A 57,671-nucleotide genomic window follows, 5' to 3' on the forward strand; every position below is an offset into this window, starting at 1 on the left:
AAACGCCTTTGTTAAAACAGGAATCAGGATAGTAGTTTACTTTAGAATGCGTCGTTAAGTCTACATAGAATGAATCGCAGGTAAACTTAAATTTATGCTGCGTATAATTCAGTAACTTCCCGGCATTGGGGATACTATCCTGATTCCAAACACCCTGCAAAAAAGCCTCACCTTTCCCTTGTACATTAGGCAACCTGCTGCACGAAGCGAACAGTCCTGAAATGAGCAAAAGGGAACTTATCGATCTCCACATATCGGGGTATTTTTATAAATTATTTTAAACTTCCGACCATATCTTCCGGACGAACCCATTCATCAAACTGCTCGCCAGTCAGTAAACCAAGCTCAACTGCTGCTGCTCGTAATGTTTTGTTTTCTTTATGTGCTTTTTTTGCAATTTTTGCTGCGTTCTCGTAACCTACGTGAGGATTCAATGCCGTTACCAACATCAGAGAGTTTTCTAAATGTTTCTTAATTTCAGGAAGGTTAGGCAAGATACCTTCAGCACACTTATCATTAAATGATACACATGCATCCCCTATCAGGCGGCCCGACTGTAATACATTTGCTGCGATTACAGGTTTGAAAACGTTCAGTTCAAAATGACCATTGCTTCCACCGATTCCAACAGTAACATCATTACCCATTACCTGTGCACACACCATAGTCAATGCTTCCGGTTGTGTCGGATTAACTTTACCTGGCATGATAGAAGATCCCGGCTCATTGTCAGGAATGATGATTTCACCGATTCCACAACGAGGTCCGGAGCTTAACATTCTTACATCATTGGCCACTTTCATCAGAGAAACTGCGGTACGTTTATATGCGGCAGACAATTCGACCATCGCATCATGCGCTGCAAGCGCCTCAAATTTATTTGGAGCCGTTACAAAAGGAAGGCCTGTTAATTCTGCAATTTTTTGAGCCACAAGCACATCGTACCCTTTTGGCGTATTTAAGCCCGTACCTACTGCAGTACCACCAAGAGCCAGTTCACTGATCATAACCAGTGCATTTTTAATCGCTCTGATGCTATTGTCAATTTGCTGAACATATCCGGAAAATTCCTGACCTAAAGTAAGTGGGGTTGCATCCATAAAATGGGTACGTCCTGTTTTAACAATCGTACTGAATTCCGCTACCTTCTTTTCTAAAGTATTACGTAATTTCTCCAAGCCCGGAATGGTAATTTCTACCGCTTGTTTGTAAGCAGCAATGTGCATTGCAGTTGGGTAAGTATCATTGGATGATTGCGATTTATTTACATCATCGTTCGGATGTAATACCTTTTTTTCATCAGCAAGATCACCACCATTTAAAACATGGGCACGGTAAGCAATCACTTCATTTGCGTTCATGTTACTTTGCGTTCCCGAACCCGTCTGCCAGATCACTAAAGGAAATTGTTCATCTAAAGTACCTGCGATCACTTCATCACAAGCTTTTGCAATTAAATCTGCTTTTTCGGAAGTCAATACACCTAATTCTGTATTCGCTAAGGCCGCTGCTTTTTTAAGGTAACCAAAAGCATGTATAATTTCCTTTGGCATAGATGCCTCAGGCCCTATTTTAAAATTATTACGTGAACGTTCAGTCTGAGCCCCCCAGTATTTATCGGCAGGTACCTGCACTTCACCCATGGTATCGTGTTCGGTTCTAAAATTCATAGTGTTAAATATTTTATTTCGCAAATTTAGGCTTTTTATACTTTTAAATTGGGCATTATTGTCAGATGTTTAATACAGTTCAAAAAAAGCAATAAATCCATCCTGCAGCTCTCATTTCTGTTTCTAAATGCACTACAAAAAAAGGATCTACAGGATTACATCAGCTAAAAAATAAAACATTCTGAAAACAAAGCTCCTAATTAACAATGTTTAAAACTCTTTTGCGTTTAAAGCCTTAATATTCCTTATTTTTCGGGCGTTTAAAAGTATTTTATTATTCATGACTTATCGTAATATTTTAGCCGTGGCTTCAATGGCCACTTTTTTGTTTTTTGCCTGCTCCAATTCAAAGAAAAACGCAACCCATACTGTACCTAGTAAGGAACGGACTGCGGAAGATGACAAAGCCGACAGCCTCTTATTGGCTTACAACCCTGCCAAAGGCGATAAGTTCATTGCTGATTTTGTAGAGAACCTACATAAGAAATATGGCTTCAATGGGAACATGCTTGTCGCAAAAGATGGTAAAATTCTTTACGAAAGAGCCATTGGATGGGCAGATTACCTGCACCGTGACAGCTTGAAGATAAATTCAGAGTTTGAACTCGCTTCTGTAACCAAAACTTTTACCGGTACCGCAATTATGCAGTTAGTAGAACAGGGAAAGCTACATCTAACGGATGATGTAAAAAAGTTCTATCCTAACTTTCCTTACGAAGGCATTAACATTAAGTTACTCCTGACCCACCGTAGTGGGATGATGAACTATGTTTATTTTTCTGATGGCATCTGGAAGGACAAGAAAAAACCGATGAGCAATAATGATGTAATGAACCTCATTGCAGAATATAAACCAAACCGATACGCAAAACCTGATACCCGCTTTCATTATAACAATTCCAATTACATGGTATTGGCTGCCATAATCGAGAAGGTGACTGGCAAACCTTACGCTGACTACATGATGGAGAATATCTTCAAGCCATCAGGAATGAAGCATACACACGTATATTCAACAACTGTTTATCCAAAAATCCCTGTGGATGTAGTTGGGCACGACCGGACCTGGAGATACTCAGTGGTACAAAATTTCCTGGATGGTCCCGTTGGTGACAAAGGAATTTACAGCACATTGCATGACTTGGTTTTATACGACAAAGCCTTGAAAAACGGCCGTCTTTTGAAGAAAGAAAGTTTAGATTCTGCATATAAAGGACACAATAAAGCCATCAACGGACACTTTAATTATGGTTACGGATGGCGCATGTTTGATGGTGAAAATGGCAGAAAAGTAGTGTATCACACCGGTTGGTGGCATGGCTTCAGACATATCTATGTACGTGACTTTCAGAAGAACATTGTCGTCATCTTCCTGGGGAACTTAACCAACGGGAGCCTGATGCATCTGGATGATCTATATAAACATCTTGGCATGCCAATTATCAGAAAAGGCGCATACTCCGGATCAGGATCTCTTCCGGGAAGCGACGAAGATTAAGAAATTTTATCGAAAGCAATACCCCTTCTTCTTTTGTTGAGGTATGTTTTCAGCAAGCTATTTTCAGGGAGTTCCAGTTTTGGATCTCCCTCAAGAATATTGATAACTGTGTTTCTTGCTTCCTGCAGGATCAGCTGATCGGTAGCAAGATCTGCCAGTTTCAATTCCAATACCCCACTTTGCTGTGTCCCGGTAATGTCTCCCGGCCCCCGCAGCTGCAGGTCGATTTCAGAAATCTCAAAACCATTATTTGTTTTTACCATAGTATCCAATCTCAGGCGACCATCAGCACTCAATTTGTTTCCGGACATCAGGATACAATAAGACTGCTCTGCTCCCCGTCCTACACGCCCCCTTAACTGGTGTAACTGGGACAGGCCGAACCGTTCTGCATTCTCAATGATCATGATAGAAGCGTTAGGAACATTCACCCCAACCTCAATCACAGTAGTAGCCACCATGATCTGGCTCTTCCCTTCTATGAAGCGCTGCATTTCAAACTGCTTGTCTGCATTGCTCATTTTTCCATGTACAATACTGATCTGGTAATCAGGCCTCGGAAACTGGTAGCTCATTTGTTCTACTCCTGCTTCCAGGTGTAAAAGATCCAGCTTTTCGCTTTCCTTGATTAAGGGATAAACGACATATACCTGGCGCCCTTTGGCAATCTCTTCCTTCATGAATCCAAACATTCTCAGTCTTTGCCCTTCATAGAGGTGCCGGGTTTCAATCGGCTTTCTGCCGACTGGTAATTCATCAATCACAGAGACATCCAGATCCCCATATAAGGTCATCGCCAAAGTTCTCGGGATTGGCGTAGCAGTCATCACCAGAATATGTGGAGGCACTGCATTCTTACGCCAAAGTTTAGCCCTTTGCTCTACGCCAAAACGATGTTGTTCATCAATCACTACCAAAGCCAGATTTTTAAACACCACTTTATCTTCAATCAGTGCATGAGTACCTACCAGGATATCAATCTCCCCGGCCTCCAGCTCTTCGTGGAGCTTCGTTCTCTGCTTTTTGGTGGTACTGCCCGTCAGGATTGCCACTCTAGCCAGACGTCCGTTTAATAACGAAGCAATCGATTCATAATGCTGCCTCGCCAGAATTTCTGTAGGCGCCATCATACAGGCCTGATAGCCATTGTCAATCGCCAGCAACATGCTCATCAATGCAACTACTGTTTTTCCACTCCCTACATCTCCCTGTACCAACCTGTTCATTTGAATCCCTCTTTGGGTATCCATCCTGATTTCCTTGATTACCCGCTTCTGGGCACCGGTAAGCTCAAAGGGAAGTATTTCTTTATAAAAAGTATTTACAGCTTCTCCAACAGCATTAAACTGATGTCCTTTGAACTTCCACTCCCTGATTTGTTTATTATGTAAGAGCTGAAGCTGAATGAAGAACAGTTCTTCAAATTTCAATCTTCTTTCTGCTCCTTTTAATGCCTTTACATCGCGGGGGAAATGGATACTCAGAAGGGCTTCTTTTTTGGTTACCATCTGGTATTTATCCAGAATATAGGCAGGCATACTTTCCCTCACCTCGGGTAGAAGCTGTTCGATCACCAGGGTTTGCAATTTTTGGATGCCCTTACTATCGAGAAAGAATTTCTTTAGTTTTTCTGTAGAATTATATACCGGTTGCAGCCTTAGATTTCCGGTGATAGTGGCTGGTCTTGGATAACTTTCCAATTCGGGATGAGAAATACTGAATGAACCATTGAAGGCTGTTGGTTTACCGAAAACGATATAAACCTTTCCACGGGAAACGTTCTCATCCACCCATTTTAAGCTTTGAAACCAAACCAGTTCTATAGATCCCGTTTCATCCGTAAGGCGTGCAACAATCCTCTTCTTATGTTTTTCTCCGATCTGCTCCTTACCTGTGATTCGTCCAAGAATCTGAACATAGGGAAGGTCGGTATCGAGTTCATTAATCTTATAGAACCTAGTCCTGTCTATATACCGGAAAGGAAAATAGTTCAACAGGTCGTCATAGGTGAAAATGCGCAATTCTTTCTGTAAAAGCTCAGCGCGCTTAGGCCCTACACCTTTAAGATATTCTATGGTGGTATCTAAAGTAGCAGCAAACAAGGCTTTAAATATTTTTTTTCTTAAATGTAAGTATATCTTTTAGTATGCTCCAATTAAATACAACTACAGAGATCAGCAGCAAAAGATAAGCAAGTAGCTTATTTGAATCCACGTGTTCATTGAAGTGCAGAATTGCCACAGTAAAAGCAATTATAGGGTTGGTATAAATAATGATCCCAAGGGTGGAAGAAGGAATGCCGATCAGGGCATACAAACTCAAAAACAATGGGATGATGGTAAAAAATACAGCTACGACAATAATATTTCCCCAAAACCAGGAATCCATCGGGATCGCTACATGTTGAAAAAGATAAAAAGGCAGCATGAGCAATACCGCAAGACCAATCTGCACCGACAATACATTCAGTTTATCAAGATGTTGCATTTTACGTTGGATGATGAGGTAGAAGGCATACAGAGAGGCGATCACTACCGACCACATCACTTCCACAAAAGAACCTGTTGCCAGGAGGATGATACTCAGCAATGCGATGGCAAGGGAGATGAGCTTTAACCGCGATAAATGTTCTTTAAGCAGAATAAAGCCACCAAAAGCAGTGATCAACGGGCAAACCATATAAGCAAAAGCTGCCGATTGAAGGCTGACATTATTTACGGCATAGATATAAGTATACCAGTTTGAGGTTAATAAAACAGTAGAGGCAACGATCTGTAAACCGATCATACGTTTTCCCTTCCTGTCCAATCCTGCAAGATAATCCAGGTCTTTTCTAATTTGCTTTTTCCTAAATACCAGGATCGCAATCCAAAGAAAAACCATAGACGTAAAGATCCTGTAATAAAGGATTTCCTGAGAAGGAAAGGCTTTAAGATTTCTAAGCGGGATGGAGAAAAAACCCCATATAGAAAAAGATAAGACCCCTGCAAAGAAGTACCTCAAATTTGATTTCCCCAAAACTTAGCCTTTACAAGCGATCATAGAGATCTCTACATTTACGCCTTTAGGCAAGCCTTTAACGGCAACCGTTTCGCGTGCAGGAAAATTACTGCTACTTTCAAAATAAGTGCCATACACTTCATTTACTTCTGAAAATAAGGCCATATCCGTTAGAAAGATCGTCGTCTTTACGACATCATTAAAATTGTATGAAGCTTCTAACAATACCGCTTTAATATTTTTCATCACCTGATGGGTCTCTTCAGAGATAGACGATTGAGTAAGCTCTCCCGTTTGCGGGTTTATAGCAACCTGGCCCGATAAGAACAAGAAACCATTTGCTTTTACGGCCTGACTGTAAGGACCAATTGGTGCCGGAGCATTGTTGGTGTTAAATATCTGCTTCATCTTTATATAGTTTTATTTCGTTCTTAAAATTCAGGGATTCAGGTGGCTTTCGGCTTCGTTTACTTCAGAAAAATCAGGTCTATAAATTTCCAGAGCAGGCCAGCCACAAAGACCGTAATCGCAATGGCATTGATCACATGCATGATTTTCAAATTAATATTACTGGGCCTGTTGGGGTCTTTTTTTCTGAATAAATACATACCACTACAAATGTAGGAATAAAAAAAAGAGGGCTTCAAAATTGAAGCCCTCTTTTTTAATATTTACTTAGAAATAGTTAGTTTCTAGCAGATTCAACGCGACGGTTTTGGATACGACCTTCTTCAGTATCGTTTGAAGCGATTGGATTAGCTTCACCATGACCTTTAGTTACAACTTGACTAGCGTTAACACCAGAGTTAACTAAGTAAGTTTTAACAGAATTAGCTCTGTCTTTAGATAATTTCACATTGTATGCAGCAGTACCTTCGCTTGAAGCGTAACCGTTTACAGTTACTTTACCACCGTTTTCACGCAATACTGAAGATAATTTATCTAAAGTAGGGTAAGACTCAGTTTTTAAAACTGAACTGTTGAATTCAAATTGGATAGTTTCGAAACCAGTTACGTTACCAGTGTTTGGAGCAACAACTGTCTCTACTTTAGGTAGAGGACATCCTGAACCATCAACTGCTGTTCCTGCTGGAGTACCTGGGCATTTATCGAATTGATCAGCAACACCGTCACCATCAGAATCTTTTTTCAAAGCTTCAACAGATTGTTCAACGTTAGATACACGAGTTTTCAAAGCTTCAACTTCCTGACGTAATGAAGGATCTTTCAATTCATCATACATTAAAGCAAGTGGGTTAACCCAGTCAAGGTTTGGTTTAGATTTAGAACCTAGAGAGAATTCTAGACCTGCATATCCGTAAGAGAATTTATCTTTAGTAGTTGCTTTAGCATATACTCCGTCAAAATTATCTCCGTCGATGAAGTGCATGGTATAACCTAAGTTAAATGACACACGGTCAGACACTTTAAATTTAACACCTGCTCCAACTGGGATATAAGCTTCTTTAATGAAGTCTTTATCTCTGTCTTCACCAAATTTACCTTTGTTGTCAACACCGTTAACTTTAGGATTGTAAGCTACCATACCGTAACCAGCAGTTACGAAGAAGTTTACAGAGTTTTCGCGACGTAAGAAGTCAACTGTTGCTACGTTAACAACACCTCTTAAATCTACTGCATACTGCATTTCAGTTTCAAATTCTTTGATTCCGTTAACAGCACCACCTGGCATATCTTTGTTAGTTCCAGAAACTTTTCCACGGAAAATGTTACCTTCTAAACCGAATGCATGACCTAGTTGTTTTCTTAATGAAAGACCGTAACCTAAGTTTACATCGAAGTTGCTGAAATCATTTGATCCACCGATTGCAACAAATGGAGATAAAACACCACCGTTAACACCGATTGACCATGATCTGTACTGTGCTCTTCCACCAAATACCTTGGCTGAAGATGAAGTCGCTGGAGCATCCTGTGCACTAGCAAGAGTCGTTGCTCCCATTAATGCTACGAAAGAGACTGCAAGACCCTTTTTTAAAGTAGAATAATTCATAATTTTCTTTTTTAAGGTTAAACAAATTTTAATTGTATAATTTTTTTGTGTAGCAAAATTAAACAAATTTTTAAATTCTCACAATAGCTACACAAACTCCGTTCCAAACTTAGAAAGTGACACTAATTACCTAAATATGCCCTTTAATCAGGAGAATATTATCCAGCAGGAGAACATACAAACCAAGACGAACATTTGTTTTAAAAAAATCAAAACACACTGAAAACCAATATGATAAGACTTTTTCTACAAGGTTACAATTCCTTAACATAAAAACACTATAATTGTGGTGTAAAATATACACCCTGCACCTTTGCACCGGATAATCCGTCATGCCATGTCACCATCTGACAGCTGTTGTCCTATTCATTTGTACAAAGAAGTCCTTTTTTCAAGACAACTATAACACCATCGTCCTGCTCCGGTTTGATCAGGAAATCCATGAATCTGTAAATTTATAGATATTAAAATCCTTCTTTTTTGCAGCTTCACGAACATCCGCTATTAATTTCTGTTTATCAATCCCGCTCATGCGGTAATGCTGTATAATCTTCAATGCTTTTTCAGCAAGTAGGAAGGCCTTTCTTTCATTGGCCGTCAGCACCGGTTCAATTAACCAATCACACAATTCCCCGATCCCTTGTTTTTTATCTGCAACGGTCTTAAACACCGGGGTCTTTGAATGTTGCTGATAGACCAGTTTTTTTAAATTATTAGCAAAAGCATCAGCTCCCTCCCGGTCTGCCTTGTTGACCACGAAGCCCTGCGCAATTTCCATCAGACCAGACTTAATATTTTGAATTTCATCTCCGGATTCCGGCACAAGAACAACCACCGTTTTATCGGCCAAGCCTGCTATTTCTATCTCAGACTGTCCCACTCCCACCGTTTCCACGAAAATTAAATCAAAATCAGCGGCTCTCATCACATCAACCATTTCTATGGTTTTTACCGAAATCCCTCCCAAAGCCCCTCTCGTCGCAATTGATCTGATATAAACATTCGGATTATTAAAATGCTGAGACATCCGGATCCGGTCACCGAGCAAAGATCCAAAATTGAATGGAGAAGTAGGATCAACAGCCAGAATAGCAATCCGTTTATTTTGAGCGGAAAAATGCTCCGTAATGGCGTTCACCAATGTGCTTTTACCTGCACCCGGCGGGCCCGTGATCCCAACAACGGGTACTTCTTTACGAACAGATAATGAGCGCAAAAGTCTGGCGGAAGGGTCAATATCGTTCTCCACAAGAGTTAAGCCCCTTGCCAGGGAAATAAAGCTCCCCTGTTCTATTCCCTTCAAAAGTGATTCACAAGTGTCCATTCAAATTATTTAAAACAAAGAAATACAATTATATTTAATATTTCACCACATCAGAAGAATGACGAAAGAAGCAATTTTCATTGCATTAAAGTGAGTTGTATAAGTCAAGATAGCCCCTTGCAGTATCATCCCAATTAAATTGAGCAGCCCTTTTCTTCGCTTTTTCCGATCCATTATTTGAGTCAAAGTGTATCAACCCCTCGTTCAAAATCTGCTGCATATGTTCTCCTTCAAAATCCTGAAAATAATATGCGGCATCAGCTCCGACTTCTGGCAAGGATGTATGGGTTGACAAAAACACAGGCTTACCATAGTGCATGGCCTCTATCACAGGCAAACCAAAACCTTCTGCAATCGAAGGAAAAACAAATGCCCGGCAATTCCTATAATACCAGCAACGCTCTTCTTTCGTAATTGATCCGATAACATGTACCCGATCTTTCACCCCCAGACGTGTTGCTTCTTCTAAAATTTTATTTACGTATTCAGGAGAACTTAAATTCCCTGCAATCACCAATTCGTAGTTATTTTCTTGTAACAATACCGGAAGCACATGGAAATTCTTTTTGGGCAGAACAGTACCAATACTAAACAAAAAAGGTTTAGATGGCCGAAATGCCGGCATATTAAATTCCGGATATTCATTAACTGTACAGCCGTTATAAATAACGGAAATCTCTTTTCCCTTAACATCAAGGTGCTGCCTGACCTGATCTAAAACGAAATGGGAGATGCAAACAATAGCAGAAGACCTGTTAATTCTACTTTGGATCTGATCAAGATGCTGCTTAATTCTGGACGGTCGATCCTGTTTTTCAATCAGAAAATTCAAGTCATGTATCGTCAGTAATACTTTAACACGCCCTTTAGGCGGATAATACCTGGAACCTTGATTACCAATATGCCAAATATCAAATTTCGAAGTTCCGGGAATAAACAACTTATGCCACGATTTTTGAATCAGATATTTTACCCGCTCTCCAAAAATTCCATTTGCCGTTATAGGGATATAAGCAGTAATGTGCTGATTAATGGCTGCATTTTTTATAAGTGCGGTGCCCAAGCTTTCGCAAAAAGTATATAAACCGGTGTTTGGATATTTTAACCGTTCACAATCCAAAAGTATGTTCATTTAATGATTTTATAATTTTTATACTCGAATAAACGTAGGCCCGTCATATTTTCTATCCATTGTAATACCTTGCGTTTTAAATTATGATTAATTTCTTGTTTTGACAGGTCAAATGTGAAAGTCCAATTTACCTTATCGATTCTCTGCTTCATTACCGCAGGTGGTGTTTGGTCAAAACGAACTACTTTATCTGCATTTCCATAATCAAAAGAGTCCGAAACAGGGGAGAATTCGTCAACCCAGGCTTCATCGTGGTAGAATTTGTTGAAATTATTCATTTTCAGGCTTATTCCTTTCGGAGGCTTAACCCAACCGTAATGATAAACATAGGCATCAACTAATTTAACCCTTAACTTTCTATCATTTATCCTAAAACCCTGGGCATCTTTATAAGACCTGATTCCTTTTAATTTCTTCATTACCCGAATCTCACGTCTGTACCATCGTCTGGATTCTGCAACATAATCATAAGAGCCATAAAAATGCTTATACTTTAATAAAAGGCCTTCAATTACAGGGTTATCGTTCACAGCAATCATCTCATTTTTAATAACAGGGAGATATTTTTCATGTATACATTCGTCGCCTTGTATATAGAAGACCCAGTCCATATCATCCGAAATCGCATCATAAGCCTTATTCGTTTCTTCAGCAAAAACCTGCCCCCCCTCTCTGATGCTCAAATTCCAGATCGTTTCAATTATCCTGAGCTTTGGAGATTCAATACTTTTGATCAGCTCCAAGGTCCCGTCGTCGGAACGTCCAACAGCAACCACAAACTCATCGCATATCGGCAGGATAGACTGTATCGCTTCGACAATTGGATAGTCGTTATTAACCGCATTTCGAATAAAGGTAAAACCAGCAATCTTCATGAGTAATTTTATAAATATGACAGCATAAAAACCGGGAGCACGACAATATGTGCAATCAGGTTGTTTATGGCATCAAAGATAATTTTATTATTTAATATGGAGCTGATATCATCGACTCAGCTGACTCTGAAGCTGAGTTCCCCCAAAAGCTGCTTAAATCTACCGACCACAGTAAACAGCCCTGTTTTGTACATGCAGGTAATTGCGTACCTTTGGAAAATTTTAAATTCTTAATGAAAGACTATTTCAGGTTATTGTCCTTTGCAAAACCCATTGAAAAATTTGCAATACCGTACGTAATTACAACATTACTTTATATCCTATTCAACACCTTGAATCTGGCGCTGTTAGCCCCTTTACTGGATACACTATTCAACAGTAAAGAAGTTGTTGCGGGAGCAAAAGCAACCACCGCAACTGTACAAGACAAATCCTGGTGGGACATTATGGAGCGTTTCAGGGATGTCACAGATTATTACATCCACAATTATGGTCCACAGGCTGCATTGAAATTTGTCTGTTTAGTCATTGTGGCTTCTGTACTATTATCTAACATTTTCAGGTATCTTTCTTCCAGAATCATGGAAGACCTTCGGGTACATACGCTTTTAAACTTGCGGAAAACCGTATTTAATAACGTAATGAACCTTCACCTGAGCTTTTTTAACAGTCAGAGGAAAGGAGACATCATCTCCAAAGTATCTTCAGATGTACAGGTCGTACAATTTACAGTGACGAATACTTTGCAGGTTGTATTTAAAGAGCCTGTAACCTTAATTGTATATATCGTCCTTCTTTTTGCCATATCTGTAAAACTCACATTTTTCTCCCTCCTGATCATTCCACTTTCCGGGCTCATCATTGCAAAGATTGTGAAAAGGTTAAGGCAACAGGCCACACAGGCACATGAGACTTTTGCCAATATGCTTGGCTATCTGGATGAAGCATTGTCAGGAATTAAAATTGTAAAAGCATTCAATGCAACAGAATATGTAAAAGACAGATTCCAGCAGGAAAATGTCAATTATTCGAATATCACCAGAAAAATGGTACGCAGGCAGCAGCTCGCTTCTCCAGTATCCGAATTCCTGGGTGTAAGCATGGTTGCAGGGATCGTTTATTTCGGGGGATCCCTGGTGCTGACTGGTCAATCCTCACTCACCTCATCACAGTTCATTGCATATATTGTTGTATTTTCACAAGTGATGCGCCCTGCAAAAGCACTTTCTGATGCTTTTAGTGCCATTCATACCGGCCTGGCTGCAGGAAAAAGAGTCCTCGATCTGATCGATGAAAAACCAGAGATTGTTGATAGCCCTAACGCGGTTGACATCACTAATTTCGGCAAGTCTATAATTTTCAAAGACGTCTCTTTTGCTTATGGTGACAGGACCATATTAAATCATATTAATATAGAAATTCCCAAAGGCAAGACGGTCGCACTGGTAGGTCCATCGGGAGGAGGTAAATCTACGCTAATGGACTTACTACCAAGATTTATCGAACCTCAAAAAGGAAATATACTTATTGATGGTGTAGATATCCGGGAGATTACAGTAAACTCATTAAGAAGTCAGATGGGGTTTGTAAATCAGGAATCCATTTTGTTCAATGATACCATTTTCAATAATATAGCCTTTGCAAAACCAAATGCAAGCCGGGAAGAAGTAATAACTGCGGCTAAAATAGCCAATGCCCATGAATTTATCATGCATACCGACAATGGTTACGATACCTCCATCGGTGACCGGGGTATTCGCCTCTCTGGTGGACAAAGACAAAGACTTTGTATTGCCAGGGCGATATTAGGAAACCCACCGGTCATGCTCCTGGATGAAGCAACTTCAGCTCTTGATACAGAATCTGAAAAACTGGTACAGGATGCTTTGTACAAGCTAATGGAAAACCGAACTTCTCTGATCATTGCACATCGTTTATCAACCATACAAAACGCAGACCTGATCATCGTTCTTGACAAGGCAGCGGTTGTGGAACAGGGATCTCATAGTCAGTTGATGGAAAACAATGGCCTGTACAGACGGTTAATCGATATGCAGACATTTGAAGAATAAGATGAAAAAGGTTCTGTTTTTCATGCCCGATAATCCGCTAAAGAAAAATGCAGGAAACAAAATCCGGGCAATGAGCTTTCTTGAGTATTTTAAATCGCGGAACTTCGACATCCACTTTGTAAGTGAGTACTCCTGGGGAGAATGGAATAAAGAGGAGATCGAACAGTTTGAAAAAAGCAACCTGGTCAATACCGTTTCAGTTTTAAAGCGTAAGGCTTCCAAAAAGAATCCTGTTTACTACCTGTTTTGCCATAAACTGTTCAATTTTTTTTATCAGAAAAAATGGGGGATCCTGCCTTTCGGATTTCCTGACCTGGTTACCTATAAGCTAAAAAAAGCTTTTGACCGTCTTTTAAAACAGAATAAATACGACTATATCTTCATTAATTATGCAAGCTGGTCTGCACTGATAGAAAAAAATCCTCTGGTCGGAAATGCCAAAACTATATTGGATACCCATGATTTCCTGACCGCACAAAACCAGCGAAAATACGCTATTGGAAAGTCTTTTCAGGAAGAGATCAGGAGGCTTTCTCTTTTTGATCATGTGCTGGCCATCTCCATTGAAGAACAATACATCTTTAGTCAGTTTTGTAAAACAGATGTTAAACTTGCTCCAATGATGATTGAGCAACCGCCTGTTGGCACAATACCATATCAGGAAAGGAAGTTTGACCTGATCTATGTAGCCAGTAAAAATCCGCACAATGTGGAAGCGGCAAACTGGTTTATGACACAGATCTATCCCTTCTTACCCAAATCCATTAACATATGTATTATTGGTCAGATCACCTCATTCATCAAGGGAGATCAACCTAATATCACCAAAATTCCATTCGCAGAAGATCTGGCCACCTATTACCATCAGGCCAAAATCGCCATTTGTCCGATGCTCTCCGGTACCGGAACAAAAATCAAGGTGGTCGAAGCACTTTCCTACCACCTTCCTGTAGTCTGCAACACGCGTGGAATAGATGGCCTGATCAACAAAACAAATAATGGGTGTCTCGTCGCTGATCTTCCGGAGGCATTCAAAGATCATATATTAAGTCTTCTTGATCACACAGAAACCTATACGGAACAATCTCTATACGCAAAGTTCACCTATGAATCTGGTTATGAGCAGGAATCCTGTTACAAAAAACTAGACCAGCTATTTTAATTATGACTCAATTCTTTACCATTGCTACGACCAACTATCTTCCATATGCAGTTTCATTATTAGATTCTGTAAAACAATACCATCCCGAGTTTGAGCTGAGTGTCTGTCTCACCGATTACCTTGACCAGGATACGATAGCGAAGAACCCATTGATGAGCAAATACCCGATGGTACAGCTTCACGAAATAGCAGCAGAAGAATTCGATTTGATTACGAAAATATACAGTCCGATGGAACTGGCCAATTCGGCTAAAATTTTATTTGCCGAATACTTTCTGAATAAAAAAGAAGTCGAACAGGTGATCTTTTGTGATTCGGACATTCTTTTTTTTAACCGCCTTCCGGAAAGTGTGATCCAGAATCACGACTTGATTTATACGCCTCACTTCACTTCAGCGCCAGATCTCGACATGAAAAGACAAGAGTTGGAGGTATTGAATGCAGGGATGTTTAATGGTGGCTTTTTTAAACTCAAAAAATCCGAAGAAGCTACAAAATTTATAAAATGGTTTCGTCCCAGATGCGTTCCGAGTTGTATTTCTGATCGCTGCAACGGTTATTATTACGATCAGCTATGGATTAACTTCGTTCCGTTATATTTTAAAGATGCCCATATTGAACGTGACCAAGGGATGAATATGGCCTATTGGAATCTACATGAACGGGTGATTTCGGAAAAGGACAACCAGTTTATCGTTAACGAGGCAACTCCCTTATCCTTTTTTCATTTTAGCGGATGGGATTATAATGACCCATCGGTCATCTCAAAATGGTCACTATTTAACCCTGGTACCCGCCCGGATATCGCTCCCCTGCTCGCGAGATATCATGAGGCACTACAAAAGAACGAATATGAGGCCTATATCAAACTTCCTAATTACTACACTGCAAGGAATGATTCTCAAAAGAAATCATTCTTTAAAAAGCTAAAACAGAAACTCTTTAAGAAAAAACACTAGCATTTAGCGGGAGGGTCCCAGTTTAGCGGCCTTGATCATTTTTTTAACGAAATACCTGGCCTTTCTAAAATAGGCAATCTTCTGCATTTCTCTTTCCATGACCGCGAAGCGCTCATAATCTTTATAGAAGAATGGGAAATACTGTTCAAAGATGTCTAACCTCTCCTTAGCTAAAGTTGGATAGTTAACCGGATCAGAGCTGATGCCATCTTTATTGAACAATGCAATGAACCGATCCACATGACGGTAGGAACAACCGTGTTTTGAGACAGCGATCAGAAAGAATGCCCAATCAGAAATAATGGTGTAATCTTCGTTGTATAAACCAACAGTATCAAAAAGAGTTCTTTTTATAAATGTAGACTGATGAGGAATACTGGTTTTGAAAAAGGTACTGAAAGTTAATTCCGTATCCGGAATCCACTCTGTTCTCAAAGCCCCGTCAATGATCATCTGATTTCCATATACCAGTTCTTCTTTCAGTCCCATATCGGCTACATCCTGAATCACGTGCTCATCCATTAGAAGATCGCCGCTATTGATAAAAAGCAGGTACGTTCCGCTGGCTGCTTTAATTCCCTTATTCATGGCATTAAAGATCCCCTTATCCCGCTCGCTTACCCAATAAGCGATCCCTGTCTCATACTTTGTTATAATGTCTTTACTATGATCCGAAGAGCCACCATCAATAACTATGTACTCTATGTTTTTATACGTTTGTGCAATTACTGAACGAATTGTTTCTCCCAATCCTGCGGCATCGTTATAGCTAATTGTTATAATGGAAATTTTCAAATCGTCCAAACCCATCTGAGACTTTTATAATTAGTTTTAGTAATAATGCCTTGCTATATTTACACTTTTTAATACGGCGCAGGTTGAGGTCTTCCTCAAAAAACATCTTCAACAAAAATAATGATTAAAATACTCTTAGACCCACAAATATTCAACAATCAAACATTTGGGGGAATTTCCAGGCAGTATACAGAGATATACAAACATTTAAATCAGAATGAAGACGTTTTGGTTCAATGCCCCATTTTTTACACCGATAACATCTATTACAAGGAAAGTGAATTTTTTAGGGATACCTATCAGCAAAATCATGATTTTAAAATCAGGTACAGCCAGATTTTTCGCAATTATCTGCCAAAAAAACTAAAGAAAAAGAACCTGAAAGAAACGCTTGAACAGTTAAAATCACAAAATTCAGAGGTTTTTATCCCCACTTATTATGATCCTTATTTTCTGGACGCACTCGGTCAAACGCCTTTCGTGCTTACGGTATATGACATGATTCATGAGTTATTTCCGAAATACTTTGCCGGAGATAAATTCACTGCAAGCAGTAAAAAACTGCTGCTGGAAAAAGCCACAAAAATAATCGCCATTTCACAAAACACCAAGGACGACATTCTGCGGATTTACCCACATATAGAGGCCTCGAAGATTGAAATCGTATATCTGGCATCCAGCATAAAGCCTGATGATACACGCCCGCTAAACCTTCCTGAAAACTACCTTCTTTTTGTTGGTCACAGGTCATTGTATAAGAATTTCAACTTTTTTATACAAGCTGTTGCCCCTATTCTGATAGCCCGCCCGGAATTAACGGTCCTTTGCGCCGGAGGTCATCAATTTACGGAAGAGGAATGCCGGTTAATCGAACAATTAGGGATTAAAAAACAGGTTGTCCAGCAGGATTTCGAAGATGCCCAGCTCGCTTCGTATTACAGGAATGCCAATTGTTTTATATTTCCTTCCGAATACGAGGGCTTTGGCCTGCCTGTGCTTGAAGCAATGATCAGCGAATGCCCTGTAGTATTACCGCAGCACAGCTCCTTCCCTGAAGTGGCGGGAGAAGCAGGTGTTTATTTTGAACTGAACAATGCCGAAGACCTCAGACAAAAAATATACGGACTTCTGGAAGATCCGGAAAGCCGGCAGCATTACATCAAAAAAGGACTGGAACAAGCCACAAAATTCAGCTGGAAAAGAACAGCTTTAGGTTATCTTAAGGTCTGCAGGCAGGCAATACAGTAATCTTGCTGACAAAGATCCGATCCTGATTTGCAGTTAACTGTTTAATTTTGCTTTAACGTCATGAAAATCCTTAGCCAGCAGGCTTTCTCTTGGCATAATCTGCTTGCGGTCATATCTTGCAACTTTCCTTTTCATCACCTTTAAAAGGTAAGGAGGCCTTTGTTCTTCGAATGGATTTTCACTCAACTTCTTTTTAGTAAACAAATGCGTATTCACGCCATCTGAGTAACAATGTAAGCCCAGTTCTTTGGCAATAAAATGAAGCGATTTCTCGGTATATAAAGCGATATGCTGTCCGGTTTCGGGAACAATATACCACCAATCAGAAAGGTTATTCTGCATTTCTTCCGGTTGGAGCTCAGTAGTGAATAAGAGATTGTCAGAGAGTGCCAGCATCGTCCGAATCTCCTCCATAGGATTAACCAGGTGCTCCAGCACTTCAAAAGCGGTAACCAATTCAAAGTTGTCCTGCTGGGGGCAGTTGGCGAGATCAAAATACTCCGCAAAAATATTTTGGCAATAGATATCACTATGGTAATAATCATATCCTTTATCCCGCATCAGCCGGGTAAAAATACCATATCCGCCTGCATAATCAAGAAACCGTTTATTGGCATCAAAATGACGGGGAAGTATTTTTAAAGTCTTATCCCTGACCACTTCATTTCTGGATAACATTCCTATATCAAGTTTTGTAATCGCCGATGAATAAGCTTCCTCCAGCCAATAAGGCTCCTCAGTCTGTACAAACCCAGTATCCAAACACCTGTAATATTTTACATCATATTTTTTTAATACTTTAGTGACAAAGGCAAGTTCAGTTTGTCCGCCGGTAATTTTACTCTTCATTAGCTCCTATTTTCTATAATTTAATATGCCTGAAAGCTCAGACGTCAATATGCCCATTAATTCCTTTTTCATATGATCGCCAGAAAAATTAGCCCTGGTGTATTCCTTTACCGCATTGCTATATGCTATATACGTATCATCATCCAATGCCAAAACCTGATTTATAGTGTCATTCAACACCTCTGGAGATAAGCCTTCCATTTCAAAAATAAACCTTTCCTGCGGCAGACCACAATACTTGCTCACGATTGGGATTAATCCGGCAGCCATTGGCTCGATGGTGCCCCCCGGGAGCCCGTCGATGTAACTTGGGGCAACACAATAAGTACAAGCTTCCACAATCTCTTTCATCTCTTCTGAATCCATCCTGATGTTCTTGTAAAGACGAACATTTGAGCCTTCTCTCAACAGCAAATCCTGGTAGTACCGCTCAAAGCTTTCATCCATTTGCTGTACGACAATGTAAAAATTTAAATCCTGCCTCAATCGCGCCACCTCCAGCAATATAAAAAGGCCTTTGGTGATCAGCTTCGCACCACTTAAAAACAGGAAATTAGAAGTTCTACCTTCCCTGCATTTGGGTTTAAATCCTTCAAAGGCATTGAGAATGTTATTATTTAAGCTGCAAACCCGGTTTTTCACCCTCGACCGATAATCATTCAGCACAAGCCCATGCGCAAATATGATGTCTAAATCAGCATTGAAATTGGAATAATAGCAGATATTTTTCATTACGTTAGCTTCATTTGCAAGCCATAAGCCCGAAAGCCGGTAGAAGTCTTCAATGCTGGTCAGACTCATCTTATTATGCAAATCTTCATGAGCCCCGGTTACAAAATGAATTCGGGGAACAGATCTGTCCGGGTGGTAAAATGATTGCTCAAAATTATATCCCAAGCCAAAAATAACAGCATACTTACCGTAATCTATCACCAGATCATGGTTCATATAATCGACCACATCTACATTGTATCCCAATGCCGAAAAACACTCCGCAGCGACATGAGCGGTTACATAATTCTGATGTGTAAACTGATTAACGGACTGAAAAGGATAAACAATATAGGAAATCAAAACATGCCTGCTGTAGTTGGTATGATATACATTGATGATCTCTTTCTTAGCAGCGGTATGCTTTCCAAACCGGTTTTTTATAATCCTCCTTAATCCCATGGTCAAACTCAAAATATGGAAACGAAGTTAATCTAAAATCAAACAGGTTTCAAAAATTATCTCCCCTCCCTCGTTTAAAACCTTCTCATAAATAATTTTATATTTGTTCTTAAACAAAAATGCTTGTCCGAAAGCAAATTACATGACCGAAAACATCCTGGATAGCTATACTATCAACCGACAAATGCCCGAAAACTATATAGAAGGTGAACTTGACTTCTGTAAAGATGAATTTTCGTACCGCACTTATAACGTACAACTCATTGACCTAAAAAATTGCATTGTCAATAAAAGGGGGTTTATCTACGAAGAGGCGAAATTCCGGTTAAGCAAAATTAACCTGATCGATGAACAGCTTTACCCCAAATTCTTCAGCATCAAACATTATATAAAGAGGGTCCTGGTTAAGAAAAAAAGGGTTCTTAAGGAGGGCAATTACCTTTTGGCCTATGACGATTGGACCAATGCGCATTACCATTGGTTTTGTGACCTTCTTCCGAGGTTATTTGTGATAAAGGATCGGCTTAAAGATTACACGCTTTTGCTCCCGGACACTGCTTATGTTAGAGACCAGGGGCTGAAAAGTCTGGACTTTTTTGAGCTCCGGCCTGCGGCTATAGAATTTATTCAGGAAGGCGAGCTGGTTAAAGTGAAGCAGCTGTCAGTGTTAACACATACCTGCCTGAGTGGTTACATCAATGATAAAATCATGCAGGATATGCAGGACTTTATTTCAACCAAAGTCGATTATTCGCACAGTGCCAGCAGGAAACTATACATTACCAGGGACAAAGCAAGATATAGGAAAGTATTAAATGAACCTGAAGTACTGGCAGCTGTTAAGGAATTTGGCTATGAAGTAATCCGGTACGAAGACTATAGCTTCAAAGAGCAGGTTGCCCTCACTGCTTCGGCAAAATCGATTGTTGCAATGCATGGGGCGGGTCTGGTTAACATGCTCTATCTGCATCCGCAGGGGTCTGTTCTGGAATTCAGAAGAAACAAAATCTACCACAATCAGTGTTTCTGGCATTTGGCTAAAGCGCTTCGTTTAAAATATTACTATTTATTTGGAACTCCTGATGATGAAAACCTGGTCATCGAAGGAGAGGGTTGCAATTTAACGATTGACATTACACTGCTGAAAAGTACGCTTGCGATGATGGAATAATTGCTCCCAAAAAAAAGAGCCAGCATCAATGATGCTGGCTCTTATATCTGTTTTATAACAGGGAACTTAAAGTTTCCTTTTTACTTCTACCTGTTCGTAAGCTTCAACGATATCACCTACCTCGATGTTGTTAAAGTTATGAATGTTCAATCCACACTCGTAACCTCTTGCCACTTCTTTCACGTCATCTTTATAACGTTTCAATGAAGCAAGTTCACCTGTGTAAACAACCACACCATCTCTAACGATACGGATCTTGCTGTTACGTGTAATCGTACCATCCAATACCATACATCCTGCAATGGTTCCCACCTTAGTAATTTTGAAGGTTTCTCTGATCTCCACATTCGCAGTGATCTTCTCTTCAAACTCCGGAGCCAACATACCTTCCATCGCCGCTTTAATCTCATTGATTGCATCGTAGATGATAGAATATAACCTGATGTCAATTTGTTCAGCCTCGGCCAGTTTACGCGCTCCTGAAGAAGGACGAACCTGGAAACCGATGATGATCGCATCAGAAGCAGAAGCTAACAATACATCAGATTCAGAGATCTGACCTACCGCTTTACTAATGATATTGATTTGAATCTCTTCCGTAGACAATTTCAACAATGAGTCAGATAATGCCTCGATTGAACCATCCACATCACCTTTAACAATCAGGTTCAGCTCTTTAAAGTTACCGATCGCCAAACGACGGCCGATCTCATCCAGAGTAATGTGTTTCTGAGTACGAAGACCCTGCTCACGCATCAGTTGTAAACGTTTGTTGGCAATTTCTCTCGCCTCAACTTCACTTTCCAATGCATTGAATCGATCACCCGCTGTAGGGGCACCCTGCATACCCAATACCTGTACCGGTACTGAAGGTCCTGCTTTATCTACTTTCTGTCCACGTTCGTTAAACAACGCTTTAACACGTCCGCTATAACTACCTGCCAGAATCGGATCTCCGATTTTCAAAGTACCTGCCTGAACAAGAACGGTAGTTACAATACCACGTCCTTTATCTAAGGTTGCTTCAATAACACTACCTGTAGCACGTTTGTTAGGATTCGCTTTAAGGTCAAGCAATTCTGCTTCCAGTAAAACTTTCTCCAATAACAAGTCTACGTTTAGTCCGCTTTTACCTGAAATCTCCTGCGACTGGAAGTTACCTCCCCAATCCTCTACCAGGATGTTCATGATCGATAATTGCTCGCGTATTTTATCTGAGTTTGCACCCGGTTTATCAATTTTTGTGAAGGCAAATACCAATGGTACGCCCGCTGCCTGAGCATGGTTGATGGCCTCTTTAGTTTGTGGCATCACCGCATCATCCGAAGCAACAACAATGATGGCAATATCGGCTACTTTCGCACCACGTGCACGCATCGCCGTAAAGGCTTCGTGACCCGGGGTATCTAAGAAAGTAACTTTCTTACCTGTAGGTGTGGTTACCATATAAGCACCAATGTGCTGTGTAATACCACCGGCCTCACCAGCCACTACGTTTGCTTTACGGATATAATCCAGCAATGAAGTCTTACCATGATCGACGTGACCCATGATGGTCACTACCGGTGCTCTCGGCTCTAAATCTTCGTCATTATCTTCTTCCTCGATAACGATATCACTTTCATCATCCGGTTTAACGAATTGAATTTCGTAACCAAACTCATCTGCTACAATGGTTAATGTTTCCGCATCCAAACGTTGGTTGATGGATACAAACATTCCCAGGCTCATACAGGTTCCGATAATTTTAGTTACCGGTTCATCCATCATTGTGGCCAACTCATTTGCCGTAACAAATTCCGTCACCCTTAACACTTTGGATTGTAATTCCTGCTCCATTGCTGCTTCATCTGCCGAAAGGGCAACATCATCACGTTTCTGACGACGTAGTTTAGCACGTTGAGCAAACTTACCAGATTTACCAGCGCCACTTAAACGTGCAAGTGTTGCTTTGATCTGGTCTTGTATTTCTTTTTCCGTAGGTTCTTCTTTAGGACCGCCGCTTCCAGGAGCTCCTGGTTTGTTGTTTCTAAAGTTAGGCCTGTTGGCTGTGTTGTTAGTATTGTTCCTGAAATCAGGTCTGTTGGTAAACGTCGGAGCTGGTTTTGGTGCTGTAGTACCTTGTCCTGCCTGGCCGCCTGCCTGCTGATTTCCTGCCGGAGTATGACCTCCCTGTCCCGGGTGTTGCCCTGGAGTCTTTTTACGCTTACGTTTCCTTTTCGCATCATTGCTGTCAGCCGAAGAGGCTACAGGAGATGATTTACGATCTGGTGTGGTAGGTAAAACGATCTTACCGATGATATTAGGTCCTGAAAGTTTTACAGAACGTGCTTTAATCACTTCTACCTCATCCGTTTTTTCAACTTTAGGGGTTTCCACAACTTTCGGCGTTTCAACTATTTTTGGTGCTTCCACTGGTTTAGGAGTTTCTTTTACTTCGGGCTCTGTTTTTGCAACAGGTTGCTCAACAGGCTTTGGAGTCTCTTCCACCTTAGGTTGTTCTACTACAGGTTGAACCACTTCTTCCTTTACGGCTTCCACTGGTTTCTCTACTGGTTTCTCTTCTACAGGTGCTTTCTCCACTGGAGCAGGGGCTGGTGTTGGTTCTACCACTTTAGGTGCTTCAGCCACCGGCTGAGGTACTTCAGGTGCTTCTTCTTTCTTCACCGGACGGGTTTTAGCGTTTAAATCATCAAGATTGATTTTTCCTACTATTTTCACACCCGGCAATGCTCCCTCTTCAGGTTTCTCTTCTGTTTTTTCTACCACTGGAGCTGCCGGTTTTGCGGGAGCTTCTTCTTTAGGTTTCTCTACAGGAGGAGTATACGAATGAAGGTTCTTGATAAGAATGCCTTCATTTTCGAATTCTACATTTTTTCTAGGTGCTTCCGCAACTTTCTCAGTCACTTCCGGCTCATCACGACGAATTTTACCAATAACAATCTGATTGGCTTCTTCTTTTACGATCTTATCGCCCTGAAACTCTTTCAACAGCGCATTATACATGTCGCGGGAGAGCTTAGTAGTGGGTTTATTCTCAACAGAAAAGCCTTTCTTTTCTAAAAACTCAACGGCCGTAGCAATGCCTACGTTAAGTTCCTTAACTGCTTTAAATAAAATTATTGGTTTGTCGTCTGACATTGATATCCTATTTTTTCTTTAATTCTTATACAAAAGTAACGTTTATTCTTGTTTATTTCATGGGTATGTGATTTGTTTTTAATTGCCACATAGTTCGCACCTATTCAAGATAACGTTTATTCAAACTCTGATTTTAATATACTCATCACTTCTTTGATGGTTTCTTCTTCAAGATCGGTACGTTTTACCAACTCATCAATTGAAAGTGCAAGTACACTTTTTGCGGTATCACAACCGATCGCTTTCAGCTCATCGATGATCCAGCTATCGATTTCATCTGAGAATTCTTCGATATCCACATCTTCATCTTCTTCGCCTGCTTCACGATACACATCAATTTCGTAACCGGTTAATTTACCAGCCAGTTTAATGTTGTGCCCACCTCTACCGATAGCCAATGAAACCTGATCTGGTTTCAGGTATACCGAAGCGTGTTTTGTTTCATCATCTAACTTAATAGAAGTGATTTTAGCCGGACTTAATGCCCTGGTAATGTATAGTGAAATATTGTTGGTGAAATTGATCACGTCAATATTTTCATTTTTAAGTTCTCTTACGATACCATGTATCCTTGAACCTTTCATACCCACACAAGCACCAACCGGATCAATTCTGTCGTCATAAGACTCCACAGCAACTTTTGCTCTTTCTCCCGGTTCACGAACGATTTTCTTAATGGTAATTAAGCCATCAAAAATCTCAGGAACCTCAATTTCGAACAAACGTTGTAAGAACTCAGGGGCAATCCTTGAAATGATAATTTTTGGAGTAGCATTTACCATGTCTACTTTTAGAATTACCGCACGGACAGTATCACCTTTTTTGAAGTAATCGGCAGGGATCTGTTCAGTTTTAGGCATCATCAACTCATTGCCTTCATCATCCAGTACCAAAGTTTCTTTTTTCCAAACCTGGTAAACTTCTCCCGTTACAATCTCTCCAACCCTATCCTTATATTTTTTAAAGATCTCGTCTTTCTCTAATTCCAATACTTTAGAAACAAGCGTCTGACGTGCAGCTAATATCGCTCTACGGCCGAAGCTTTCTAAAGTGATCTGCTCAATGTAGTCGTCGCCAACTTCCATATCAGCATCCAAAAGCTTTACTTCAGCAAGTTCGATTTCCAGGTCATCATCTTCAGAAAAACCATCCTCCATCACTTTTCTTGTACGCCAGATTTCCAAATCTCCGTTGTCCGGGTTAACGATTACGTCACAATTCTCATCAGTACCGTATTTTTTACGCAACATACTGCGGAATACCTCTTCCAGCACACTAATCACTGTAGGACGGTCGATGTTCTTGAACTCTTTGAATTCCTGAAATGAATCGATTAAATTAATATTGCTCATTTTTATTTAAATGAAATTAAAACCTTTGTTTCTGTTATATTACTAAAGTCGATACTGGTTTCAACCAGTTGCGCCTTTTTACCTTTTTCTTTAACCTTCGCTTCGATGGTTATGCTCTGATCTTCTACAGAAAGCAGCTTCCCTTCCTTAATTTCCCCACCATTCAGCTTAACACTTAATTCCCTGCCAATATTTTTTGTATACTGTCTCTGAAGTTTAAGCGGTTCACCTACACCGGGAGAAGAAACTTCTAAATTATACGCTTTTTCAATCGTATTTTCTTCTTCCAGATGGAAGCCCACATGTCTGCTGATTGCGGCACAATCCTGAATACTGATTCCCTCATCGCCATCGACATGAATAATAAGCTTATTGTTTGGAAGCATTTTTACCTCAACCAAAAACAACTCCGGCCTATCCGAAATTTTCTCTTCAACTAACGCTGTAACTCTTTTTTCTACCTGCATAACCAATTTCCAAATAAAAGAAAAGAGGGGACCTCTGCCCCCTCTTGCCCTCTATTACAAATGCAAAGATATGAAATATTTTTTCAAAATAAAAATGAGAAACATCTTATGTGCAATGTATGTGCAACTTTTTCAACAAGATACACCTGAAGAGCAGGGGACACTTCCATCTGCGCAGCAGCAAAACTATCGTTTACCTCGTTAAGAATTTTTGCTGGGGCTTAATGCTATAACTAACTTTTCCTTTGACCACCTCTTCGACACCGCCAAAACGAATGTTTAAATGGGTAATCACCAGATAATCACGCCCTTTCACGAAAGACGCTACAGGAACGAACACGATATTGCTATCCGTCAGCATCACCTTTCCTGCGATTGGCTCCTCCCTGATGGCAGAATCCTTTTCTGAAGGAGTCTGAAGAACAGAGATCATCTCATTCAGGGTAGAATCTCCTTTATCACTGTTTTTAAGCTCCAGCAATCCCCTCGGGTCAATGTGACTAATTACAATTTTTGTACTGTCCGAAGAAAAATCTATGGAAAGTGGCTTATTATTTGCATTGGAACAGGCAAAAAACAAACTCATGGAGCACATTGCCCCTGTCAGCTTTACAAAACATTTTAACATACCACTAAATTAAACATTATGAGACTCATTGTAGAAATTTTATTATTAGGACTTGCTGTATTCCTGGGCGCAAAACTCATTCCGGGTGTTCATGTAGACAGCTATTGGGCTGCCATTGTCGCCGCAGTACTCATTTCACTGGCCAATGCAACCATTGGAACGATCTTACGCATTTTCACCTTTCCCATCAATTTTCTTACACTCGGCCTGGTATCTTTTATTATTACCGTGCTGATGATTCTATTGGTAGACAATATGATGAGCAGCTTTAATACCAGTGGATTTTGGGCAGCTGCATTTCTTGCAATTGTAGTCGCTTTAATTAAAGCTGTATTTGGCTCAATTGCGGGAACAGAAAAGGACTAAACTGCTTCGTATGAAGCCAGGATAGAACACGGATAGAACAGGGACAAAATGCGTGTTTGATCCGAGATTAATTCTAGGCTCATTGCTCTTCATTCCGAAGCAGTCTCCGGATAGCGCAGGCTTCCTCCGCAAACGTGTTTATTAACATAAAAAAGCGGGCAACCTTAATCAGGATTGCCCGCTTTTTTATGAAGCTTAAATTTTTATTTTAAAATCTCTCTTGAGATCACCATTTTCTGAATTTCTGTAGTTCCTTCATAGATCTGAGTAATCTTAGCATCACGCATCAATCGCTCCACATGGTATTCCTTAACAAAGCCATAGCCACCGTGGATCTGAACAGCCTCTACGGTAACATCCATTGCCACCTTCGAAGCATACAATTTTGCCATAGAACCTGCTAAAGTATAAGGAAGTCCCTGATCTTTCAGCCAGGCTGCTTTATAAACCAGCAAACGTGCAGCTTCAATGGTTGTCGCCATATCTGCCAGTTTAAACGCTATCGCCTGATGTTCCGAAATCGCTTTACCAAAAGATTTGCGTTGTTTGGAATATTCCAAAGCCAGTTCATAGGCACCTGCAGCAATTCCAAGAGCCTGCGCAGCGATCCCTATACGGCCACCCTCCAGGGTTTTCATAGCAAATTTAAAACCGAAACCATCTTCTCCGATCCTGTTTTCTTTAGGAACCTTCACGTCATTAAACATCAGTGAATGTGTGTCAGAACCACGGATACCCATTTTATTTTCCTTTGGCCCAATCGTAAAACCTTCCATTCCCTTTTCCACAATAAAGGCATTGATCCCTCTGTGTTTCAAGGCGCGGTCGGTCTGCGCAATCACCAGGTAAGTAGAAGCTGTACTTCCGTTGGTAATCCAGTTTTTCGTACCATTCAGCAAATAGTAATCGCCTTTATCTTCAGCTGTAGTCTGCTGTGAAGTTGCGTCTGATCCAGCCTCAGGCTCTGATAAACAGAAAGCACCGATCTTTTCACCGGAAGCCAATGGTTTCAGGTATTTTTCTTTTTGAAATTCTGATCCATATGACTCCAGGCCATAACATACCAATGAATTATTGACGGAAACAACCACAGAAGCAGAAGCATCTATTTTGGATAGTTCTTCCATCACCAGGACATAAGATAACGCGTCTAAACCGCTACCGTTATATTTTTCTGAAACCATCATTCCCAAAAAGCCCAACTCGCCAAGTTTTTTCACTTGCTCAGCAGGAAATTTCTGGTGCTCATCTCTCTCGATAACTCCAGGCTTAAGTTCATTCTGTGCGAAATCCCTTGCAGCCTGCTGGATCATCAATTGTTCTTCACTTAATTGAAATAGCATAATTATATAGATAAAAAAATACGTACGGCCAAATTTAGTATTTCTACGTCATTATTACTATGGCTGCATAGCATTATTTTATACAATATAGGTTGCTGCTATTTTAAAAGGTGATTATTGTCGTCAGGGAAAACCAGAATGGGATGATATTTCTTCGCCTCTTCAATTGGCAGGGATCCGTAAGACATAATGATCAGGATGTCACCAACCTGAACCTTTCTGGCAGTAGCTCCGTTTAAACAAATTGTCCCGGTTCCACGTTCACCTTTGATCACATAGGTTTCAAAACGTTCTCCATTATTGTTATTTACGATCTGCACCTTTTCATTGGCGATAATCTGGGCAGCGTCCATCAGATCTTCATCTATGGTAATGCTTCCAACGTAATGTAATTCGGCCTGTGTTACTTTAACACGGTGTATTTTCGATTTTAATATCTCGATAATCATAATACAAAGTTAAAACTTTTGGGTTATTATAATATAGTGGTTTGTCAGTTGAGGAGCATATTATCTATTAGCCTCGTCTGACCTACCTTTGCCGCTACTAAAGCCACAAGATCAGATTGATTTTTATTATTTTCTGGAAGGAGTGTTTTCCCGTTTGCGATCGTAAAATAGTCCAGCTCAACCCCCGATACCGCTGAGATCATGTCTTTTGCTTCTTCAAGGAGTTCCAGAATTGTCTTTTCTTCAAAATGATCCTTTACATAGCTGAGCGCCTTACTCAGTACCAATGCATTTTTACGGTCCGCTTCGTTTAAATGGATATTTCTGGAACTCATGGCCAGGCCATCTTCTTCCCTGATGATGGGACAGGAAATGATCTGCACAGGAAGTTTAAAATAAGCCACCATGGTTTCTATCATCAGCACTTGCTGAAAGTCCTTTTGCCCGAAGAAAGCAACATCCGGATTTACGGCATCAAAAAGTTTTTTTACGATCTGGGTAACCCCCTGATAATGCCCTTTTCGGAACTCTCCTTCCAGCAGAAACTCTGCCGGTCCGAGGTCTATATGCCAGTGTTCCATTCCCGGATACATCTCTTTTACCGAGGGCATAAACACCACATCACATCCTGCTTCGCGAAGCATTTGCATGTCGTGCTCCAGGGGACGCGGATATTTTTCCAGGTCTTTAGGATCGGTAAATTGTGTTGGATTTACAAAAATACTGCAAACCACCACATCCGCATATTGCTGGGCAATATTGATGAGTGATACGTGTCCTTTGTGCAATGCACCCATTGTAGGCACTAAAGCAATTTTTTGTTGACCCAATTTTATTGGTTCAAGCAACGACTTTAACGCTGCGATGGTGTTTATAACTTTCAAACTAGCCTATAAAATTTCAAAGGGCAAAGTTGGTTATTTATCTATTCCAAACAAAACATCTTGCCTATATAATTGATAAATGTTATTATTTTGCTTACCTTTGCCCCTTGATAATCTTTTCTTTAACATAAATTTTTATTTACAGAATATGGAGATGGCAAAAACGAAGCTACTGATTGTTACACACGAGATGTCGCCTTTCCTTGAACTCACAAAAATTTCAGAAATAACCCGTCAACTACCTCAGGCAATGCAGGACAAAGGATTTGAAATCCGCATTTTGATGCCTAGGTTCGGGAATATTAATGAAAGAAGGAACAGATTGCACGAAGTAATACGTCTTTCAGGAATGAACATTATCATCGATGATAATGACAACCCTTTAATCATTAAAGTTGCTTCTATCCCGGCTGCCCGTATGCAGGTATACTTCCTGGATAATGAAGATTATTTCCAACGCAAATACGTTTTTAGAGACAAGGAAGACAAGTTCTATGCTGACAATGACGAAAGAACAATCTTCTTTTGCAAAGGCGCATTGGAAACGGTAAAAAAATTAGGCTGGGCGCCAGACATCGTGCACTGTCATGGATGGATGACCGCTTTAGTCCCGGCTTACATTAAAACTTCTTATAAGAATGATCCTACTTTCAAGAATTCTAAAGTAGTATATTCGATCTATGAGAATTGTTTTACAGAAAAACTTCATGCAGATCTTCATAAAAAGGCTGTAATGAATGCCATGACGCTTGAGGATACGAAAGTATTTGAAAATGCGGACTGTAACACCTTACATATCGGAGCGATAACTTACTCTGACGCAGTGGTATTAGCGAACGAAAACATCGATAGTAATGTGTTAAAATTTGTTAAAGATTCTAATAAACCAACTTTAGCTTATAATTTAACCGACGATTTCGAAAACTTCTACGCTTTATATGAGGAGATTTCGGATGAAGAATTGGTTTCAATAGCATAAACTCAGGTATTATTAACTTAAATATGAAATTTTCAAAACAAGACTTATTAACCATGTTGATAGGTCTTTTTCTTTTTTCTTCTTGTAAAGATCCCAATACCATAGGTTTGGGGCAGGAAGATTCTGCCATTAAGGGGGACCTGTATGACAATACTACAGTCACTTCCCAAACGCAACTGGATGATGCAGTCAGCACAGCAAATCTGGAGCGCTACCCTGTAGGCTTTATGACCGATCCTGTTTTTGGAGAGACTTTGGCAGGTACAGCAATGGTGGTTAATGCTCCGGGCACAAGCTCAGGTTCAACAGCAACGGGCAAATACAGATTTGGTAAAAATGCAGAACTGGATTCCGCAGTATTGATTCTAGGTTATGCGAAGGTCAGCTCAGGCAGCTCGGTGATTACTCCGTTTTATGGTGATTCGACACAAACTTACACCGTCACTGTAGGCCAGATGACCAGGGACATCACACACGAACATACCTTCCTCAGCTCTACAGAATGGGGCAAAGATGCGAATGAAATTTTAGGTACACTGGTGACCAACGATAAAAATCAGCCTCAGGGTGCTGTTTACATAAAACCCTTAACACCTTTTAAAGTGACCGAAATTGTTGCAGGCAAACCCGACACCCTAAGAAGTGTGGTTCCTCAGCTAAGGATCCGCTTAAATACGGCTTTGATTCAAAGCAAGATTGTTAAAATGGATACTCTTGCTTTTGACAAAAACAACTTATTCACTGATAAATTCAGAGGGCTATATGTCAGCGCAAAAGCGACAGGAAAAGGCGGAATGATATTTTTCAATTTTGCGGATACCACCTCAAGATTGCAGCTTTACTATAAAAGAGATGGCAAAACTTTGAACACCAGAGATACAGCTTCTGTAATTTTCCCAATCAGACAAGGTATCTCACCAGTCCTGTCCTATGTAAAGCACACCTATACTAATCCGGACATTAAAGCACAACTGCAGGACAATTCAGGTAAGCAATTTGAGCAAACCTACCTACAGGCACTATCAGGTCTGAGGAATAAGGTTAGCTTTAATTTCGATGATTTTAAAGCAAAACTGGGAGGTGCTAAAGTAGCGATCAATAAAGCTGAACTTGTTGTAGACGTTACGCCAGATGGCGATGCACATTTCAAACCGGCACAAAGACTCAGACTCTACATTTATGATGTGGCTGGTCAGCGTGTAAAAGTTTCAGACAACAACCCTGGTTCACAGAGCAACCCTAACGGTGATGCAAGAGGAGTTAGTGACATTGAATTTGGTGGATATTTTGATTCGGTAAACAGCCGTTACGTCTTTACATTGACGAGTTATGTTCAGGATCTTGTGAGTGGCAAAATTAAAGATTACGGAACGTTCCTGTCACCCGCACCACTGATCTATCCTTCTGGCGGATCTCCTTTAGATCCATTGGCAACGACAGCAGAACGGTCAATATTAGTCGGCCCTAAAAAAGATGCAGCACCGGCAACAAAGAGGATGAAACTAAATATCTTCTATACCAAACTGAAATAATTTAACAAGAGACTTATTCATATCCCCCGAGATTCATTAATTTCGGGGGATTTATTTTTTAAAACATAATTTTTATGTGTGGAATAGTTGGTTACATTGGCCATAGAGAAGCTTGGCCGATTGTCCTTAAAGGACTAAAAAGATTAGAATACCGTGGCTATGACAGTGCTGGAATTGCATTAATCAATGATACAGGTCTGAATATTTATAAAAAAGCAGGGAAGGTCCTGGAATTGGAAAATTTTTCCGAAGGCAAAGACTTGTCGGGCACAATAGGCATCGGGCATACCCGTTGGGCAACTCATGGTGCTCCTTCCGACAGGAACTCTCATCCCCATACTTCAAATAGTGGAAAATTAACGATCATTCACAATGGGATCATAGAAAACTATGCAACCCTAAAAGAAGAACTGATTCAGAGAGGCCATGAATTTAAAAGTGATACGGATACAGAGGTTCTGGTACACCTGATCGAAGAGATCTATAAAAATGAAGGCACAGACCTTTTAGAGGCAGTCAGAATAGCCTTAAATGAAGTTACCGGAGCTTATGCGATTGTATTGATGGACGAAGACCGACCTGATCAGCTGATCGCGGCGAGAAAAGGAAGTCCCCTGGTGATCGGTGTTGGAGCAGGCGAATATTTTATTGCTTCTGATGCAACGCCAATTGTAGAGTATACCAAAAATGTAATTTACCTGAATGATAATGAGATTGCGTTCCTGAAACGTGATGAGTTATTAATCAAACGTCTTGATAACGTAGTACAGACGCCTTATATCCAGGCCCTGGAATTAAAGCTGGAGATGTTGGAAAAAGGTGGATATGAGCATTTCATGCTTAAAGAAATCTTCGAGCAATCACGTTCGATCAGAGACTGTATGCGCGGAAGAATCTATCCAAATGAAGGAATCGTTCAGCTTGGTGGAATTAAAGAGTATGCAGAGAAGTTAAAGAATGTAGACAGAATCATCATTGTTGCCTGTGGAACTTCATGGCATGCAGGCTTAGTTGCAGAATATCTGATTGAAGAATATGCTCGGATTCCTGTCGAAGTAGAGTATGCTTCGGAATTCAGGTATAGAAATCCGATTATTACGGAAAAAGATGTAGTGATCGCCATTTCTCAATCCGGAGAAACAGCAGATACAATGGCGGCTATTGAAATGGCAAAAGAACGCGGAGCCACTATTTTTGGTGTGTGTAATGTTGTGGGATCTTCGATTCCAAGGCTGACTCATGCAGGCGTTTACACCCATGTGGGCCCGGAAATTGGTGTAGCTTCAACCAAAGCTTTTACCGGACAGGTAACCGTACTTACGCTGATGGCTTTCTATATGGCTCAGCAAAAAGGAACAGTTAGCCACTCGAAACTGGTGGAATTACTTACAGAATTAGATTGTATTCCTGATAAAATTCAGAAAGCACTGGAATCTAATGAGATGATCCAGGAAATTGCCGCAAAATTCAAGGATTCAAGAAACTGCTTGTTCCTTGGTAGAGGCAGTGGTTTTCCTGTTGCCCTAGAAGGCGCTTTAAAGCTCAAGGAGATCTCTTATATCCATGCGGAAGGATATCCTGCAGCCGAGATGAAACACGGCCCTATCGCCTTAATTGACGAAGAAATGCCTGTAGTGGTGATTGCAACCAAAAACTCATCTTATGAAAAAGTAATCAGTAACATTCAGGAGGTAAAAGCAAGAAAAGGAATTGTTCTTGCAATCGTTACTGAAGGGGATACGGAAGTGAAGAAAATGGCAGATTACTGTATAGAAATTCCTGATTCAAGTGAAGCATTCTTACCATTGCTGGCAACCATACCACTTCAGTTACTGTCTTATCATATCGCATTAATGCGCGGATGTAATGTAGATCAGCCGAGAAACCTGGCGAAATCAGTTACTGTAGAATAATAACCAGATCGCACACAATGGCCTTCAATACCGGAATACATATGTATTCCGGTATTGAAGGCCATTTATTTTATTCCGGAATTATTGCTCCGTAAGGTTCAGTAAAAGTTTAAATTTTTCTATTTGCCGCTTATGCCGTAATACATGGACGATCGCATGTTCAGTTAGTTGTTCTATGTCATAAAGCTGCGCCCATCCGGTCATAATTTTTCCGGAAGCATCAAAATGCTCCAATTCACTATCGTCGAACTCCCTGAAAACGTTCAGATTAAACAGGAAAGCGTCCTTAAGATCCTGAACATAATCCACAGCCCGGGTACGTAGTTTTTCTTCGGGCCTGGTATAGCTTCGCCCTTTGAGTTCATGAATATAGACGGCATAACTATAGGAACTGCTAACCACGTGTGTCAAAATCGTTTGAATAGAACTGCAATCGGCTTCATCAGGCAATACTACAGCAACAAGATCGTCATTGGATAAATCTGCAATGCTTTCCTGCAGCGCTGCAATGGCATCTTCATAAACATCCAGTAATGCTCCCTTTGCACCTTTTCTGGTTAGCCTCTGCATCTCTAAAAAGGCAGATCTCCTGAAACCTCATTCGGGTCAAGGTACTCTGTTTCACTTTTTGGAGTGGTATTTTCATTACTTACAGGGGTATGTTCAAAGTCACTCTTCCTCCCTAAGATGGTAAAGTTTTCGGCGACCACTTCAGTCACATATTTTTTAACTTTTTCTCTATCCTCGAAAGAGCGTGTACGTAGTTTTCCTTCAATGTATACCAGCTTTCCTTTTTGCAAATATTTAGATGCGACCTCTGCAAGTCCTCTCCATAAAACAATATTATGCCATTCCGTCTGCTCAATACGCTTACCATCTTTGTTATAAGTCTCTGATGTTGCCAATGGAAAACTAGCTACAGTGACCCCTCCTTCTAAATGTCTGACTTCAGGATCTTTGCCTAAATGTCCGACTAAAATAACTTTGTTAATACCTGACATGAAATATAATTTTACTGTTTAATTGAATTGGAGATCATAAAATTTGTAATCACTTTTGGTTGGGGCAACTCCTCAAACGCTGCAAGAGAAACCCATTTTATTTCTGCATTCATATTAAAGTTAATGATATAATTGTCTAAAGCAAAAAATTGAACATATATAGTTTGGTGAGTTAACAAATGTTTTTGCTGTGCTAAAGGTGCTATAATACAGGCCTCTCCAAAGTTCATTTTCAGTTTAGCTAGGAATTGTTCATGATCCTCGAGATAAGGCTTCTCCGTCTCAATCAATGGGAAATCATACAGTTCCTGCCATACATCTCCCGCCGTTCTTTTGTTCACGAGCAACTGCTCTCCGTCAAAACAAACAAAATAATTGAAATACCTGATTCGTTTTTTTAACTTTTTTAACTTCAGGGGCAGTAAATTCACCCGATCGTTTGCCCTGGCATAACACCCGGACTGAACAGGACAATTGCCGCAATCCGGAGATTTTGGCTTGCATTGTAAAGCCCCGAATTCCATGATGGCCTGATTGTACAAAGAGGGTTGCTGATCTTCGATCAATGCCTGCGCAAGTTCATTAAACTGTTTTTTGCCTTCAGTACTATTAATGGCAGTCTCTATTCCAAAATATCTGGACAATACCCGGAAAACATTTCCGTCCAGGACCGCCTTAGATTCGTTTGCCGAAAAAGAAGAAATTGCTGCTGCTGTATACTCTCCCACCCCTTTTAGCTGAATGAGGTCATCATATTTTACGGGAAAAATACCTGCATGCGAATCCCTGATTTGCCTTGCAGTAAAAAGCATATTTCTTCCCCGGGAATAATAACCTAACCCCTGCCACAATTTGAGGATTTGCGTTTCGGTTGCATTGGCAAAATCAGTTACTGTTGGGTAATTTTGTAAAAAGTTATTAAAATAAGGCAGGCCTTGTTCTACTCTTGTCTGTTGCAAAATGATTTCCGAAAGCCAAATCACATAAGCATCAGTAGTATCCCTCCAGGGAAGTGCTCTTTTATTAATTAAATACCATTTTACAATTTCTGTCTGAAAACTCATAACCACAAAAATACACGCTAAATATTTGTTTTTACTAAAACTTGCAATTCGGTGATACAACACGAGACAAATAAATCATCTTTTATTTTCCTATCTCATTAAAAAGCAATACTTTTGCAACCCCAAAACACTTATAAAGTATATAACACACTATAAATTAATAACAGAGAATATGACTAAGGCAGATATTATTTCAGAAATATCAACGAAAACAGGAATTGAAAAGGTAGATGTACAAGAAACCGTTGAGGCATTTTTCAAGGTCATCAAAAACAGCATGATTGGTGGCGAAAATGTATATGTTAGGGGTTTTGGTAGTTTTGTTGTTAAAAAGAGAGCACAAAAAACTGCGAGAAATATTTCTAAAAACACTGCAATTATTATCCCGGAGCACTTTGTGCCAAGCTTTAAACCAGCAAAAGTGTTTGTTGATAAAGTAAAGAATAATTCAAAAAAAGTTAGCGTAGAAGCTTAATTATCATCATGATAAACAGTATCCGATCTAAACAGGCCATTTTAATAGGAGCAGTAGTTCTGCTTATTGCGTTTTTGTTTACAAGGGATATTAAGGGTTTAGTGAAGCCAAAAGAACAAACCAGCAGTACTCCTGCAGGTGGTCAGATGGCAGCACAGGCTCCGGCAACAGCTGAGATCAACCTTGAGGAGGTTTCAACTGCCGCTAAGAACATGATTAAAGCTCCGTTAGCAGCCGAAATTACTTCGCTTGAAACTGCATATAAATCTGCTTCTGAAGGAGATAAAGCCAAAGAAGCTAAATTACTTGCGAAAAAGTGGGATGATTTAGAGCAATCGGTTCCAAGTGCATTGTACCTGGAAATCGTAGCCAATCAAGAGCAAACGTTAAACAATTGGTTAGCTGCCGGAGATACATTTATGAAGGCATTTGACAATACCCGTGACAGTTTATTACAACCTGCACTTTTGCAAAAAGCAAACGCTTCTTACAGCAGTGCAATGAAAGTAGACTCGAACAGTAATGAAGCTAAGACAGGCCTGGGAATCACTATCGTTAACGGTATGGGAGCACCAATGTCAGGAATAGCGATGTTATTGGACGTTGTAAAGAAAGATCCAAAGAACTTAAAAGCAAATATGAGCTTGGGAACTTTCGCTATGAAGTCGGGTCAGTTTGACAAAGCAATCATCAGATTCAAAAGCATTATTGCCATGAAGCCTTCTCCTGACGCCTATTTCTATCTGGGAACGTCTTACGAAAACCTGGGAAAGAATACTGAAGCTATCGATGCCTACGAAAAGAGTAAAAAATTAGCAGCAAACGCTACATTATCTAAATTTATTGATGACAAAGTGATTGCGTTAAAGAATAAAAATTAATAAACAGATTTAATAAAAATATTTAAAACCTAAGATTATGCCAAGCGGTAAAAAAAGAAAAAGACATAAAATGGCTACCCACAAACGTAAAAAACGTTTAAGAAAAAACAGACATAAGAAAAAATAGTTTTCTTCATGTTTTGCTCAACAACTAAGGCTAGGATTTGATCGTAGCCTTAATTGTTGGTAGCAACGTTTTTTATTGTCCATGTGTTAATAAGGCTTAAAAGCCTTAAAATCTGTAGCTTTTGGTAAAGGAACTAATTATAGATTCATCTCCCTCGGGAGTAACCATAGCTTTAGTTGAAGACAAACAACTTGTAGAACTTCATAAGGAACACATCAATAACAATTACGCCGTAGGCGATATTTATTTAGGCCGCATAAAGAAAATTATGCCCGGACTAAATGCTGCGTTCGTTGATGTGGGTTACGAGAAGGATGCTTTTTTGCATTATTTCGACCTTGGTCCACAAGTCCAATCTTTGATAAAGCTTACTAAAATCAAGCGTAACGGCTCTGTTAGCGGAACTTTATTAGATAATTTCAAGCTAGAAGGAGATATTAACAAAGCCGGGAAGATCTCCGAAGTGGTCAGCAAGAATCTTGTGCTGCCAGTTCAAATCGCCAAAGAACCAATTTCAACAAAGGGACCACGCTTAAGTTCTGACCTATCTATAGCAGGACGCTATATTGTACTGGTTCCCTTCTCTAATGTCATTTCGATTTCCAAAAAGATTAAAAGCAATACCGAACGTAATCGTTTAAAAAAGATTATCGAAAGTATCAAGCCTAAGAACTTTGGGGTCATCATTAGAACGGTTTCTGAAGGCAAGGGTGTCGCCGAACTTCAAAAAGACCTTTTAGACTCTGTGGCTAAATGGGAAAACTTTATTAAAAAGTTACCTGATGCAGAGCCTTCAAAACGTGTTTGGGGAGAAATGGACCGCACTTCCACGCTGATCCGTGATATTTTAAGTACTGACTTCACTAATGTTTATGTGAACGACAGTAACCTGTTTGAAGACATCCGTTCTTATGTACATGAAATCTCTCCGGAGATGGAAAAGATTGTTAAAATCTATAAACATAAAGAACCCATCTTTGAACATTTCGGAATTGAGAAGCAAATTAAAAATGCTTTCGGAAAAACCGTAAACCTGGCTGGTGGCGCTTACCTTGTGGTAGAGCATACCGAAGCATTGCATGTTGTTGACGTAAACAGCGGAAACAGAACGGCAAGCAAAGAAAATCAGGAAGAAAATGCGCTTCAGGTAAATAAAGAAGCCGCAAAAGAAATTGCAAGACAACTGCGTCTGCGTGATATGGGAGGGATTGTAGTGATCGATTTTATCGACATGCACAAACCTGTTAACCGTAAAATGTTATTCGACTACCTAAAGGAATTAATGCTCTTGGACCGTGCCAAGCATACCATTCTTCCTCCAAGTAAGTTTGGCCTTGTTCAAATCACCCGTCAGCGTGTCAGACCGGAGATGAACATTGTCACCAGTGAAAAATGCCCAACCTGTGATGGTACGGGTGAAATTAAGGCCAGCATTGTTTTGATGGATGACATCGAAAACAATCTGAACTATATTTTGCAGGAGCAAAACGAAAAAAATATTACACTTTGTGTACACCCTTATATTGAGGCTTACATCAAAAAAGGGTTCATATCTTTACAATGGAAGTGGTTCTTTAAATTCGGTCAAAGAATCAAAATCAAAGCTGTTCCATCGTATAACCTAACGGAATTTCATTTTATTTCTTCTAAAGACGAAGAGATCAAATTATAATCACGGTTTAAATTTCTTTTAACAGGCCTGCTCCTATCGGATCAGGCCTGTTTTATTTTAGCTCCGTTTTTATAGAATTAAGCCTAAATTCGTAACTCACTAAAACCTCTGTAAATTGGCTAAGACTAAATCAGCATATTTTTGCCAGAGTTGCGGATATGAATCGGCCAAATGGCTCGGAAAATGCCCTTCATGCAACTCCTGGAACACTTTCGTAGAAGAAATCACAGAAAAGGCAGGATCCAAAGTTCCAGCCTGGAAAACCTCCACGGGAACCACACGCGTAAACAAGCCCAATAAAGTAGGCAATATCCCCTCCATAACCGAGGAAAGAATCCTGACCGGCGATCAGGAACTGGACCGGGTATTGGGTGGAGGCCTGGTTGCAGGATCGGTAATCCTTATTGGAGGAGAACCTGGAATCGGAAAGTCTACCTTAATGCTTCAGCTGGCCTTAAACATATCCGGAAAAAAAATTCTTTATATTTCTGGTGAAGAGAGCGAGCAACAGATCAAAATGAGAGCAGAACGCATCACCTCTGTCCCAACAGCAGACTGCTATATTCTCACAGAGACCTCCACACAAAATATATTTAAACAGATAGAAGAACTAGAGCCCGACTTACTAATCGTGGATTCCATACAAACCCTTCATTCAGCTCATATTGATTCTACCCCGGGAAGCGTATCACAGGTAAGAGAATGTACGGCAGAACTGCTGAGGTTTGCCAAAGAAACGGATACACCAGTATTTCTAATTGGGCATATCACAAAGGATGGAACCATTGCCGGACCAAAAATTCTGGAGCATATGGTGGATACCGTCTTACAGTTTGAAGGCGACAGACACCATGTTTACCGGATTTTACGCTCCATAAAAAACAGATTTGGGGCAGCTGCAGAACTTGGGATATACGCTATGCACAGCAGCGGACTTAGACAGGTTTCAAACCCTTCGGAAATATTACTGTCACAGCGAGATGAAGAACTGAGTGGGATTGCCATATCAGCCACTTTAGAAGGCGCAAGACCAATGTTAATAGAAACTCAGGCCCTGGTTAGCACTGCGGCATACGGAACGCCACAGCGCTCAGCTAATGGATTTGACACAAAAAGAATGAATATGCTCCTTGCTGTACTTGAAAAAAGGTGTGGCTTCAGGCTAAGTACCAGGGATGTGTTCTTAAACATTGCAGGAGGAATTAAGGTCGAGGATCCAGCCATCGATCTCGCAATTTTAGTCGCCATCATCTCTTCTCATGAGGATATTTTTATTTCCTCTAAAATATGCTTTGCTGCTGAAGTAGGGCTCTCCGGAGAAATAAGAGCAGTAAATAGAATTGAGCAACGCATCTCGGAAGCAGAAAAACTCGGCTTTGAAAGAATTTTCATTTCAAATTATAATATGAAAGGTTTGATCACGGAACGGTATAAGATTGAACTCAGCCCGGTGAGTAAAATAGAAGATGTTTTCTCTTTGTTATTTGGGTAATTCAATCGTGCCAAAAACGGGAAATATGTAGAAACAAATGATCTGTTTCCACATATTGAGTATTTTTTTCCCCACTTTGTTTTTTCATGTAAAATTAACAACTTTTAAATATAGCTGAATATTAAGTAGTTATGAACCACGAACAGCATTTTTAAAACTTGGCCTATTAGTTGCCATATACTTAGCGTTAATCATTTATGAATTAACAAACAATAGGGATGATTATCCTCGTTATCGTCAGATAACGAGGATTTTTTTATTTGTAATCTTTTTTCCTTTCCTGAATATATTTTAGATATTTTTACAGTTATAAATACAAGAAACTCATGCGGTTAGTCTTTTTTAAGGGTGAATCGAGATGAACTGCCCGGATAGCTAAGGCAGAAAAGTCTATTGAGAAATGTTAAATAAATGTGAAAAGAAAAATATCATGATAAAAAAAACGCTTCTAAGCATCTTCTTTTGTGCTTTATCAATCTGCGCTATGGCACAGGAAACACCCACGGTTAACCCTAAATCATTTGGACAAGGCGTTCCTGCCGGCGACCTGCTCCCTATAGAAAAAATGGAATCTGCAATGGGCGACAAAAAGACAGCCGAAATGAAAGTTACGGGACAGGTTGTTGAAGTCTGCAAAAAAAAGGGCTGCTGGATGACTTTAAAAACCCCTTCGGGAGAATCAATCCGCATTACTTTTAAAGATTATGCTTTTTTCATGCCCATGGATATTGTCGGAAAAAAAGTAGCCCTTGATGGTATTGCCAAAAAACAAACCATCTCGGTGGAAACTTTACGCCATTATGCCGAGGATGCACATAAATCTGCAGAAGAGATTGCAAAAATTACCGAGCCTAAAAAAGAACTTGCATTTGAAGCCAAGGGGGTAGTTATCCTAAACTAACCTTGCACGAAATCTGTATAGGGATTATTTAATCTTTTAAAAAAACAAAAACATGATCATAGGCGCTGTTATACTTGTCATCCTTGCTCTGCTGGGAATCTCCTTCTACAATTCTTTGATCGCGAAGAAAAACCAAGTCAACAATGCCTTTTCTGCAATAGATGTCATGCTAAAAAAACGTTTTGACTTATTACCGAATCTGATTGAAACGGTAAAACAGTACATGCAACATGAAGAAAGCGTATTAACAAAGGTCGTGGAACTCAGAAGTCGTGCCTTTGCACCCAATGCCAGTAATGAAGAGAAATTGGATATAGACAAACAACTGAGCTCAGCAGTCAGAGGACTCATGGTTAATGTAGAAAGCTATCCGGACTTAAAAGCAAATCAGAATTTTTTAAACCTGCAAAGCACCTGGACGGAAAGTGAGGAGCAGATTGCTGCTTCCAGAAGGGCTTATAACGCTTCTGTTACCGATTACAACAATGCTGTGATGATGTTTCCCGGAAGTATTTTCGCAGGAATGCTAAACTACCAGCAAATCGCGGTTCTGGCCAATACAGAAGAAGAGCGGAAAAACATCAGCGCCAAAGAGCTCTTCAATAATTAATGATATCCGAAACTGAAAATGGTGCTTCCAGGCAAGGTATTCTAGTTGAGCTGGAAGTTTTGCGTAAAGAAATTTACGGCATAAAAATCAAAAATTATTCTATCATTGGAATAAGTGCACTGATTATTATCATTGGCATCATTTTCGAAGGCCTGATTCTGGTCATCCTAGCTGGAATTGCGATATTTATTTATGGATTTGTAATGCTCAGCAAGGCCGGACCAAAAGAAACCCGATACCGGCACTCTTATAAACATTCCCTGGTTGCCTATGCTTTGAGAACTATAGATGAAAGTCTTAAGATTGATGATGCGCAGGCCTTATCGGAAGCAGCTTTTATTTCCTCCCGGCTCTTTGCCAAAGCACCCGACCGATATCACAGCGAAGATCAGGTATACGGCTTCGCGGGAAAAACGAAATTCAGTTTCTCAGAAGTACATGCAGAATACAAAACTGTTACTCAAACGAAGAATGGTCAGCGTGTAGATTGGCACGATATATTAAAAGGTGTGGTGTTCTGTGCTGATTTTAATAAAAATTTCAATGGAACAACCATGGTCAGGCCTAAGGATTTTAGTGCTGCATTTGGGGCCTGGATTTCAACAGCTCTCCCCATATTTGCTTCCGGAGAGATTGTTAAACTGGAAAATCCGGACTTCGATAAGAGTTTCGTCACTTATTCGGATAACCAGGTAGAAGCCAGGTATATTTTAACTCCTTCCATGATGGAACGGATTTCAGAACTAAACAAACGCTCAAAAGAGACCATTAGTTTATCGTTCACTGGTAGCCTTGTATTTATTGCATTTCCGCTAAGCGAAAACTATTTTGAACCTCCGTTTTCCAGGAGCTTACTTGATGAGAACCTGCTCCAAAAGGACATCGAGCTCGTCCAGTTCATGTATGACATTGTTAAAGAGCTGGATCTGAATACCCGAATCTGGGGAAAAAACTAAAGTATCTTCCAATCCTGGAATGATAACAATGCCATTCATTTAAAACGAAAAGGTCCCTTCCGGGACCTTTTCGTTTTATTTCGACAGATACATCGATTTATCTTTATATAATTTTCTAAAGTAAGGATCTTCCAGATTCTTAATAAACCTGATGGCCTCACCTGTAGATTTCATCTCCGGACCTAATTCCTTCGCTACTTCAGGGAATTTATCAAAAGAGAATACAGGCTCTTTAATCGCATAACCTTCCAGCTTTCTCACGATCGTGAAATCTTTTAGTTTGTTTGCACCTAGCATCACTTTAGCAGCAATATTAATGTAAGGGACATCGTATGCCTTGGCAATGAAAGGAACTGTCCTTGAAGCCCTTGGATTTGCTTCGATCACATAAACCTTTTCATCTTTTACTGCGAACTGAATATTCAGCAATCCAATTACATTTAATGCTCTTGCAATTTTCTTTGAGTAAACTTCCATATCGTTCATTACCTTTTCAGATAAGCTGAATGGAGGCAACACTGCACTCGAATCACCGGAGTGAATTCCCGCAGGCTCAATATGCTCCATTAATCCGATGATATGCACGTCATCACCATCACAAATAGAATCAGATTCCGTTTCTTCTGCCCTGTCCAGGAAATGATCGATCAGCACACGGTTTCCTGGAAGATCTCCTAATAACTTAACTACTGCTTTCTCCAGGTCTTCATCATTGATTACAATGCTCATTCCCTGTCCACCCAACACATAACTCGGTCTTACCAGCACCGGGTATCCTACTTCTTTAGCAACAATGATCGCTTCTTCTGCATTTTCTGCAACACCATATTTCGGATAAGGGATCTCTAATTCTTTAAGAAGGTCTGAGAAACGTCCCCTGTCTTCAGCAACATCCATGTCATTGTAAGCGGTACCGATGATCTTAATACCATTCTCTTGTAGCTTCTCTGCCATTTTCAAAGCAGTTTGTCCACCCAACTGAACGATTACACCTTCTGGTTTTTCCAGTTCGATGATCTCACGAACATGTTCCCAGAATACCGGCTCAAAGTATAGCTTATCAGCCATATTGAAATCCGTAGATACGGTCTCAGGATTGCAGTTGATCATAATCGCCTCATAACCGCTCTCTTTTGCAGCAAGCAAGCCATGTACACAAGAGTAATCAAACTCAATTCCTTGTCCGATACGGTTAGGTCCTGAACCCAGTACGATCACCTTTTTCCTATCAGATGGAGTCGATTCATTCTCTTCTTCAAATGTAGAATAGTAATATGGGGTTTGTGCGGCAAATTCAGCAGCACAAGTATCTACCATTTTATAAACGCGTCTGATGCCTAATGACTTTCTGCGTTCGTAAACCTCATCCTCTGTCACATTACCAAGCAAGTAAGCAATCTGGATATCCGAGAATCCTTTTTGTTTTAGTGTGAAGAAGAAATCTTTAGGAACATTGTTCAAAGAATATCTTTTCAATTCTGTTTCCAGATGTACCAATTCCTGAATTTGCGCAAGGAACCATTTATCAATCCTGGTCACCTTACGGATGGATTCCAAAGGAACACCCATACTCATAGCATCTTTGATCAAGAACAGGCGGTTCCAGCTTGGATGCTCCAATCCGTGCATGATCTCTTCAATGCTTCTGTTATGTTTACCATCCGCACCAAGTCCGGCTCTGCCAATTTCTAAACTCTGGCAAGCTTTCTGCAATGCTTCGATGAAACTGCGGCCGATAGCCATCACTTCTCCTACAGATTTCATCTGCAATCCAAGTTCCATATTGGCACCTTTGAATTTATCAAAGTTCCAGCGTGGTACTTTTACGATTACATAATCTAAAGTAGGCTCGAAGTAAGCAGAGGTTGTTTTTGTAATTTGATTTTCGATCTCATCTAAGTTATAACCGATGGCCAGCTTAGAAGCGATCTTAGCGATAGGATATCCTGTTGCCTTACTTGCCAGTGCTGAAGAGCGTGACACCCTTGGATTGATCTCGATAGCGATAATATCATCATTATCAGGGTTTACAGAGAATTGAACGTTACATCCTCCAGCAAAGTTACCAATGGCGCGCATCATTTTAATAGCCTGGTTACGCATATCCTGGTAGCAACGATCCGATAAAGTCATTGCCGGCGCTACAGTAATGGAATCTCCGGTATGGATTCCCATTGGGTCGAAGTTTTCAATTGAGCAGATGATGATCACGTTGTCATTGCTATCTCTCAGCAATTCCAGTTCGTATTCTTTCCAACCCAATACGGCTTTTTCCACCAATACCTCATGCGTTGGAGAAGCTTCAAGTCCACGCTGTAATGCATGGTCAAACTCTTCTTTTTTATGCACGAAGCCTCCACCTGAACCTCCTAATGTGTAAGAAGGACGGATCACCAGTGGATAACCGATTTCCTGAGCTGCTTCTTTACCTTCCAAGAAGGAGTTTGCAATTCTGGATGGCGCTACACCAACACCTATGTCAATCATTAACTGACGGAAGGCTTCCCTGTTTTCGGTTTTCTCAATCGCGGCAACATCTACCCCGATTACCCTTACTCCGTATTTTTCCCATACACCGCGTTCTTCTGCTTCTTTACAAAGGTTCAAAGCGGTTTGTCCGCCCATAGTAGGCAAAACTGCATCGATTTTACGTTCTATTAGAATCTGCTCAATGGAGTCTACCGTTAAAGGCCACAGGTAAACATTGTCCCCAATCACCTTGTCGGTCATGATGGTTGCAGGATTAGAGTTGATGATCGAAACTTCAATCCCCTCTTCCTTTAAGGATAAGGCAGCTTGAGATCCTGAATAATCAAATTCACAAGCTTGACCAATGATAATAGGTCCCGATCCGATAATTAATACTGAGCGTATGGAGGTGTCTTTAGGCATAAGGCTTTAAAAAGTCTAAAGTTATATAAGTGAAATTGGTAAAAAATGCGTTCTAAAAGACCAGAATAGTCTTGAGATTTTCTGTGCTGGTAAGTATGGAAATTCCCGACTCTTCTGTCGGGATGCAAAGTTACGTTTTTGAACATTAAAAATAAGGTGTTTTTAAAAAAAACGTTCAAATAAAAAAGGGCTATCAGAATTAACCGATAGCCCTTTTATTTATCATCATCAATTATTGAAGTAATTTGATCTCTCCAACATCTGTAGTGGCACTATCTGTAACCGCAACGTTCCCTAATGAAGTATCTTTATAGGGTACATTTGCCTTTACCAAAATCGTATAAGTTCCTGGTTTAACCTTGCTAAACACGAAGCTTCCATTAGTTACAGCAGCTCTTAATGTATCGGTGCCAACAACTGCCAGTACCTGAGATGCACCCTCAGCAGGAGTAACTTTTCCCTGGATTCCTCCCTCCCGAATAGAGGTAAATGCTAATAAACCTAGTGAGAGCCCTAACACTGCTATGAAATTTAAACTTGTCTTTTTCATCCTGATCAATTTTAGTTTAACCTTACTGTTTATTAATTGTTTCCATCCAGTAATACAAACAGTAACCCAATATGTTTTAAAAAACCTTGCTTTTCTCAAACAAAGCCTACTCCGGCTTAGTTCATCTCCTTCATCTCAAAATATCCGGAAAATGCAGACTATTCGCAAATTGGAACAACATTTGCAGAATCTATACCGTTATAAGCTTCATCATCGAGCTTTTAAAATAACACACAATATAACAAATGAGAACAACACACATGCAAATGAAAAAAATATTTCCGGCTTTAATTGCCTTAGTAGTCTTATTAGCTGGCTGTGCTACGGTGCAATCTCTAATTAAATCAACTTTTCCTTATACTGCAACAGTAGTCATCCCGGCATCTTCTAAAAGTAATACGGTCATTTCAGCGAACTCAGCGGCAACGAGTTTTGACCAGGTCTTTGGAAATCAAAATGGAACAGATTACGTAAAAGAAATCAGAATTGCTTCTGCTAAACTCGATGCCAGCAATCCTTCGAACAGGAGTTTAGGGATGTTCAAATCCGTCAAATTGTTTGTCACTAACGACAAAGGAGCTGAGGTCATGGTAGCGTCAAGAAGTGACGTGCAGGAAAATATTGGATCCGGGTTGGTACTAGACATTGATAATTCACGTTTTCTAGATAACTATGTTAAAGGTACCAGTTTGCGCATAAGAATGGAATACGTTCTGAGAGACAATACGGCTACAGATGTAAGTGTCAGAGTTTCATTAAGCTTCAGCACTTCACCAAAAACAGCAAAATAGTATAAAAAAATCCTCTTTGAGAGGATAATCTTCATAAATAGTTTGTTTGGTTTATTATCCGGCAGGAATCATTTCCCTGCCGGATTTTTTTATACCGTTTTCTTTAACCTGCTAATGCTTCTTTACAAATGTTTTTGCCGCGAATAATTTTAGGATAACTACTTTTGGCTCATGTTACTTCTTGAATCTTCCTTTTTTCAGTTGATTGTCGACCAGTTTAAGCATACTTCATGGCAGGAATGGCTTGGCGTCATTTCCGGATTCATCTGCATTTATCTGGCAACAAAGGAAAATGTACTCAGCTGGCCCATTTCTATCATTAGTGTTATTGCCTACGCCTGGGTATTTTATGATGCAAACATGTATGGAGACATGGCCTTACAGTTTTATTTCCTTTGCAGCGCTTTATATGGCTGGTACTTTTGGATCAATAATAAACAAAGTGATGATAAGCCTGTTACCAACTTATCAGCGAAAGGATGGTGGATTGCCTCCGGATCTGTCGTGGTCTTATCGGTGATTCTGGGCATTTATCTTGATCGGTGTACAGATACGAACGTCCCTTATGAGGATGGTTTTTGTACCGCTCTTAGTTTTGTAGCACAACTAATGCTAACCAGAAAGATTCTTCAAAACTGGATCCTCTGGATCATTGTAGACCTTTGCTATATCCCATTATATATTTATAAAAATTTAAATTTAAGTGCTGTTTTTTATGCATTCCTGGTGGCTATAGCCGTCAAAGGGTATTTAGACTGGAGGAAAACCTACCGTGAACAAACAAATTAAGAAAATTGCCATTGTTGGCCCTGAAAGCACTGGAAAATCGACAATTACGAAGCAACTCGCCAAACATTACAAAACACTTTGGGTGCCTGAGTACGCAAGGTATTACTGTGCCGCTTTAACTGAACCCTGCAACTTACAGGACGAAATCAACATGTATCATGGGCAAGTTGCACTGGAAGAATCTGTCCTAGCCATCGCAGAAAAAGACCTGATCTTTTGCGATACAACTTTTATCACGGTCAAGATCTGGAGTGATGAAGTCTTTGGAGAAACACCTCAGCTGGTACTGGATGCGTTGCCTAACTACACCTACGATTTATACTTACTCATGGACATCGACCTTCCATGGCAGGAAGATCCATTACGTGACTTTCCACATAAGAGAGAACACTTTATGCAGGTATGGCATCAGGAATTAAAAAACTTAAATGCAAACTACATCGTGATCAACGGACAGGAAGAAAGACTAAACAATGCCATTTCATCGGTGGAATCCTTCCTCAGAAAGCCATAATAGAAGCCGCGTTCCTTGCTATTCAATTTTTATCAATACCTTTACCCCATCAAAAAGGGGTGCCTTGTTTTGTAAAAAACACGAAAACAGGCTGAGAGCATACCCAATATATCTGCAAACAGATATATGCACCTGATCCGGATAATGCCGGCGGAGGGATTGGAGTTATGGAGTTTAACTGGGCTGTAAGTGCCCCTTACTTACAGTGGTTTAACTAAAAAATCAAAGAATTGAAAAGATTAATGACCATAGCATTAGCTATGTTGCTGCTGCCTGTTTTAGCAAAGGCACAGTTCAGTATTTCCGGATTGGTATCCGAAAAATCAAATCAGGCATTACCGGGAGCATCCATCCGCCTCAAAGGGAAATCTTCAGGAGCAACTACAGATTCACAGGGAAAATATCATTTTACAAATCTTAAAGCAGGCAATTACACATTGGTAGTTAGCTTTATTGGCTATCAAACCGTCGAAAAAAATCTCGAACTAAATTCCGATCAGGTCTTGAATTTCAGCTTAAATCCATCAGCATTTCTAGCCGATGAGGTGATTGTAAGGGCTACACGTGCCAATGAAAAATCCGCAACGACTTATAAGAACCTGAGTAAGGAAGAGATTCAGCAGAATAATTTCGGACAGGACCTACCTTTCATTTTAAACAATACTCCAGGAGTGGTTGTCACCTCAGATGCGGGTGCCGGTGTAGGTTATACGGGAATACGGATCAGAGGAAGTGATGCGAGCAGAATCAATGTGACCATTAATGGCATTCCTTATAATGATAGTGAAAGTCAAGGCATTTTCTGGGTAAATATGCCAGATTTTGCCTCTTCCATAGAAAATGTACAAATCCAGCGTGGTGTTGGTACCTCAACCAATGGTGCTGGCGCTTTTGGTGGAAGTTTAAACATCCAGACCTTAGCTCCTTCAGAAAACGCTTATGCAGAACTCAACAATACGTTCGGTTCTTTCAATACACTTAAAAACACCTTCAAAGTAGGAACAGGGCTGATTGATAACAAATGGAGTTTCGACGGGCGGCTATCACGAGTGAAATCTGACGGTTATATCGACAGAGCAGCCTCCACCTTGAAATCCTATTTCCTTTCCGGAGCTTACCATGGAAAAAATGAACTGTTAAGGCTGAATGTATTCTCCGGAACAGAAAAAACTTACCAGGCATGGAGCGGTATTCCTGAATCAAGACTAAAAGGAGATGTACAGGGAATGAAAGATTATGCTGCCAATGAAGACCTTAAACCGGAAGAACTGGAACATCTGCTCAATTCAGGAAACAGAACATATAATCCTTTCAGCTATAAAGATCAAACAGACAATTATACTCAGAACCACTACCAGGCCATCTATGCCAAACAATTTAATGAGCAGTTTTCATTTAACGGAGCATTGCATTACACAGATGGGAAGGGTTATTTTGAAGAATTCAAACTAAGAGATAAGTACTCAAAATACAAGCTATCCGGTGTTATCGTTGATGGGGAATTAAAAGACCGGACAGATCTTGTTCGCCGTCGCTGGTTGGACAATAATTTTTACGGACTAACCTATGCCTTCAACTATCAGCCTCAATCTAACCTAAACTTCACCCTCGGTGGGGCTTATAACGAATATAGGGGTAAACATTTTGGGCAGGTCATCTGGTCTAAATTCCCAATTGGATTAAGTAATACGGATCATTATTATGATGGTAAAGGAAATAAAAATGATTTCAACACCTATCTTAAGGTAAACTATAGCCCTATTGATCAGTTAAGCCTTTTTGCAGACCTGCAATACAGAAGAGTAAGTTACGATATCAGCGGCCTGGATAAAAACGTGGAGCCAATTAACTTCAATAATGATTACAATTTCTTTAATCCTAAAGTTGGAGCGACCTACTTCCTGAATCAACAAAGTAATATTTACACTTCATTCAGTGTAGCGAATAAAGAACCTAACCGTGATGATTTCACGAACCTGAAAAAAGGTCTCCCTTCACCAAAGCCGGAAAGATTGAATAATGTGGAAGCAGGCTACCGCTTTAGCGACAAGTCACTCAATGTAGGTGTCAACCTGTATGGGATGTTCTACAAAGACCAACTTATCTTTACGGGAGAAGTAAATGAATATTCTGACGCTTACCGTCAGAATGTAGACAAGAGTTATCGGATCGGAATTGAACTTGACGGGTCTTATGTGATCAGTTCGAAGTTCGCGGTAAATGCGAATGCCGCTTTCAGCAGGAATAAAATTAAGAACTATGTGAATTACATAGCAAACAGTGAAGAAGACAAAAGTACCAACCTAATCGTTACCAACTATTCAAATCCTGATATCTCTTTTTCTCCAGCAGCCGTAATCTCGGGAGAGCTGGTCTATAAACCATTTAAAGGCTTCGCTGCAGCTCTTCAAAGTAAGTACGTCAGCAAGCAATATATGGACAATACCCAAAGTGAAAGTAAAATGTTGAAAGCCTACTGGGTAAACAATGCCAGACTGGGTTATGATTTCAAAATAAAAGGAATTAAAAATATCAACCTTGGACTCTTGGTTAACAACATTCTGAATAAGAAATATGAGAGCAACGGATATACCTATAGCTATGCGTACAAAGGAGATGTAACCAAACAAAACTTTTATTTCACGCAGGCCGGAACTAATTTTTTACTTTCGCTAAATTTGAAATTTTAACATACATGAAGAAGTTCATCGAAAAACTCCATTTTATAACACACGACATTCATCAACATAGCCATATCGAGCAGGCACAGATAGCCTGTGAAGCAGGTGCAAAGTGGCTCCAATATCGTTGTCTGACTAAAAATGATGAAGAGCTTCTGGAAGATATCAATGCAATTGCTGAAATCTGTGACGATTGGGGTGCTACCCTAATCGTTACTGATCATATTCATTTGAATGGAAAAGCGGATATTCAAGGGTTTCATATTGAAGATATGGATGCCAATTTTGTGAAGCTTCGCGAGCAATTGGGAGAAGCAGTTACCATTGGTGGCTCGTCTAACACATTGGAAGGATTGATCAGGCTCGCTGAAGAAGGTGCTGATTATGCTGGTTTCGGACCTTTTTACACCACCACAACAAAACCGAACAATGCACCTCTCCTTGGTATAGAAGGATACCAAACGGCCATCAGGGTCCTCAAACAAAAATCTATTGACCTACCAGTCCTGGCTGTAGGAGGCATTACTTTAAGTGATGTAGATCCTTTAATGAATACCGGCATTTTCGGAATTGCCGTATCGGCATCGATCAATCAGGCGGAAGACATGAGGGAAGCTTATCTGGATTTTTACGATCAGTTAAAATAGTACCTGGACTTTTCATCAGCAGTAATTCAACCCATTAATTATGAAAGTATACTTTATAAGTGGATTAGGTGCTGATGAAAGGGTTTTCCAATTCCTTAATTTACCGGGAATTGAAAAAGTTTACATCAAATGGATTGATCCTGAAACTCAGGAATCGCTAACATCCTATGCAAGTCGGTTAACGGCACAAATTGATTTAACGCAGGATATTATTCTTGTAGGAATTTCATTCGGAGGGATAATTGCCCAGGAAATTGCAAAAATTAAGGCCTGTAAAAAAGTAATACTCATTTCCAGTATCAAATCTCCGGATGAGTTTAGCTGGCAGCTATCCCTGGTATCATTCAGTCAAATTTACCGGTTATTTCCTGCTAAAATTTTAAAATGGAGTAACGTACTTACAGCGGACTATTATTTTAGTACCACATCCAAAACAGAATCCAAACTTTTACATCAGATCATTAAAGAAACAGACAATCGGTTTATGCTGTGGGCTATAGATCGGTTGATGACCTGGAAAAACCCTGATCCTCAAAAAAGCATCATTCATATCCATGGAACTTCTGACCGGGTTTTCCCCATCTCTCCAATTAAGAGTTGTATAATAGTTCAGGGCGGCGGGCATTTTATAGTCGTCAATAAATCTACAGAACTAAGCAAAATAATTATGGAAAACATCTGATTTACATTTCAGAATTGATATCCTAAAACCTACATTTGTTTAAAACAATTTTCTCTTGGATAGTCCCGGTATCATAGAAAAACCCGATCCTTACGCTGCCCTCCGATATCCGGAATTCCGGTCTTACCTTGGAATGCGTTTCTTTTTTACGTTTGCTTATCAAATGCAGGCAGTCATCATTGGCTTTCATATCTACCATTTAACGAAAGATCCATTAGCATTAGGCCTGGTTGGGCTTTGCGAAGCCATCCCGGCAATCTCTATCGCTTTATATGGAGGATATGTTGCCGACAAATCTGAAAAAAGAGGATTGTTACTGAAAGTATTTGCCGGCGTATTTCTTTGTTCACTTATTATGCTAGTGATCACCACCAACCGGATGCATGCTTATGTACCTGTCAGTTATATTGTCCCGATCATGTACCTGATGGTTTTTGGAATTGGTATTGCCAGAGGCTTTTTTAGTCCGGCAACCTTCTCTTTAATGGCACAGATTGTTCCAAAAAAACTATATCCTAATTCCAGTACATGGAATAGTTCAAGCTGGCAGGCCGCCTCTATTCTTGGTCCGGCTACCGGAGGACTGATTTATGGGTTTTATGGAATTACAGCAACCTATTCTGTAATTCTGGCTTTTATCGCCATTGCATTGGTTTGTATCTTCTTTCTAAAGCCTCATCCACCAACTTATATTCCCAAGGAAAGTATTGTAAAAAGTCTGACCGAAGGTGTCCATTTTGTCTTTAAAAATAAAATGATGTTAGGTGCCATGAGTCTGGATCTCTTCTCCGTGTTTTTCGGAGGAGCGGTAGCCTTACTTCCCGTATTTGCCAATGACATCTTGAAAGTTGGCTCTGAGGGACTTGGTTTTATGCGCGCGGCCGCTTCCAGCGGAGCGGTAATTACCATGTTGGCCATGACCCGCTTCTCTCCAATGAACAAGCCCTGGAGAAATTTACTCATTGCTGTCACCGGATTTGGAACAAGCATTATCTGTTATGGTCTTTCTAAAAATTTCTACCTGACCTTATTATTCCTATTTATGGAGGGTGCTTTTGACAGCATCAGTGTCATCATTCGTTCTACCATTATGCAATTACTCACACCTGATGAAATGCGGGGCAGAGTATCTGCAGTAAACAGCATGTTTATTGGCTCTTCTAACGAGATTGGAGCCTTTGAATCCGGACTTACGGCAAAACTGATGAGAACTGTGCCTGCCGTTGTTTTTGGCGGAAGTATGACCATCCTCGTTGCGGGAATCACCTACTTGAAAACAAAAAGCCTAATGAAGTTAACCTTGCAGGAAATCAACGACCAGCAAACCTAGGCATTCTAGTTAAATTTAAAGCCCCGAAACCTGATCCAGTCGACAGCCTGCAAATCCTTTTTATTCAAAAGGGTGGGTTCTGTATAAAGACCGTTCTGAATATCTGTTCGGCCCACTTGAATGAAGAAAATGCAGATCCTTTTTTCTCAGAACTTTCTTTACTGAAGCCAGGCTCGACATCCATCTTTTTGGTCTGTGAATAGCAAGACTGCATCAGCAGAGATAACATCAAAACAACAATCGCATTTTATATGGTTTATTCTTTCATCGACTGAAAAAGACTAGTTGTCTTTACGTTCTCCCACCTGCTGTCTCCACATGGCATAGTAAAGACCATTTTCTGCCAATAAATCTTCATGCTTTCCTTGTTCGATGATATGCCCCTTCTCTAACACATAAATGCGATCGGCATGTCGAATCGTAGAAAGCCTGTGAGCAATTAATATAGTGATATGGTTCGTCTGTACCGAAATATCACGGATCGTCGCTGTAATGTCTTCTTCTGTCAAAGAATCGAGAGAAGAAGTTGCTTCATCAAAAACCAGAATATCCGGTCTCCGGAGTAATGCCCTTGCAATGGAAAGCCTTTGCTTTTCTCCACCAGAGACCTTTACGCCACCTTCTCCAATTACTGTATCCAGCCCTTTATCTGCCCTTGCCAACAGGTTGTTACATGCCGCCTGCTTCATTACCCTTAAACACTCTTCATCCGTTGCATCAGGCCTTACAAACTGTAAGTTTTCTCTAATCGTTCCCGAAAACAATTGAGTGTCCTGAGTCACAAAGCCGATCTTTTCCCGAAGCAGGTCCAGGTCAATGTCTTTACTTGAGATGTCATTATACAATACATCTCCTTCCATTGGCTGATAAAGACCAACCAACAGTTTCACCAGCGTGGTTTTACCAGAGCCTGATGGCCCTACAAAAGCGATCGTCTCGCCATTATGCGTATGAAAATTAATATCATTCAAGGCGTTATGCTTGCCGGTCAGGTGTCTGAAGTTTACGTCAGCAAATGCCAGTTTGGTGATTTTATCCAGCCTTACCGGATTCAAAGGTTTCTGATCTATTGGTGTACTCAGAATCTTTTTAAAATTTCCCAAAGAGACTTCTGCCTCGCGCCAGGATAAGATGACATTGCCCAATTCCTGTAAAGGACCAAAAAGAAAGAAGGAATAAAACAGAAAAGAGAAGTATTGACCTGCGGAGATCGTATTCTCAAAAATTAAGATTAACAAAACCACGACCATGGTGCTCCTGACAAAATTAACTGTTGTTCCCTGTACAAAGCTCATGCTTCTCACGTACTTGACCTTTCTTAACTCCAGTCCTAAAATCTTATACGTGGTTTTATTTAACCTTTCAATTTCCTGATTGGCCAGCCCTAAGCTTTTCACCAGCTCGATATTTCTTAAAGACTCTGTCGTAGAGCCTGCCAATGCAGTTGTTTCCGCAACAATCGTCTTTTGAATTGTCTTTATTTTTTTACTCAGATACCAGCTCACAAAGCTAATGATCGGAATGGCAGAAAAATAAACCAGGGTAACCTTATAACTTACTGTCACGGAATAGACAATTACAAACACCATCCCAATCAAGCTTACAAAAAGAATACTGATAAAAGAGGTGATAAACTTTTCCGAATCTAAGCGTACTTTTTGCAAAATGCCAAGGGTCTCTCCGCTTCTTTGATCTTCAAAGACCTGATAGGGCAATTCCAGTGAATGTTTCAATCCATCGGCATACATCTTCGCCCCAACCTTTTGAACAATAATACTTGTAAAGTAATCCTGAAAGTTCTTGGCAATCCTGGAAACCATGGCTGCACCAACGCTTAGGCCAATCAGTCCAAGTACCCCCCAAACGAATGCACTTCTTTCCAAGATATCTTTCTTTTGTATAAACTCATCTACAATCCTTCCGGTAATGTATGGGTCTAATAAGGAAAAACCAATGTTTATAGCGGCTAGTAATAGCGCCAACGCAACAACCCATTTGTGTTGCTGCAGATATTGAAGTAGTAATTTCATTTAATTAAATCTAGCCAAAAATAAATAAAGGGAATGAAGCATTGCGCTCATTCCCTTTAAATTACAAGTAAATTATAAATCAGGCCTTAAACCGTCATTACATCTTTCTCTTTTGCCTCTGCATGTTTATCTACCTTGATGATATATGCATCAGTTATTTTCTGCACTTCTGCTTCTCCGGTTTTGATCTCGTCGTCAGAAACGCTTTCGCCTTTTAATTTTTTAATCTTTTCGTTGGCATCTTTTCGGATGTTACGAACAGTTATTTTACCACGTTCTGCTTCCTCTTTTACTCTTTTAACAAGCTCCTTTCTACGCTCTTCCGTCAAAGGGGGAACTACCAAACGGATCACAATTCCATCATTCTGAGGATTGATTCCGATATTGGCTTCCATGATTGCGCGTTCTATAGGCACCAACATGTTTTTTTCCCAAGGTTGAACGAGTAAAGTACGTGCATCTGGTGTATTGATACTTGCTACCTGAGATAAAGCAGTAGCACTACCATAATAATCTACAAAGATGCCGTCTAACATCCCTGCAGAAGCTTTTCCTGCGCGGATTTTTGTCAATTCAGCTTCACAATGGTCAATTGCTTTGTCCATGTTTGCCTGAGCATCTTGTAATTGTTTCTTTATGAGGTCATTCATGTTTGTAAAATTTAACCAAAAATATAAAATTTATTAGAATCAGCCTTTAACAAGGGTACCAATCTCTTCCCCTTTGGCAATTTTCATGAAATTACCTGTTTTATTCATATCAAAAACGATGATAGGAAGTTCATTTTCCTCGCATAAAGTAAAGGCTGTCATATCCATTACGTTTAATCCTTTATCATAAACTTCTTTGAAAGAAATTTTGTTGTATTTTGTTGCTGTTGGATCTTTCTCTGGATCAGCGGTATAAATTCCATCCACACGGGTGCCTTTCAATACCACATCTGCTTTAATTTCAATTGCCCTTAGCGCGGCAGCAGAATCCGTCGTGAAATAAGGATTTCCCGTACCGGCACCAAAAATAACCACACGGCCTTTTTCCAGGTGACGCACTGCTCTTCTGCGAATAAATGGCTCACAGATCTGTTCCATTTTAATAGCTGTCAGTAAACGGGTTTTCAAGCCCACTTTTTCCAGCGCATCCTGCAATGCCATACTGTTGATCACCGTAGCCAACATTCCCATATAATCAGCTTGTGCACGGTCCATGCCAGACTTTTCAGCACTCAAGCCTCTAAAAATATTACCACCTCCAATAACTATTGCTATTTCAAGGCCTTCGCTATGTACAGCTTTAATGTCTTCAGCATATTGCCTTACGCGCTCATTATCAATACCATATTGTTTCTCGCCCATCAGCGATTCGCCACTTAATTTTAGCAGGATCCGTTTATACTTCATGACTCCAAAAATAACTATTTGTTTTAATTAATCAGGGTTCAAATGTGCAAACCCTTTACAAAAACTTTATTCAGCTTTAGTTCCGGGGATAAAAACAGTAAATCAGCATCACTGCCGACATTTAAAGAACCCTTTTTATCTGACAAGCCCATTAATCTTGCGGGATTTCCTGAGGCAAGCCTTAAAGCCTGGG

General features: G+C 40.2%; 53 protein-coding genes (2 of these 53 running past the window's edge). 24 read left to right on the forward strand and 29 right to left on the reverse strand.

Annotated features, from left to right (window positions below):
- Positions 1–253 carry the 5' portion of a fumarate hydratase gene (locus DBR43_RS14515; protein ID WP_124581945.1) on the reverse strand. The gene continues 242 nt to the left of window position 1, outside the view, so 253 of the gene's 495 nt are visible here — the first part of the coding sequence; its start codon is at positions 251–253; its stop codon lies beyond the left edge, outside the window.
- A gap of 19 nt (positions 254–272) precedes the next feature.
- Positions 273–1,670: a class II fumarate hydratase gene (fumC, locus tag DBR43_RS14520; RefSeq protein WP_124581947.1), complete on the reverse strand. Its 1,398-nt coding sequence runs from the start codon at positions 1,668–1,670 to the stop codon at positions 273–275.
- Positions 1,671–1,950: 280 nt separating this feature from the next.
- Between fumC and DBR43_RS14525 the strand changes: the two genes are divergently transcribed.
- Positions 1,951–3,168: a serine hydrolase domain-containing protein gene (locus DBR43_RS14525; RefSeq protein ID WP_124581948.1), complete on the forward strand. Its 1,218-nt coding sequence runs from the start codon at positions 1,951–1,953 to the stop codon at positions 3,166–3,168.
- Here the strand turns inward: DBR43_RS14525 and recG are convergent.
- The 8 genes from recG to DBR43_RS14560 form a co-directional block, all read right to left on the reverse strand.
- Positions 3,165–5,270 carry an ATP-dependent DNA helicase RecG gene (gene recG / locus DBR43_RS14530; protein ID WP_124581950.1) on the reverse strand — a complete coding sequence of 702 codons (2,106 nt, stop codon included), beginning with the start codon at positions 5,268–5,270 and terminating at the stop codon, positions 3,165–3,167. The two genes, DBR43_RS14525 and recG, sit on opposite strands and share 4 nt — an antisense overlap.
- Before the next feature lie 4 nt (positions 5,271–5,274).
- Entirely contained in the window at positions 5,275–6,171 is an 897-nt protein-coding gene (locus DBR43_RS14535; RefSeq protein ID WP_233602976.1) for an EamA family transporter, read from the reverse strand.
- 18 nt (positions 6,172–6,189) lie between these two features.
- Positions 6,190–6,576: a RidA family protein gene (locus DBR43_RS14540; protein ID WP_124581954.1), complete on the reverse strand. Its 387-nt coding sequence runs from the start codon at positions 6,574–6,576 to the stop codon at positions 6,190–6,192.
- Between the two features lie 59 nt (positions 6,577–6,635).
- Positions 6,636–6,776, reverse strand: a complete 141-nt coding sequence (locus DBR43_RS33210) for a DUF6728 family protein (RefSeq protein ID WP_199757048.1) — start codon at positions 6,774–6,776, stop codon at positions 6,636–6,638.
- Between the two features lie 77 nt (positions 6,777–6,853).
- Entirely contained in the window at positions 6,854–8,182 is a 1,329-nt protein-coding gene (locus tag DBR43_RS14545) for an OmpA family protein (protein WP_124582116.1), read from the reverse strand.
- Between the two features lie 430 nt (positions 8,183–8,612).
- The gene (gene meaB, locus DBR43_RS14550) at positions 8,613–9,506 is read right to left on the reverse strand and encodes a methylmalonyl Co-A mutase-associated GTPase MeaB (protein WP_124581956.1); all 894 of its coding nucleotides are present in this window, start codon (positions 9,504–9,506) and stop codon (positions 8,613–8,615) included.
- 85 nt (positions 9,507–9,591) lie between these two features.
- Positions 9,592–10,638, reverse strand: a complete 1,047-nt coding sequence (locus DBR43_RS14555; RefSeq protein ID WP_124581958.1) for a glycosyltransferase family 4 protein — start codon at positions 10,636–10,638, stop codon at positions 9,592–9,594.
- Positions 10,635–11,513, reverse strand: a complete 879-nt coding sequence (locus tag DBR43_RS14560; RefSeq protein ID WP_124581961.1) for a glycosyltransferase family 2 protein — start codon at positions 11,511–11,513, stop codon at positions 10,635–10,637. The genes DBR43_RS14555 and DBR43_RS14560 overlap by 4 nt, the downstream gene beginning before the upstream one ends.
- A 233-nt stretch (positions 11,514–11,746) precedes the next feature.
- On the opposite strand from DBR43_RS14560, the gene DBR43_RS14565 reads away from it, so the two are divergent.
- The 3 genes from DBR43_RS14565 to DBR43_RS14575 are packed head-to-tail and all read left to right on the forward strand — an operon-like array spanning position 11,747 to position 15,706.
- Complete coding sequence (locus tag DBR43_RS14565; RefSeq protein WP_124581963.1) at positions 11,747–13,585, forward strand: ABC transporter ATP-binding protein; 1,839 nt, start codon at positions 11,747–11,749, stop codon at positions 13,583–13,585.
- A 1-nt stretch (position 13,586) separates the two neighbouring features.
- Complete coding sequence (locus DBR43_RS14570; protein ID WP_124581965.1) at positions 13,587–14,747, forward strand: glycosyltransferase; 1,161 nt, start codon at positions 13,587–13,589, stop codon at positions 14,745–14,747.
- A gap of 2 nt (positions 14,748–14,749) precedes the next feature.
- Positions 14,750–15,706: a glycosyltransferase gene (locus DBR43_RS14575; protein ID WP_124581967.1), complete on the forward strand. Its 957-nt coding sequence runs from the start codon at positions 14,750–14,752 to the stop codon at positions 15,704–15,706.
- A gap of 3 nt (positions 15,707–15,709) precedes the next feature.
- Here DBR43_RS14575 and DBR43_RS14580 read toward each other — a convergent pair whose 3' ends face one another.
- Entirely contained in the window at positions 15,710–16,516 is an 807-nt protein-coding gene (locus DBR43_RS14580) for a glycosyltransferase family 2 protein (RefSeq protein ID WP_124581970.1), read from the reverse strand.
- A 105-nt stretch (positions 16,517–16,621) separates the two neighbouring features.
- Between DBR43_RS14580 and DBR43_RS14585 the strand changes: the two genes are divergently transcribed.
- On the forward strand, positions 16,622–17,749 hold the full coding sequence (locus DBR43_RS14585; RefSeq protein ID WP_124581972.1) for a glycosyltransferase family 4 protein: 1,128 nt from the start codon (positions 16,622–16,624) through the stop codon (positions 17,747–17,749).
- A 33-nt stretch (positions 17,750–17,782) separates the two neighbouring features.
- On the opposite strand, the gene DBR43_RS14590 is transcribed toward DBR43_RS14585, so the two are convergent.
- Both DBR43_RS14590 and DBR43_RS14595 read right to left on the reverse strand, forming a co-directional pair.
- The gene (locus tag DBR43_RS14590; RefSeq protein WP_124581974.1) at positions 17,783–18,598 is read right to left on the reverse strand and encodes a class I SAM-dependent methyltransferase; all 816 of its coding nucleotides are present in this window, start codon (positions 18,596–18,598) and stop codon (positions 17,783–17,785) included.
- A gap of 6 nt (positions 18,599–18,604) precedes the next feature.
- Positions 18,605–19,783: a glycosyltransferase gene (locus tag DBR43_RS14595; protein ID WP_148090764.1), complete on the reverse strand. Its 1,179-nt coding sequence runs from the start codon at positions 19,781–19,783 to the stop codon at positions 18,605–18,607.
- 130 nt (positions 19,784–19,913) lie between these two features.
- Here DBR43_RS14595 and DBR43_RS14600 point away from each other — a divergent pair, with 130 nt between their 5' ends.
- Positions 19,914–20,942 (forward strand): glycosyltransferase family 61 protein, encoded by a 1,029-nt coding sequence (locus DBR43_RS14600; protein ID WP_124581978.1) that lies wholly within the window; start codon positions 19,914–19,916, stop codon positions 20,940–20,942.
- Positions 20,943–21,008: 66 nt separating this feature from the next.
- Here the strand turns inward: DBR43_RS14600 and infB are convergent, their stop codons facing one another.
- The 4 genes from infB to DBR43_RS14620 all read right to left on the reverse strand — a co-directional run bounded on the left by infB (position 21,009) and on the right by DBR43_RS14620 (position 26,530).
- Entirely contained in the window at positions 21,009–24,083 is a 3,075-nt protein-coding gene (gene infB / locus DBR43_RS14605; protein WP_124581980.1) for a translation initiation factor IF-2, read from the reverse strand.
- Between the two features lie 116 nt (positions 24,084–24,199).
- Entirely contained in the window at positions 24,200–25,435 is a 1,236-nt protein-coding gene (gene nusA, locus DBR43_RS14610) for a transcription termination factor NusA (RefSeq protein WP_074611552.1), read from the reverse strand.
- 2 nt (positions 25,436–25,437) lie between these two features.
- Positions 25,438–25,902, reverse strand: coding sequence for a ribosome assembly cofactor RimP (gene rimP, locus DBR43_RS14615; RefSeq protein ID WP_124581982.1), 465 nt, complete (start codon positions 25,900–25,902; stop codon positions 25,438–25,440).
- Positions 25,903–26,095: 193 nt separating this feature from the next.
- Positions 26,096–26,530 carry a hypothetical protein gene (locus DBR43_RS14620; protein WP_124581984.1) on the reverse strand — a complete coding sequence of 145 codons (435 nt, stop codon included), beginning with the start codon at positions 26,528–26,530 and terminating at the stop codon, positions 26,096–26,098.
- A gap of 18 nt (positions 26,531–26,548) precedes the next feature.
- Here DBR43_RS14620 and DBR43_RS14625 point away from each other — a divergent pair, with 18 nt between their 5' ends.
- Positions 26,549–26,896 (forward strand): phage holin family protein, encoded by a 348-nt coding sequence (locus tag DBR43_RS14625; RefSeq protein ID WP_124581986.1) that lies wholly within the window; start codon positions 26,549–26,551, stop codon positions 26,894–26,896.
- A gap of 203 nt (positions 26,897–27,099) precedes the next feature.
- On the opposite strand, the gene DBR43_RS14630 is transcribed toward DBR43_RS14625, so the two are convergent.
- The 3 genes from DBR43_RS14630 to panC all read right to left on the reverse strand — a co-directional run bounded on the left by DBR43_RS14630 (position 27,100) and on the right by panC (position 29,572).
- Entirely contained in the window at positions 27,100–28,239 is a 1,140-nt protein-coding gene (locus DBR43_RS14630; RefSeq protein ID WP_124581988.1) for an acyl-CoA dehydrogenase, read from the reverse strand.
- 98 nt (positions 28,240–28,337) lie between these two features.
- Positions 28,338–28,688, reverse strand: coding sequence for an aspartate 1-decarboxylase (gene panD / locus DBR43_RS14635; RefSeq protein ID WP_073231878.1), 351 nt, complete (start codon positions 28,686–28,688; stop codon positions 28,338–28,340).
- Between the two features lie 44 nt (positions 28,689–28,732).
- Positions 28,733–29,572, reverse strand: a complete 840-nt coding sequence (panC, locus tag DBR43_RS14640; protein WP_124581990.1) for a pantoate--beta-alanine ligase — start codon at positions 29,570–29,572, stop codon at positions 28,733–28,735.
- Positions 29,573–29,726: 154 nt separating this feature from the next.
- Between panC and DBR43_RS14645 the strand changes: the two genes are divergently transcribed.
- From DBR43_RS14645 to glmS, 3 genes are all read left to right on the forward strand, one after another.
- Positions 29,727–30,551, forward strand: a complete 825-nt coding sequence (locus DBR43_RS14645) for a glycogen/starch synthase (protein WP_233602977.1) — start codon at positions 29,727–29,729, stop codon at positions 30,549–30,551.
- 23 nt (positions 30,552–30,574) lie between these two features.
- Positions 30,575–32,083: a DUF4270 domain-containing protein gene (locus DBR43_RS14650; protein WP_124581994.1), complete on the forward strand. Its 1,509-nt coding sequence runs from the start codon at positions 30,575–30,577 to the stop codon at positions 32,081–32,083.
- Between the two features lie 74 nt (positions 32,084–32,157).
- Positions 32,158–33,996, forward strand: coding sequence for a glutamine--fructose-6-phosphate transaminase (isomerizing) (gene glmS, locus DBR43_RS14655; RefSeq protein WP_124581996.1), 1,839 nt, complete (start codon positions 32,158–32,160; stop codon positions 33,994–33,996).
- A gap of 81 nt (positions 33,997–34,077) precedes the next feature.
- Here glmS and DBR43_RS14660 read toward each other — a convergent pair whose 3' ends face one another.
- From DBR43_RS14660 to mutY, 3 genes are read right to left on the reverse strand one after another with little or no spacing between them, the layout of a single operon-like run.
- Complete coding sequence (locus DBR43_RS14660; RefSeq protein WP_124581998.1) at positions 34,078–34,566, reverse strand: DinB family protein; 489 nt, start codon at positions 34,564–34,566, stop codon at positions 34,078–34,080.
- Positions 34,567–34,568: 2 nt separating this feature from the next.
- Positions 34,569–34,997, reverse strand: coding sequence for a single-stranded DNA-binding protein (locus DBR43_RS14665; protein ID WP_069379262.1), 429 nt, complete (start codon positions 34,995–34,997; stop codon positions 34,569–34,571).
- Positions 34,998–35,008: 11 nt separating this feature from the next.
- Complete coding sequence (mutY, locus tag DBR43_RS14670; RefSeq protein WP_124582000.1) at positions 35,009–36,061, reverse strand: A/G-specific adenine glycosylase; 1,053 nt, start codon at positions 36,059–36,061, stop codon at positions 35,009–35,011.
- A 172-nt stretch (positions 36,062–36,233) separates the two neighbouring features.
- Here mutY and DBR43_RS14675 point away from each other — a divergent pair, with 172 nt between their 5' ends.
- The 7 genes from DBR43_RS14675 (at position 36,234) to DBR43_RS14705 (ending at position 43,175) form a co-directional block, all read left to right on the forward strand.
- Entirely contained in the window at positions 36,234–36,536 is a 303-nt protein-coding gene (locus DBR43_RS14675) for an HU family DNA-binding protein (protein WP_008240139.1), read from the forward strand.
- 8 nt (positions 36,537–36,544) lie between these two features.
- On the forward strand, positions 36,545–37,417 hold the full coding sequence (locus DBR43_RS14680; protein WP_124582002.1) for a tetratricopeptide repeat protein: 873 nt from the start codon (positions 36,545–36,547) through the stop codon (positions 37,415–37,417).
- 248 nt (positions 37,418–37,665) lie between these two features.
- A complete protein-coding gene (locus tag DBR43_RS14685; RefSeq protein WP_074613092.1) occupies positions 37,666–39,216 on the forward strand; it encodes a ribonuclease E/G in 1,551 nt (516 codons plus the stop codon).
- 115 nt (positions 39,217–39,331) lie between these two features.
- Positions 39,332–40,708, forward strand: coding sequence for a DNA repair protein RadA (gene radA / locus DBR43_RS14690; protein ID WP_124582004.1), 1,377 nt, complete (start codon positions 39,332–39,334; stop codon positions 40,706–40,708).
- 484 nt (positions 40,709–41,192) lie between these two features.
- Positions 41,193–41,609 (forward strand): DUF4920 domain-containing protein, encoded by a 417-nt coding sequence (locus tag DBR43_RS14695; RefSeq protein ID WP_124582006.1) that lies wholly within the window; start codon positions 41,193–41,195, stop codon positions 41,607–41,609.
- A gap of 52 nt (positions 41,610–41,661) precedes the next feature.
- Entirely contained in the window at positions 41,662–42,219 is a 558-nt protein-coding gene (locus DBR43_RS14700; RefSeq protein WP_124582008.1) for a LemA family protein, read from the forward strand.
- Entirely contained in the window at positions 42,219–43,175 is a 957-nt protein-coding gene (locus DBR43_RS14705; protein WP_124582010.1) for a DUF3137 domain-containing protein, read from the forward strand. Before DBR43_RS14700 ends, DBR43_RS14705 begins: the two co-directional genes overlap by 1 nt.
- Positions 43,176–43,250: 75 nt before the next feature.
- On the opposite strand, the gene carB is transcribed toward DBR43_RS14705, so the two are convergent.
- Positions 43,251–46,067, reverse strand: a complete 2,817-nt coding sequence (gene carB, locus DBR43_RS14710; protein ID WP_124582012.1) for a carbamoyl-phosphate synthase large subunit — start codon at positions 46,065–46,067, stop codon at positions 43,251–43,253.
- A 232-nt stretch (positions 46,068–46,299) separates the two neighbouring features.
- Entirely contained in the window at positions 46,300–46,617 is a 318-nt protein-coding gene (locus DBR43_RS14715; protein WP_124582014.1) for a carboxypeptidase-like regulatory domain-containing protein, read from the reverse strand.
- 245 nt (positions 46,618–46,862) lie between these two features.
- Between DBR43_RS14715 and DBR43_RS14720 the strand changes: the two genes are divergently transcribed.
- The 7 genes from DBR43_RS14720 (at position 46,863) to DBR43_RS14750 (ending at position 54,051) form a co-directional block, all read left to right on the forward strand.
- Complete coding sequence (locus DBR43_RS14720; protein ID WP_124582016.1) at positions 46,863–47,408, forward strand: hypothetical protein; 546 nt, start codon at positions 46,863–46,865, stop codon at positions 47,406–47,408.
- Positions 47,409–47,579: 171 nt separating this feature from the next.
- Positions 47,580–48,197 carry a nicotinamide riboside transporter PnuC gene (pnuC, locus tag DBR43_RS14725; RefSeq protein WP_124582018.1) on the forward strand — a complete coding sequence of 206 codons (618 nt, stop codon included), beginning with the start codon at positions 47,580–47,582 and terminating at the stop codon, positions 48,195–48,197.
- The gene (locus DBR43_RS14730) at positions 48,181–48,711 is read left to right on the forward strand and encodes an AAA family ATPase (RefSeq protein WP_124582020.1); all 531 of its coding nucleotides are present in this window, start codon (positions 48,181–48,183) and stop codon (positions 48,709–48,711) included. The genes pnuC and DBR43_RS14730 overlap by 17 nt, the downstream gene beginning before the upstream one ends.
- A gap of 242 nt (positions 48,712–48,953) precedes the next feature.
- Positions 48,954–51,401: a TonB-dependent receptor gene (locus tag DBR43_RS14735; protein WP_124582022.1), complete on the forward strand. Its 2,448-nt coding sequence runs from the start codon at positions 48,954–48,956 to the stop codon at positions 51,399–51,401.
- A 5-nt stretch (positions 51,402–51,406) separates the two neighbouring features.
- Positions 51,407–52,039, forward strand: a complete 633-nt coding sequence (locus tag DBR43_RS14740; protein ID WP_124582024.1) for a thiamine phosphate synthase — start codon at positions 51,407–51,409, stop codon at positions 52,037–52,039.
- 40 nt (positions 52,040–52,079) lie between these two features.
- Positions 52,080–52,721, forward strand: a complete 642-nt coding sequence (locus DBR43_RS14745) for an alpha/beta hydrolase (protein ID WP_124582027.1) — start codon at positions 52,080–52,082, stop codon at positions 52,719–52,721.
- A gap of 55 nt (positions 52,722–52,776) precedes the next feature.
- Positions 52,777–54,051 carry an MFS transporter gene (locus DBR43_RS14750; protein WP_124582029.1) on the forward strand — a complete coding sequence of 425 codons (1,275 nt, stop codon included), beginning with the start codon at positions 52,777–52,779 and terminating at the stop codon, positions 54,049–54,051.
- A 281-nt stretch (positions 54,052–54,332) separates the two neighbouring features.
- Here DBR43_RS14750 and DBR43_RS14755 read toward each other — a convergent pair whose 3' ends face one another.
- The 4 genes from DBR43_RS14755 to nagA all read right to left on the reverse strand — a co-directional run.
- Positions 54,333–56,081 (reverse strand): ABC transporter ATP-binding protein, encoded by a 1,749-nt coding sequence (locus DBR43_RS14755; RefSeq protein ID WP_124582031.1) that lies wholly within the window; start codon positions 56,079–56,081, stop codon positions 54,333–54,335.
- A gap of 86 nt (positions 56,082–56,167) precedes the next feature.
- Positions 56,168–56,731 (reverse strand): ribosome recycling factor, encoded by a 564-nt coding sequence (gene frr, locus DBR43_RS14760; RefSeq protein ID WP_124582033.1) that lies wholly within the window; start codon positions 56,729–56,731, stop codon positions 56,168–56,170.
- A gap of 39 nt (positions 56,732–56,770) precedes the next feature.
- Positions 56,771–57,478 carry a UMP kinase gene (pyrH, locus tag DBR43_RS14765; RefSeq protein WP_073231857.1) on the reverse strand — a complete coding sequence of 236 codons (708 nt, stop codon included), beginning with the start codon at positions 57,476–57,478 and terminating at the stop codon, positions 56,771–56,773.
- Positions 57,479–57,516: 38 nt separating this feature from the next.
- Positions 57,517–57,671, reverse strand: the 3' end of a protein-coding gene (nagA, locus tag DBR43_RS14770; RefSeq protein WP_124582035.1) for an N-acetylglucosamine-6-phosphate deacetylase. It continues 952 nt past the right edge of the window; only the last 155 of its 1,107 coding nucleotides appear in the window; its start codon lies off the right edge, out of view; the stop codon is at positions 57,517–57,519.

The sequence above is a fragment of the Pedobacter sp. KBW06 genome (assembly GCF_003852525.1).
GTDB lineage: Bacteria > Bacteroidota > Bacteroidia > Sphingobacteriales > Sphingobacteriaceae > Pedobacter.

Bases quoted from the DNA above. Each gene is read 5' to 3' on its own strand.
- fumC (WP_124581947.1), bottom strand. From the start codon at position 1,670: ATGAATTTTAGAACCGAACACGATACCATGGGTGAAGTGCAGGTACCT.
- DBR43_RS14525 (WP_124581948.1), top strand. From the start codon at position 1,951: ATGACTTATCGTAATATTTTAGCCGTGGCTTCAATGGCCACTTTTTTG.
- DBR43_RS14540 (WP_124581954.1), bottom strand. From the start codon at position 6,576: ATGAAGCAGATATTTAACACCAACAATGCTCCGGCACCAATTGGTCCT.
- DBR43_RS33210 (WP_199757048.1), bottom strand. From the start codon at position 6,776: ATGTATTTATTCAGAAAAAAAGACCCCAACAGGCCCAGTAATATTAAT.
- DBR43_RS14545 (WP_124582116.1), bottom strand. From the start codon at position 8,182: ATGAATTATTCTACTTTAAAAAAGGGTCTTGCAGTCTCTTTCGTAGCA.
- meaB (WP_124581956.1), bottom strand. From the start codon at position 9,506: ATGGACACTTGTGAATCACTTTTGAAGGGAATAGAACAGGGGAGCTTT.
- DBR43_RS14555 (WP_124581958.1), bottom strand. From the start codon at position 10,638: ATGAACATACTTTTGGATTGTGAACGGTTAAAATATCCAAACACCGGT.
- DBR43_RS14560 (WP_124581961.1), bottom strand. From the start codon at position 11,513: ATGAAGATTGCTGGTTTTACCTTTATTCGAAATGCGGTTAATAACGAC.
- DBR43_RS14565 (WP_124581963.1), top strand. From the start codon at position 11,747: ATGAAAGACTATTTCAGGTTATTGTCCTTTGCAAAACCCATTGAAAAA.
- DBR43_RS14570 (WP_124581965.1), top strand. From the start codon at position 13,587: ATGAAAAAGGTTCTGTTTTTCATGCCCGATAATCCGCTAAAGAAAAAT.
- DBR43_RS14575 (WP_124581967.1), top strand. From the start codon at position 14,750: ATGACTCAATTCTTTACCATTGCTACGACCAACTATCTTCCATATGCA.
- DBR43_RS14580 (WP_124581970.1), bottom strand. From the start codon at position 16,516: ATGGGTTTGGACGATTTGAAAATTTCCATTATAACAATTAGCTATAAC.
- DBR43_RS14585 (WP_124581972.1), top strand. From the start codon at position 16,622: ATGATTAAAATACTCTTAGACCCACAAATATTCAACAATCAAACATTT.
- DBR43_RS14590 (WP_124581974.1), bottom strand. From the start codon at position 18,598: ATGAAGAGTAAAATTACCGGCGGACAAACTGAACTTGCCTTTGTCACT.
- DBR43_RS14600 (WP_124581978.1), top strand. From the start codon at position 19,914: ATGACCGAAAACATCCTGGATAGCTATACTATCAACCGACAAATGCCC.
- infB (WP_124581980.1), bottom strand. From the start codon at position 24,083: ATGTCAGACGACAAACCAATAATTTTATTTAAAGCAGTTAAGGAACTT.
- nusA (WP_074611552.1), bottom strand. From the start codon at position 25,435: ATGAGCAATATTAATTTAATCGATTCATTTCAGGAATTCAAAGAGTTC.
- rimP (WP_124581982.1), bottom strand. From the start codon at position 25,902: ATGCAGGTAGAAAAAAGAGTTACAGCGTTAGTTGAAGAGAAAATTTCG.
- DBR43_RS14620 (WP_124581984.1), bottom strand. From the start codon at position 26,530: ATGTTAAAATGTTTTGTAAAGCTGACAGGGGCAATGTGCTCCATGAGT.
- DBR43_RS14625 (WP_124581986.1), top strand. From the start codon at position 26,549: ATGAGACTCATTGTAGAAATTTTATTATTAGGACTTGCTGTATTCCTG.
- DBR43_RS14630 (WP_124581988.1), bottom strand. From the start codon at position 28,239: ATGCTATTTCAATTAAGTGAAGAACAATTGATGATCCAGCAGGCTGCA.
- panD (WP_073231878.1), bottom strand. From the start codon at position 28,688: ATGATTATCGAGATATTAAAATCGAAAATACACCGTGTTAAAGTAACA.
- DBR43_RS14645 (WP_233602977.1), top strand. From the start codon at position 29,727: ATGGCAAAAACGAAGCTACTGATTGTTACACACGAGATGTCGCCTTTC.
- DBR43_RS14650 (WP_124581994.1), top strand. From the start codon at position 30,575: ATGAAATTTTCAAAACAAGACTTATTAACCATGTTGATAGGTCTTTTT.
- glmS (WP_124581996.1), top strand. From the start codon at position 32,158: ATGTGTGGAATAGTTGGTTACATTGGCCATAGAGAAGCTTGGCCGATT.
- DBR43_RS14660 (WP_124581998.1), bottom strand. From the start codon at position 34,566: ATGCAGAGGCTAACCAGAAAAGGTGCAAAGGGAGCATTACTGGATGTT.
- DBR43_RS14665 (WP_069379262.1), bottom strand. From the start codon at position 34,997: ATGTCAGGTATTAACAAAGTTATTTTAGTCGGACATTTAGGCAAAGAT.
- mutY (WP_124582000.1), bottom strand. From the start codon at position 36,061: ATGAGTTTTCAGACAGAAATTGTAAAATGGTATTTAATTAATAAAAGA.
- DBR43_RS14675 (WP_008240139.1), top strand. From the start codon at position 36,234: ATGACTAAGGCAGATATTATTTCAGAAATATCAACGAAAACAGGAATT.
- DBR43_RS14680 (WP_124582002.1), top strand. From the start codon at position 36,545: ATGATAAACAGTATCCGATCTAAACAGGCCATTTTAATAGGAGCAGTA.
- DBR43_RS14695 (WP_124582006.1), top strand. From the start codon at position 41,193: ATGGCACAGGAAACACCCACGGTTAACCCTAAATCATTTGGACAAGGC.
- DBR43_RS14700 (WP_124582008.1), top strand. From the start codon at position 41,662: ATGATCATAGGCGCTGTTATACTTGTCATCCTTGCTCTGCTGGGAATC.
- DBR43_RS14705 (WP_124582010.1), top strand. From the start codon at position 42,219: ATGATATCCGAAACTGAAAATGGTGCTTCCAGGCAAGGTATTCTAGTT.
- carB (WP_124582012.1), bottom strand. From the start codon at position 46,067: ATGCCTAAAGACACCTCCATACGCTCAGTATTAATTATCGGATCGGGA.
- DBR43_RS14715 (WP_124582014.1), bottom strand. From the start codon at position 46,617: ATGAAAAAGACAAGTTTAAATTTCATAGCAGTGTTAGGGCTCTCACTA.
- DBR43_RS14720 (WP_124582016.1), top strand. From the start codon at position 46,863: ATGAGAACAACACACATGCAAATGAAAAAAATATTTCCGGCTTTAATT.
- pnuC (WP_124582018.1), top strand. From the start codon at position 47,580: ATGTTACTTCTTGAATCTTCCTTTTTTCAGTTGATTGTCGACCAGTTT.
- DBR43_RS14735 (WP_124582022.1), top strand. From the start codon at position 48,954: ATGACCATAGCATTAGCTATGTTGCTGCTGCCTGTTTTAGCAAAGGCA.
- DBR43_RS14740 (WP_124582024.1), top strand. From the start codon at position 51,407: ATGAAGAAGTTCATCGAAAAACTCCATTTTATAACACACGACATTCAT.
- DBR43_RS14745 (WP_124582027.1), top strand. From the start codon at position 52,080: ATGAAAGTATACTTTATAAGTGGATTAGGTGCTGATGAAAGGGTTTTC.
- DBR43_RS14755 (WP_124582031.1), bottom strand. From the start codon at position 56,081: ATGAAATTACTACTTCAATATCTGCAGCAACACAAATGGGTTGTTGCG.
- frr (WP_124582033.1), bottom strand. From the start codon at position 56,731: ATGAATGACCTCATAAAGAAACAATTACAAGATGCTCAGGCAAACATG.
- pyrH (WP_073231857.1), bottom strand. From the start codon at position 57,478: ATGAAGTATAAACGGATCCTGCTAAAATTAAGTGGCGAATCGCTGATG.